Raw genomic sequence first — 57,541 nt, 5'->3', positions numbered from 1 at the left:
GATCATCAAAGCGAGCTCCGATGTTGATCAACAGATCCGATTGTTGAATCGCCTGGTTAGACGTGTATGTTCCGTGCATACCCGGCATTCCGGTCCAAAGTTCATGTCCGCTTGGGAAAGCACCAAGTCCAAGAAGTGTCGTTGTGATTGGAATGCCTGTTTTCTCAACAAATTCGAACAGTGCTTCGTGTCCACCGGAGTAAACGACTCCGCCACCTGCAAGGATCATCGGACGCTCTGCTTCCTGAATGGCTTGAGCCAGTCGATCAACCTGAAGTTTGTTTGGCACTGTCCGAGGGTTGTAGCCTCTCAGCGTCACTGGTTCAGTAATCGGTTCAAACAAGGTTTTGTTGGCAGAAACATCCTTCGGAATGTCGATTAACACCGGACCTTTACGTCCTGTATTAGCAATATGGAATGCTTCATGAATGACACGCGGCAAATCTTTAACGTCTTTTACCAGATAGCTGTGTTTGGTAATTGGCATTGTAATACCGGTGATATCCGCTTCCTGGAAAGCATCCGAACCAATCAGGCTGGAAATAACGTTCCCCGTAATGACAACGAGCGGTACGGAATCCATATATGCCGTTGCAATTCCGGTTACAAGATTCGTTGCTCCCGGACCGGAGGTTGCGATACAAACACCAACTTTGCCGCTCGCACGTGCATATCCGTCTGCTGCGTGAATCGCACCTTGTTCATGCCGAGTCAGTACATGCTTGAAGTCCTCGAAACCGTACATCGCGTCGTAAATGTACAACACCGCTCCGCCCGGATAACCGAATACGCACTCGACACCTTCCAGCAACAAGCTTCTTAGCAGAATCTCAGAACCGCTAATGACCTCCGGCTTCATCCATTTTTCACGTAATTCATCTGTTGATCGTACTTCTGGAATTTGAGCTCCCATCAGTCATCCTCCTCTCGGAATTTACATCATTCTGACATTTGAAGTTACAAAAAAAACCTTTCATCCCTGCAAACAAGTTAATGCTTGCGAGGGACGAAAGGTTGTTGCTTCCGTGGTACCACCCAACTTTGTCCGAAATTTCGCAATAACGGACCTTACCAGGTACAAAAAACGATAGGTCAAACGGACATAGCCGTCTTCCATACCTGTTGTCTGTAACGCAGACATACGATTTTCCCTAATACGCGAGTGGAGTGACATCCAATGCTTTTCAGGAAAACAGCTCCGAGGTGAGCTCGTATATAAGGGATTATGGTGGTGGTTTCAGCAGATCCAGCCACTCTCTGAGCAAAAGAGCCCTTAAAACTTCGTCCTCTTCATAGCCGATTAAATATTCTCGTTAAATGTTAGGAACATTATATGATTCCTCCAACCGATAAGTCAATACCTGATTTGGATAAAATTTTTAAACGCCCTTTATCTCGCTACTACGCTACTTAACGTTACCCTATTCCCTCCACTTCATTCAGTCACCTTTTATCTTGCTCCAGGCATAGGATATACGAGCAGCACGACTAGTCTTGAAAGGAGGATCAGCATGGTGATTCGGCAACGCAATTCGAGGCTGGATGATGGCGCCATCATGAGTTTAATTGACTCGCAACTTGTTCCTCTATCCCATATGAGTACCAATGAAATCAACAAAATACGCAAAGACATACCCCTGCGTATGAACAGGGGCATGACCTTTGTTGTCTCACCGGACCCGAACAAAGAAGCTGTAGCATTTATACATTTTCTTATGCACGGCGAGTTGTTATATGTCGATATGATGGCAGTTGCTACAAAGGAACAGCGTAAAAGGTACGGTCAGACTTTGCTTCAAAAAGCCGAAAACTTCGCCGCATCACGAGGCTGTAAAAGATCCAAAGTAATGGTCGACGAAGGCAATACAAAAGGGCTGCAGTTCTATCAAAAAAATGGATATAGTACCGTTCGTTATATTATGATAAGCCGCTGTTACGAAATGGAAAAGAGTATTTAGGTTCTCCTAGAAAAATCCTGGTGGACGTGGCCCATACGGTCCGAACCCGGGTCCCGGACCATAGCCTGGACCATATCCGGGGCCGGGTTTTGGTCCAGGTCCGTAGCCTGGTCCATATCCAGGACCTCCATATCCAGGACCCCCATAGCCCGGTCCCGGGCCGTAAGCGTAAGGCAATGTGGCGATTGCAAGCAAATCAAACAAAACCAGTGGAAGAATGGCTTTTGTGCGCACTTTTTTGCCATTCACACGCTTTAGCACTAATTTATTGCCGGATACTTTCAACAGCTTCCCCGTAACCCGAGTGCCGTCTTTTTTCACCGCAACGATATTCTTGCCCACGAATTTCAACGCTTCACGACGCGTAACATGTTGTTTCATACTTTCCCCTCCTCCTCGGATCATTCAAAACAGTGTATTCGTCCATCACTTGCTTCGCCTGTTTCTTTGTCCCTACTTGAAAATATGGGTCTCTACCCTGACACAGTGAAAACGTATGAATTGCTATTTGCATAACAAAAAAGAGCCCGCACAAAAGCGGGCCCTTTCTCTGATAAAACTTATTATATCGTTTAATGAATTGCTTACGTCTACCTTTTCCCCGGATCATACGGTTCACCGAGTGCAGACGGAGCTGACGAACGTCCGACTGCCGCGATAAGAACAATAATCGTGAGCAGGTATGGCAGCATATAAATAATTTCCTGGGGAATACTTTGAGACCATTCGAACAGCTGCACATAGTTTCGAATTGCTTGTGAGAACCCGAAAAATACAGCAGCACCAAATGCTCCGATTGGATTCCATTTACCAAAAATCATCGCTGCGATCGCAATGTATCCTTGACCAGAAACCGTATTATGCGAGAAGGTGCCTGTTGTAGTCAGTGTAATCGCGGCACCACCAACAGCCGCAAGGGCACCACTGATCATTACGCCAACATAACGATAGCGACGTACTTTAACACCTACAGTATCAGCCGCACTCGGGTGTTCACCCACAGAGCGCAGGCGGAGTCCAAATGGTGTTTTGAACAGAACGTAATACGTCAGGAATACTAGAATAATCGCCAGGTATGTTGTCGGATAAACGTTCTTGAACAACGCTTCTCCAATCAAAGGAATATCCTTCAAAAGTGGAACATCAAATTTATTGAAGCCCTGCACCAAAGGTGAGTCCCCGGATCCTTCAAACAACAACTTAACCAAGTATAGCGTACTTCCTGCTGCCAGGAAGTTAATGACGATACCACTGATAATCTGGTCAGCTTTAAACGTAATTGACGCAACAGCGTGAATCAGGGATACGAGTACACCCAATGCAACGGCAACCAATACACCCATCCAGGCAGACGTTGTTCCACCCATTCCTGCTTCTTGGGCATAGTGCGCCCCAATCCCGGCTGCAAACGCGCCAAAGACCATAAAACCTTCAAGTCCCAGGTTGGTTACACCGGATTTTTCAGAGAATATCCCTCCAAGGGAAGCAAAAATCAATGCCGTAGCAAAGACAAGCGTCGTATTGATAATTTGCCCAATTGTCAACAAGTCCATCTACAACACCTTCTCTTTCTTGCGCTTGGAATAGAACGGTTTAAGTACCCAGCGCACGATGCCTTGTGCCGCAATGAAGAAGATAATCGAACCGATTACAATCCGAATAATCTCTGGCGGTACATCTGCAGCAAAGCTCATACCCGCAGATCCATAGGTAAGCGTACCGAACAACAACGCTCCCAGAAGCACACCAAACGGATGGTTCAAACCAATCAAGGCAACGGCAATCCCGTCAAAACCTGTCCCTGGAGATCCCGACATGACTGTTTGATACTGGAATACGCCCAGTACCTGGAAAGCTCCACCAAGACCCGCAAGCATACCACTGATGAACATGGCTTTTACGATGTTGCGATTAACATGCATCCCTGCATATTCAGCCGCATTCGGGTTATAACCTACAGCACGAATTTCATACCCTTGTTTTGTTTTCCACATATAGATATAAAAGAGCACAGCCATAACCAGGGCAATCAATGTACCCAGGTGGACACGGGAGTTGCCCATGAGTTCGGATAACCAGGTCAAACTGATCGAAGCAGACTCACTGATATCTACCGAACGGTTTTCCCCTTGAAGCAGCAAAAACTGTCGTACAATCAAATTGGCCAGATAGAGACCGATCCAGTTCAGCATGATACTGCTGATAACTTCATTTACGCCTCGAGCGGCCTTCAGATAACCGGCAATCGCTGCCCACAGACCACCGAATACCGCGCCGGCAATCAGTGCTAGTGGAGCATGAATGTAGATCGGAAGACCCGCAAATTTAACCCCGACAAATGTAGCTGCAGTCATACCAACGAGAAATTGTCCTTCCCCGCCGATATTAAACAGTCCTGCACGGGACGCAAATGCAAACGCGAGACCCGTCATAATGAGCGGAGTCATCTCACGTACTGCTTCTCCGAAGTTGTACATGTCACCAAAGACTTTCTTAAATAAAGCGCCATATGCCTCAATTGGGTTGTATCCCCCAATAAGCATAACGATACCGCCAAGAATCAATCCCATAAGGATCGCAACGATAGGCAGAATAAAGGAATCACGGGTAAACCATTTCAATACTTTACTCATGTACAGTACCTCTCTTTTGGGTGCTACCCGCCATCATCAAGCCGAGCTCCCTGTCATTCGTTTCTTCCGGCAACACTTCACCGACGATCTGGCCTTCATAAATGACAGCAATGCGGTCCGAAACGTTAATAATTTCATCGAGCTCGAAGGAAATGAGCAATACCGCTTTTCCTTGATCACGCTGAGCAATCAACTGTTTCTGGACAAACTCAATAGCACCTACGTCCAAACCACGCGTTGGCTGAGCCGCAATAAGCAGTTCTGGATTTTTATCGACTTCCCGTGCAATGATCGCCTTTTGCTGGTTCCCCCCTGAAAGGGAACGTGCTTTGGTTTCAATGCTAGGAGTCCGGACGTCAAATGCCTCAACCAGACGCTTCGCCTGCTTTTTGATTGCATCGAAATTCAGGAAGCCTCTGCGCGTATACGGAGATTTATAGTAAGATTCCAGAACGATATTTTCACTGACAGAGAAATCCAAAACCAATCCGTGCTTATGTCGGTCTTCCGGAATATGACCTACTCCCGATTCCGAAATATGACGCGGTGAATGGTTGGACAATTCTTTTCCTTGCAAACGGATCGAACCGCTATCCACCTTGCGCAATCCAGTCAAGGCTTCAATAAGTTCACTCTGTCCGTTACCATCAACACCTGCGATGCCCAGAATTTCGCCTGCACGAACGTTCAGATTCAGTTCATTCAGAACAGAAATTCCCTCTTTGTTTTTGGCAGTTAATTTGCTGACTTCAAGGACGTTTGCACCAGGCGTTGCCGGCTTTTTATCCACTTTAAACGTGACATTACGACCAACCATCTTTTCGGCAAGCTCATTAGGATTGGTTTCCGATGTCTTTACAGAATCGATGACTTTCCCTCGGCGAATAATCGTGACCGTATCCGAGATCTCCATGATTTCTTTCAGCTTATGCGTAATCAAAATGATGGATTTGCCCTCGGCGACGAGCTTTTTCATGATGACCATCAGTTCCTTGATTTCCTGAGGAGTCAGAACTGCCGTTGGTTCATCAAAGATCAGGATATCAGCGCCGCGGTACAATGTTTTAACGATTTCAACGCGCTGCTGCATACCGACTGAAATGTCATGAATTTTGGCATGCGGATTCACTTTGAGTCCATATTGCTCGGATAAACGCTGCACTTCAGCAGCCGCTTTTTTATAGTTAATATTGAGACCTTTTGTTGGTTCAGATCCCAAAATAATGTTCTCTGTTACCGTGAACGGCTGAACAAGCTTAAAGTGCTGATGCACCATGCCAATCCCAAGCTCGATGGCTTTGTTCGGGCTATCGATCATGACAGGCTTGCCATTCACTTCAATGGAACCTTCATCTGGCTGATAGAGACCAAATACAATATTCATCAACGTTGACTTACCAGCGCCGTTTTCGCCCAGTAGAGCATGGATCTCGCCTTTACGAAGCTGAAGGCTGATAGCGTCGTTGGCAACAATGCCTGGAAAACGCTTCGTGATTTGTTTTAACTCAACGACGGGGGTTGCTGCACCCATGTAATCACCCTTATAACTGATATAGTTTGGTTCCGCAAACGTAAGAAAAACGTCTATCGACGTATGTTCAAGGGAAAAAACCGCTTTTGTTGCGGTCACTTTCCTTCTCTTGAGATTATCGAATCCATCCAGCACAGCTGAAATGTATACATTCCATAATCTTAAGAAAAGCTCCTTCCGGAGCGTTATTGCTAAAACATTGATTCTGCATTTGGAAGGATTCCAGCAGCATCTTGTTAACTAGGTACAAATGTTATGATGCCTTGAGCAAATTTTCCTGTCTTGACAATCATAAGGCCGGTCAAGACCGGCCTTATGATTATTCAATTAAAGGGCGAAGCAATTACTCTGTAGGTACTTTGATTTCGCCGCTGATGATTTTTTCTTTGTATTCGTCAACTTTAGCAAGGATGTCAGCAGAAACATTTTTTGTAGAAGTATCAGCAATACCTACACCGTTCTCTTTCAGAGTCAGGTTTTCAGAACCGCCAGCAAATGTGCCGTCGATAACTTCTTGGTTTACTTTCTTAACTGCTTCGTCAACTTTTTTGATCATGGAAGTCAGTGTAACATCATCACCGAACTCCAGAGATTGGTCTTTATCCACACCGATTACCCAAACATCTTGTCCTTGTTTTTTGCGGGCAATTGCTTCGTTGAACACACCGTTACCTGTAGCACCGGATGAGTGGAAAATGATGTCTGCGCCTTGGTTGTAGATTGTAGCTGCAGCTGCTTTACCAAGGTCTGGTTTGTCAAATGCGCCTGTATAGTTGGAGATCAATTCAGCATCAGGGTTAACTGCTTTAACGCCTTCTCTGAAACCAACTTCAAATTTCTTGATCAGTGGGCTGTCCATACCGCCAACAAAACCGATTTTGTTCGTTTTTGTAGTCAGACCGGCAACAACGCCAACCAGGAAGGAACCTTGCTCTTCAGCAAATGTAACGGATTTAACGTTAGGAGAATCTACAACACTGTCGATGATCGCCAGTTTGGATTCAGGGTTTTGGTCAGCAACCGTTTTGATTGCGTCAGCCAATTGGAATCCGATACCCCAAGTCAGGTCATATCCACCTTTAACGAATTCGTTCAGGTTAGGAATGTACTCTTCATCGGATTTACTTTGCAGGTATTTAACTGCTGTACCTGTTTCAGTTTCAGTTGCTTGCAGTGCTTCCCAAGCGGATTGGTTAAAGGATTTGTCGTTAACGCCACCTACGTCAGTAACCATACCGATCTGCAAATCGGATTTCGCTTCAGTGGATTCGCCACCTGTTGTTCCACCAGCATTTGTTTCTTCCTTCGGTTTGCTTCCGCAACCTGCGAGCATTACCGATACTGCCAGCAACATGACCAAAGACAAGCTGAGCATCTTTTTCATTTCTCTTGTTCCCCCTTAATGATATATACCTAATTCCTACCCAGGTCGATATTGAACGATGAACAGATGTCTGATATGACTTTTATGCGGAATGTATGGTTTCTTCGACATAAAGAGCACATTCACACCTTATCTTTACCGGATCATCTGCCGAAAAACCGAACATTATGACTAGGAGAGAAAAGTTTAGGACTAGCCTACTAGAGGTGATTATACATTTAACCAGTGTTAAAATCCAGATGTTTCATGACTAAAAATCACATATTTTTAGACTTTTATTGTTGAAAACGCTTAAAATTTTAGCAGTTTAACACGCTAACGTTATAACGATGTGATGTTATATAACAAAAATATACCATCATTATCACCATTAGCCAGTAACTCCTAGTTTTCATTTGCATTATATGAACGTTCGGTTTTTATGTATCTGCCAGAGGCCTGATAGCTGTAAACCGCATCCAATCTAAGTTTGTCCTTCCGGACCCCGGTGTATTCGTCCACACTTTCTGGCGTAAAAAAAGCCGCCATAAGGTACGGCGGCTTGCATGTTACAATTTAAGCGTTGATTTTGCCTTTAGCTACAGTAGCCAAAGAGTTGAACGCATTGATGTCGTTAACGGCCAGATCAGCCAACATTTTGCGGTTCATGTCCACTCCAGCAAGTTTCAATCCATGGATCAGTTTGTTGTAAGACAAACCGTTTTGACGTGCTGCTGCATTAATACGAACGATCCACAGTCTGCGGAAGTTACGTTTCGTGTTGCGACGGTCACGGTATGCGTAAACCAGGGATTTCATTACTTGCTCGTTAGCTGTTTTAAAAATGCGGTGTTTGGAACCGAAATAACCTCTAGCCAGTTTCAAAACCTTTTTATGACGACGACGTACTACAAAACCGCCTTTTACTCTTGCCATATTAAAGAACCTCCCAAATAAATATAAGTGTATCCGTGGTATGTGTACGGCCGAAGCCGATCCCCCATACGGAATTTACTAATTTTAAATTTAGCCTTTCAAGTTAGCCAAACCTTGTTTCAAACGTCTTACGTCCCCTGCTGCCATTACTGGGTTGCCGTTCAGAACGCGCTTAGCACGTTTGGATTTGTGGGAAAGCAAGTGGTTTTTGTGTGCTTTGTAACGAAGGACTTTACCGGAACCGGTAATTTTGAAGCGTCCTTTCAAACTGCTGTGTGTTTTCATTTTAGGCATTTTGTGTTTCCTCCTTCAATGTTATCAGGCTTTAGGAGCCAGAATCATGATCATACTGCGGCCTTCCAGTTTCGGTTGACGTTCGATGGTGCAGAGTTCTGCAACCTCCACCTTAACGCGCTCCAGAATCCGTTGACCAATGGCGGCATGCGCAATTTCACGTCCGCGATAACGAACAGAACATTTAACCTTGTCGCCTTCTTTCAAAAACTTAACTACATTACGAAGCTTCGTTTGATAATCGTGCTCCTCAATATTGGAACGGAACCATACTTCTTTAATGTCAACAATTTTCTGGTTCTTACGGGCTTCTTTGTCTTTCTTTTGCTGCTCATAGCGGAACTTGCCATAGTCCATGATGCGGCATACCGGCGGTTTAGCCTGTGGTGCCACATTGACCAGATCCAAGTTCAGATCAATCGCCATTTGCAGTGCTTCCCGAATGGGCTTGATCCCAATTTGTTCTCCTTCAGCTCCGACAAGGCGTACTTCCTTCGCCCGAATCTCATCATTAATCATGTGATCTTTACTAATAACCGTCCACCTCCAGGTCATTTTGAATACTGTTAAACAAAAATAAAAGGGATGCCGGTCAAGCTACCGACATCCCTGTAATCAACACAATTCTTCATGAGTATACACTTCATAAATTATTGGGATCGTTGACCAGCCAACGTCAAAGTTGGTCAGGTGAGAAGTCGGACTTCTGCTTGTGATTCCATCGCTATTCATTTAACGCACTTGAATACTATAACATCCCCATCAACTATAGTCAATATGTTTTAGAAAATTTTCTATAATCTTTGGTGTAAAGCTGTTTATCATTACCCTTGCTTGCTCTGCACCTCATCCAAACGTACAACACGTGTATGCTGGGTATGGCTCCATTGTTTGTTGTTCTGCGTGAAGAACGCGTAGAACGTAATCGGATACCACGATAGCAGATAGATCGGGAATACAATAAGATACAGATACACTTTTGCAAAAGTGACCTTCTCCAGTGCCATCGACAAGAGGAATGTCAAAATGTTCAAACCAATGGCTACAAAGCCTACCCATAATGGGAAGTATCCGTAGATGTTGGCAATATGCGGTCCGCTGAATACGGCAGTATCCACCCACATCACAGCGGTCATCAGGAATGTCAGTAATACAACGTATACGTTGGCACCATATACGGCAAGGTCAAACTTGACCAAACTTCTTTCCTTAATACTTTGCCACAACAGCGGGAAGAAATATCTCCGTGCTACCGTAAAGTGACCTTGCATCCAGCGTAGACGTTGTCTTGCTGATGCTTTGAATGTCAAAGGCTTCTCATCAAATACTTTTGCATCATAGTTAAACACGGGATACACATTACGCTGCACACTGCGCATCGTAAACTCCAAGTCCTCGACCAGACTCGTCGCTCCCCAGCCGATTTCCTTCAGCAAATTCGTTTCAAAGCACATTCCTGTACCGCCAAGGAAGTTGGCCATGTTCAGGTTATGACGGGACAACTGCCACAACCGGTTAATGTACCAGTACGATACCCCGTAAGCTGCAGTAATCCAGGAATCTTCCGGATTTTTCGTATCGATATAACCTTGAATAACACGCGAACCGTTACACAAGTCGTTATTCATCTCAAGCAAGAAATTGCGATCAACCAGGTTGTCAGCATCAAACATCACAACGGCGTCATACTGACGCGGCAATTTCCACAGATATTTGAGCATCCACTCAATGGCGTAACCTTTACCTCTGAGATCGGCATTTGTACGCACACATGCATTCAAGCCATGATCTCTGACGATTTGAGCTGTACCATCCGTACAGTTATCACAGATAACGAACACATCGTACAGATCTTCCGGATAATCGAGTTGTTTCAGGTTCTCCATCAACGCTCCGATGACCTGCTCTTCATTGTGTGCTGCAACGAGTACAGCGAAAGACTTTGTGGCAGGATAGTGTTTCTTTTTCTTTTTCTTATACAGACCGAACAGCGAAAACGTGAATTGGTACACGGCTAGCAGTGCCAGTATGACCTGCATCGTGACGAATATAGCGTCCAACATCGTTCTCTGTTACCCCCTTTTTTTCAAACCCTGTTTACTTTAGCGTTTCTCTACCTGATTCTGCATCTTTGTTTTTTTGTAATGTGCAGAATATGACCCTGGTCTTTTGTTTACTACGCAAGTATTTCAAGCATGGTTGCTTCCAATTTGGCTGCTTTATCGATTTTGGATGCTTTTCAGCTATTTGTCAAAACCGCAATTTCACTTCCTAAAGCAGAAATGTGAACATTAAACGCTGAATTGGCAGTTCGTGATACTGCGCCCTCGCATTCATGCCTGTTATATCTTATTTTCAGCCGTTTGCTTGATTTTTATTTCTAAAGTCCCTGCTTTTTTCATTACCCAGTACTGTCCAACCAGAGGCTATACAAAAAATAACGCAAACGAGCACCAAAAAGTTCAATATAAAACTCACATTTTTTTAACCTCATTTCAGCCATGTTGAATCATTGTATCTTTTTTAGCTCGTCCGAGTCAAAAAGTTAAGTTGGATGATTAACCACTCTTTAACATGAATTTTACGTTGTTCACATGTCTTCTTCTTGAAAAGGACAACATTTAAAAATATGATAAACATATACCTGAAATAACCTGAACTTCACGAAAAACGGTTATATAGTAATCAGGACAACACCGGACACAGGAAACATACCGGAAATACTGCCGCCAATTCGGGCGGCCTGACTGGCAGGAGGCCAATATGAGCCGTTTATTCGTTAAGTTTCAAGCGTACGATCGCAATGTATTTATGTGGATTAATGGTCGACTTCATAATCGATTTATGAATTTTTGGCTGTACTATCTCACCCATCTGGGCGGAGCAACATTTTCTATTGCCGTATCCTTATTGATATGGCTGCTCGCTCCAGCCCCTTGGAATACGACAGGCCTACAGGCATGTATCGCTCTGGCTGTGAGCCATATTCCCGTAGCCATCGCCAAAAGGTTGTATCCACGCATCCGGCCATATCTGGCCATGCCGGAGACGATCACATTCCGCAATCCCCTGACGGACCACTCATTTCCTTCAGGGCATACCACCGCTGTCTTCTCGGTCACCGTTCCGTTTATGACTATGGAACCTATTTTGCTGGTGACGCTGCTGCCGGTTGCACTGATTGTCGGATTCTCTCGAATTTACTTGGGTTTGCACTATCCTTCGGATGTGCTTGCAGGTGCCACAATCGGTACTTTAGTCGCACTTGCGACAGTTGCATTATGGTCCTAAAGCAGATATGTTAGACTAAGGAAAACCTAGCAGGAACAGGTGAAGCAAGCGTGGAGAAAAAACGAGTATTACTACTTTCCGAAGGCTTTGGAGCCGGTCATACACAAGCCGCTTATGCACTGTCCAGCAGTTTGAGAAAGCTCTCTCCGGAAGTACAGACCAAAGTGCTCGAACTGGGTAGTTTCCTTAACCCCAGGGTCGCACCACTTATTATTACGGCATACAAAAAAACGGTAACCAACCAGCCCAAACTTGTCGGATACGTATACAGGCATCAATATAAAAAGTCTTTAAACCGATTGACTACACTCGCATTGCACAAGCTGTTTTACACACATACACGTAGTGTCGTACGGCAGCTTCGTCCAAATGCCATTGTATGTACGCACCCCATTCCAAGTGCTGTCATATCAAGATTAAAGCGCCTCGGTGTACAAGTGCCACTCTGCACAGTCATTACCGATTACGATGCGCATGGCACGTGGATCAGTCCCGAAGTGGACTTGTATCTGGTATCTACTGAAGAGGTCAAGTCCAAATTGATGCTGCGCGGAGTTGCCGTGGACAAAATACGAGTTACCGGCATTCCGGTACACCCCAACTTTTGGGAGCATCCTGGCCGGGATGAGATTCGTGCCAAGTTTAATCTGAAAGATATGCCCACCGTTCTTGTCATGGGCGGCGGCTGGGGAATGCTCAGCGATGAAGTAGTCAATAAGCTTCTGACTCGCTGGCATAACGACATTCAGATCATCTTCTGTCTCGGACGCAATGACAAAATCCGAATCAGCATGGAACAGAACCCAGAGTACCGGAAAGAAAATATTCACATTATCGGATACACAAAAGAAGTGGATAAACTAATGGAAGTTTCCGATCTGCTAATAACCAAGCCTGGTGGAATGACATGCACGGAAGGACTCGCCAAAGGTATTCCGATGTTGTTCCATAATCCCATTCCGGGTCAGGAGGAAGAGAACGTTCAATATTTTACCGCTAGAGGACTGGGCGAACCGATCACTTCGCTTGATGTCGTGGTTAAATGGATGAATAAATTGTTACATAAATATCCCGACATCGTCCGTAAACGCAAACGTCATTTGGCACAGATTGCCAAATATCGTCCGATGGAAAGTGCACAAAGCATCATTGATCTTCTTGACCTGCGGCCGTTCCAGACTGATCAGGCCAGATTATGATCAAAAGTTCGATAAACAAGCCGCATACACTTATGCAGAGAAAAAAGGTACCTTCAATCTGAAGGTACCTTTTTTCATGTCTACTATAAAATGAAATATATACAAACTACTGAATGCCTGCCGATTTCAAATATTCCTGCCATTGTTTGGTGTACTCCGCTTGTATTTTCTCCAGCCCTGCCTGCTTAGCCTTTTCCATAAAAGTATTCAAGCCTGCTTCAACGTCTGCAACCAAACCAACGTTCAGTGGGTACAGATACTGTTTCTCCACTTGCTCAAGCGCAGCCTTCTCCGCCTGAAACGGCGTCCAATCCTCCGCAAATCCGGTAAAGATATCCGGCTTCTTAATTTTGTCCAGCTCCTCGAACATGGCGAGTACGTCGTCGAACGTTTTATCATAGAGCATGAAGTCCGGATTCCGCCAAGCCCAGCCATTCATGCCCTCACGCGGGAATCCATTGGTCTGAGCATCGCCCACCATTTTGTAGTAGCCATCCTGCACTTCAAAGTTCTTGCCTTCTACACCGTATTCCGTAAGCCAGTTGTAACGTTTGTCTGTTACCAGCTTCTCATAAAAAGCGAGTGCCTTTTCCGGATTTTTGCTGCTTCGCGGTATGGCGAATCCATTGTGAATCGGATGAACCGGCTGTGCAAAACCTTTGGCATTCGGATAAGCGAAGTATCCCAGCTTCCAATCGGGATGCGTAGATTGGACTTTGATCACATCCGCATTAAACTTGTTCGGGTTCTCGCCTGATAGCACAACAGCCGCCTTGCCATTTTGCAGCAGTGAATTCGATGTGTCCTTTACGTTCAGCACGTTTTTCGGGAAAAATCCTTTATCCATCCAGCGTTTGTACGTTTTCAGGTCCTCCAGGTGCTGGGCTGAGCCCCAATAGGACGTGATGGTTGACGGCAAATCATACATAATATCAAGTCCGTAAGGGAGCTGACCAGCCGTATTCACCAGTTTGGAGGTTAACTGGCGAATCCCGTGGGTATGATTGGAATTGTTATCCGCGATCGGGATCATGTTCGGTTCATTCGCTTTGATCCCTTCAAGATAAGCTTCGAGTGTCTCCAGGGATTCCGGTTTTGGCAAATTATACTTTTCACGCAGGTCCTCTCGGTAAGCAATCCCTTCTGTCACATACTCGATCCAGGTCGAGGGAACTGTATAAATTTTTTCATTGATTTTAACAGCATTCCACATGTCCTCGGGCACGTGGGACTGCAGTGTTGGTGCCGCCTTCGGCAGCAGCTCGTCGAGTGGCAGGAACGCTCCTTTTTTGGCATAGGATTGATAGAATGTCCAGTCCGCTGTGAAAATCAGATCAATTGGCTGACCGGAGGACAGCAGCAGCTTGTATTTTTGATCCCAGTCCGTCCAGGAAGTATAGTTGAATTTCACGTTGACGTTCAGATCGGCTTCAGCGAGTTTATTGATCTCGGATTCAATGACAGGCAGATCTTTGGGCGCGTCCCCCAGCATGTAAAATTGCAGGGTTACCTTCTCGCCTTTGTCTGTCGAAGACGCCCCTTCCTCACTTCCTTGCGCCGATCCCCCAGATCCGTTATTACATGCGGCTAATACCCCGGCAAACAACATTAGGGCCAGCACCAGAGACAGGTGCCGAATTATTTTGTTGCGCATACGCATCCTCCCTTTTGTAGGAAACCTTATATGTTAGCGTAAACTGCCAGGACGCGAGCAGAAGTAAACGAATAACTGGCTTGCGCCCCGAGCATTTTTACGTTCTAACCTTTTACCGCACCAATCGTAAGACCTTTGACAAAATAGCGCTGTACAAACGGATAGAGGAACAAAATCGGACCCGTCACCACAATCGCCATGGCCATCTTGGTTGATTCCGTAGGCACATCCTGGCTGAGCGTAATTCCTGTGCCAATGGCCATCTGATCAATAAAAGTAATCGTATTCATTGTGTTATACAGGTAAAACTGCAGCTGATACATATCCGGGTTGTTAATGAACAGAGACGAAGTAAACCAGTCATTCCAGTATCCCAGAGCCAAAAACAAACCTACGGTTGCGATCCCGGGCATCGCCAGTTTCAATACAATGCTGAAGTAAATGCGGAAGTCATTCGCGCCATCCATTTTGGCGGATTCAACCAGCTCATCCGGAACAGCAGAACGGATAAAGTTTTTCATCAAAATGATAAGAAATGGCGTCATCAATCCAGGGAAAATCAGTACGGTATACGTATCCGTCAGATTGAAATAATTAGCCAGCATAATGTACCAAGGCACCAACCCACCGCCAAAGAGCGTGGTGAAGTAAATGAAGAAAGAGAAGGTATTACGGTATTTAAAATCTTTGCGCTGTAGTACGAAGCCTGCCATCGTAATGAGGAACAGTCCGAGCGCGGTCCCCACAACGGTTGTAAAGACAGTCACTCCGTATGCTTTCAGCACTTGAGTAGGGAATTTGAACACCATTTGATAACCTTCCAGGGAAAAGTCTGTTGGAAAGAGATGATAGCCATCTCTTACAATCGACTCATTGCTGCTGAACGAGCCGGATAGGATTAGAAGAAAAGGCAGCAGACACATGATGGACAAAATCAGAATGACGCCATAGGCGATGATCTGAAACAGCAAGGTAAATTCCGAATCTCTGGCACGGGTAGTATGCATGATGGTTCTCCCTTCTGCCCGTTGGGCGGTTTAGAACAAGGCGTAATCCTCATTCACTTTTCGGATGATGTAGTTCACGGTCATGATCAAAATGAACCCGAATAGAGACTGGTACAAGCCTGCTGCGGTAGCCATCCCGATATCAAAGGTCACTTTCAGGGAGCGATACACGTACGTATCAATAATGTCTGTGGCGTTATACAGCACACCGTTATTGCCAATAAGCTGATAAAAGAGATCAAATTGTCCCTTCATAATGCTCCCCAGAGAAAACAGAAGCAGAATGACAAAGGTCGGTTTCAGCATGGGAACAGTGATATACCAGATACGCTGAAAAATATTCGCTCCATCAATACGGGCAGCTTCATAATATTCGTCACTGATCCCGGTAATCGCCGCCAGATAGATCACCATACTGTAGCCAAGATTCTTCCATAGATAAAAGATAATGATCAGGAACACCCATATCCAGGGCGTGTTATAAATATCAATTGGGCCGGCTTCAAAGCGTTTGAGTACTGTGTTCACAAAACCGGATTCATAGTTGAACATGTTGTAAGCGATTACACTTAGTAGTACGAATGAGATGAAATACGGTAAGAACATCACGGATTGCGTAATTTTCTTAAAGAGCTTGCCACGGACTTCACTTAACATAATGGCACAGAAAATGGCGAGTCCATTTCCCAGTATAATGAAAGCCAGGTTATAACCCACTGTGTTGGTCGTAAGCTTCAGCAGCATGCCGGACTGCCAGAGAAACTTGAAGTTTTCCAGCCCTACGAATGGACTGCCGAATAATCTGCCTTCAAAGTCGTACCGGGTAAACGCATAGTAGATACCCACCATCGGAAAATACGAGTTAATAAGAAAAAAGATCAGTGTAGGCAGCAGCATCAGAAACATGATTTTGTTTTTGTTCAATTCTTTGAGCATGGCTCGATCCCTCCCGAATTTCTTGCAGCGCGGTTGCGCCGTGGAGCTCTGTTTTTAGTGTAGATGCCCTTCCCGCTCCCGGATACTGAAGCTTCCCGCCGGAAAATGAACGATATTGCCAAACCGGATATGAACAATGTGAACCAACACTGAAAAGAACTCCAGTGCGTTCACAAATGTTGATATCGTGCATAACCTGAGCATCGTGAACAATTCAGCGAAAGTTGAACGATATATACTGAAACAACCTTTTAAACCTTGTACAATATTGATGTAAACGCATACATAATATATAATTTAAAGGGCTATCCTCATCCAAAGCGACCTGCTGTGAAACAGAGCGTAACGCTGTGAAATGAAGTTTTTTCACCAAAATGCAGATGTTCAGGGGGAACTGATTGATGCGCAAACGTTCGGAGGACAGTCAAAACGTATTTTCTCGGATACTGATTGGCATCATTGTCAGTACCGTTGCTACCCTGCTCGTAGCTTCTGCCATTCTCTACGTCAACTACAATCGCATCGCTCTCCGTCAGGTCTATCGCACCGATATGAACAGTCTCACACAGACCAGCCGGGAAGTGTCCAAAATGACCGAAACGGCCAAATCATTGTCTTATCAGATTTATCAGGACTACAGCATCTCTGCACTTCTCCTGTACTCTAAACCAAGCATTTATGAAGTCACTCCAGCCATGGAGCAGCTCGATAACTACCGAATGTCCCTTCCCTTTATCGAATCCATCTATGTATACAACTCCAAAAGCAACGAATTCTTTATTAGTTCAGAAACACGTAATGGTCAGCAAACCCTTGCCGAATTAGACGATCAGGGCATTAAGGATATCCTCCAGCGATTTCATGAATACAAACCCTTTGTTCCGATTCCACGTACTTACCAGGTTGGTTCTACGGAAGAAGTTGAAGTGAATAGTTACACCTATCTCTGCTATGACACCATCAATGACAATGCCGAATTAAACTACGCAGTCGTAGTCAATATCAAGGACGATTGGTTAAGTCCCAACATCAATGCAGCGGATCAGCCGGGCAAAACATTTATTATTAACGAAAACGGACAGCTGCTGTCCGATTTTGGAGATCGCACGTTAATGCAGGATCTCTCCAAGGAAGCCTTTATGCACCCCATTCTGCAAAATACGGAGCAATCTGCCTACTTTACCGCTGACGTTGACGGGGAAAAATCACTTATCACCTATACCACACCTGATAATTTGGGATGGCGTTATGTACGAATTACACCTGATCATCTGATCACTGCTGATATTCGCAGCATGCGCACGCACACCGTCCTGTTTTGTCTGGGCTTGCTTATTGCTGGACTGCTGCTCTCATACCTGGTTTCTCGGAAATTATATCACCCCATCGATAAAGTCATTGTTCGCATGCGAGTTATGGAAGCCGAGCGTCGGGGAAGTCTGCACATCTTGCGTCAGGATTTTTTGCGTGGTGCTCTACAGGGGCGAGAGACGGTCTCCGGGGGGATTTTGGAAGAGCGCATGAAGTTTTATAGTTCGTCTGTCCAGGTTCATCGTCCGTCCAGGCTGGTATTGCTGCGTATTGACCGTTTTGCCGATTTTTGCGAAACCTACCGGGACGATATCAAGCTGGTAAAATATGCGATGATGAACATTTGCATGGAATCGGCGGAATTTCGCTATCACACGGAAACCGTCGATATGGGCGGGGACATGATCAGCCTTCTTTTCAATCACAAAAATTCGGATCAGCAGAACGTACAGGATGCAGAGGAAGATATGGAGGAACTACTGCGTATGCTGCAGGATGCGGTAATGCTGCATCTGAAATGCTCTGTTTCGTTCACCGTCGGGCCTGAGGAAGACTCTTTCGAGGATGCGATCTCCGGCTATCCCCATTCAGCGGAGGCCTCCCTGCACCGATTATTCAGCGGTCCGGGCTGCCTGCTGTACACAACCGACATCATGGCGTATCAGGCCAAGGAATATGCATTTCCGGCAAGTAAAGAGCGGCAGCTCATTGATTGCCTCATGACAGGCAAAACGGGCGAAGCCAAACAGATCTATACGGATATCGTGGATGAAACGTCAGCATACCCTTTTACCGTATTCCAATTGGCTCTGTCCCATCTGACGATGACACTGAACCATGTACGCAATACGCTTAAAAAAAATAACCAGCTTACACTGAATACGATCTCGGACACTGCAATGCTTCCTCTACATGAAGCGGAGGAACTCCGTGAAGTTCATGCCCACTTCTATCGTCTATTTGATGAATTAGGATTGAAAGTGGAAGAGAAACGAACGCTGAGGCATGAAGAGCTCCTACGCCGAATTAACAGCATTATCGAACGGGATTATGCGGACACCAATCTTTGCCTCACCTCCATTGCTGAGGAACTCACCATGTCGCCCATCTATATCAGCAGGCTGTATAAACAACTCACGTTAAAAGGACTAACGGATGTGATTAACGAGACACGAATCATCAAAGCCCAGCATCTGCTGATTGAGACTGAGAATTCCGTTGCAGATATTGCAGAGAAAACGGGATTCACCAACAGCTCCTACTTTTATCGCATGTTCAAAAAGTTCAATGGGGTGACCCCAAATGATTATCGTCGCAAGGAACTGCGCTCCGAGCAAATGTAACGATATCGATATCTTCTAATGATCATGAAGAAGAAAACTCAAAAAAAGCGGCACACGAGGTGATGAGTCTCTCCTCCATGTGCCGCTTATTCATTTTACTCTTGGTCTTCTCCGGAATCATCCGAAGCTTCACGTACTTTATACTTGTCCAGACGCATCGCGTTATACTCACGCAGCGCCTCTTCACCCACAATGACTTCCACACGGTGAATGTTCATGCCTTTGCCCATGAATTTCTGCTCGTATTCCGTCATGACATGCTCTTCATTCAATCCATCACGGTGAAGGTTCAGGGACAGATTAGTCATCTGCAGACCGTAGTCGGCAATCGCGTTGAGCGAGAACTCGAACAAGGTCTCCGAATCGGTTTTAAAATGAATTTGGCCCTTGGCGTTAAGTAGCTCCGTGTATTTCTTCAAAAACCGTGGATGAGTCAAACGACGGCGTGCATGCTTGGCTTTTGGCCATGGGTCACTGAAGTTCAGATAGATCCGTTCCAGTTCAGCCACTTCGAACACTTCCTCAATCTGTTCAATGTTCGCCAGGACAAGCTTCACATTGGGCGGAGTTTCTACATCAGCCTCACTCCACGCATTACGGGCCTTCTCACTGGCCCGGCGCACCAATTCATCATACATATCGATACCGATAAAATTGTATTGGGGATATTTATAACTCATTTGGCTGATAAATTGACCTTTACCCATACCAAATTCAACAAAGATCGGATGGTCGTTGCCAAACAGTTCAGACCATTTCCCCTTGTACTGTTTGGGTTCCAGAACAACAAGATCCACCTGCTCCTCCAGATTTTCCCGAATCCCTTTTCTGCCACGTAAACGCATTTTATTCCTCCGTTTGTCCATACTTGTCTCAGACTCATTTTGCCGAAGAACCGGCCAATTGTAAAGAGCAATGAAAAAGGAATCTTCGGATCTGCCACTTGGGGCAAATCTCAAAGATTCCCTCTTCGATTTATTTGGAATTGGGGTCCAACTACTTTAATAGTTCATAGTCTACCTTATCTTGGTGTGAAAAATCAAATGTCTTTTCGAAAGCCGTGCGAACTTTTTGTCTTGCAGCCGCTTCCACTTTCGGATTTCCATTAAATCGAACACCTGTCAAAGCCAGTGCTTCTTCTGCCGTCAGTTCTACTGAAACATGATGAAGGTTATTGTTTTTAACTTGGGAATTCATTCATATCACCTCACGGTTTAGTATGGTCCATGACGTCAATTTTGATTCAAATGCTATGATGAATAGTACCCATTGGATGCTGTCTGACGTTAAGTTAAATATAACACAAGGTGTAAACTATAGCAAGCGAAAAACCTTGATAATACAGTCTATTTTTGAGTTCGAATTCCCCTTTTTTTGCGTTTTTTGATACAATGGTTAAAGTCCATGGAGACACGGATTATCACAATCCGTTCTATCACGTGAATAGATAAACATCTGTCTCTCCCGAGAGGGAATACGGCAGCCAAAGGAGCACCCTGAAGATGAATGCACCTGCAATACAACCTCCTCTTTCCTGGGGAGATAAACGATTCCACACCTGGAATTACGAAATGCGAAACGAGTTCAACAATAAAGTGTTCAAAGTTATGCTTGACGCAGGATTCACCTGCCCAAACCGTGACGGTTCAATTGCCAAAGGCGGATGTACCTTCTGCAGTGCCCGGGGATCAGGAGATTTTGCCGGCAGCCGACGGGATGATCTAGTTACCCAATTTAATACGATTCGGGACAAACAGCACCTCAAATGGCCTACGGCCCAGTACATCGGCTATTTCCAGGCATATACGAACACGTATGCTCCTGTTGAGCAGCTCCGTGAGTATTTTGAAGTGATTTTACAACAGCCCGGTGTAGTTGGTCTGTCCATTGCCACTCGCCCCGATTGTTTGCCTGATGATGTTGTGGATTACCTGGCCGAACTGAATGAACGTACCTACCTGTGGGTTGAAATGGGACTTCAAACCATCCACGAGTCGACCTCAACGCTCATCAACCGCGCGCATGATACGAAATGTTATGAAGAGGCCGTAGAGAAGCTGCGGAAACGGAATATACGTGTGTGCACACATATCATCTATGGCTTGCCTCAGGAAACGCATGAAATGATGCTGGATACCGGACGCGCAGTAGCCAATATGGATGTGCAAGGCATTAAGATCCATCTGCTGCACCTCATGCGCAAGACGCCAATGGTCAAACAGTATGAAGCCGGGCTTCTTCGATTCCTGGAACAGGACGAGTACATCAAACTGATTGTCGATACACTCGAGATGCTTCCACCGGAAATGATTGTGCACCGCCTCACCGGTGATGCTCCGCGTGATCTGTTGATTGGACCGATGTGGTCCATGAAAAAGTGGGAAGTGCTGAATTCCATTGACCGCGAATTACGTTTACGTGATTCATGGCAGGGTAAATATTGGAGGGGAGCATAAGATGGGCTTTCTCTCGGTTCTTAGCTGCGCCCATCAATGGGTTTCCTCCCGTTTGCAGCCCGGGGATTTTGCAATTGATGCTACAGTAGGCACAGGTGCGGATACCCTGTTTCTCGCACAGCAGGTTGGGAAACGCGGGCAAGTCATCGGTTTCGATATCCAAAATGAAGCGCTGACTCTTGCACAAGCCCGAATTCGTAAACAGGAAGACGGCTCAAAGCTCGGTTCCATCTCCCTAATGGAGTTAAGCCATGACCGCATGGCTGAAGCTGTTCCCGAGCAATGGCAGGGCCAAGTGGGCGCAGTCATGTTCAACTTGGGATACCTGCCCGCCGAAGGTGCGGATGCTTCTGTTATTACTCTAACGGACAGCACGATTGGGGCATTGGAAGCAGCACTGGGCTTACTAAGACCACGCGGCATAATTACAGCTGTATTGTATCCGGGCCATGAGGGTGGTGCACAGGAGGCAGATGCAGTACTGTCCTGGTGTTCGGCTTTGCCTGTAGACCAGGCACAAGTTGTAATGTACCGCCAGCTGCAGCGCGCAGCCTCTCCATTTCTGATTGGTATTGAGAAAAAGTAATTTCCTTTACTCTTCAAATGCCATAAAATAAACACATTAAATAGCACGACATCGCTGTGCATGAATATGGGCCAAGCTCTAACCTTGGCTCGTTTACTATGACGAGGCGTGCTTTACATATTTGGCTGCTGCAACCGTATACAATCCGGAATGCACAGGCATGGATTTGATTAAAGCGATTCACCACTTCATATACTAGAGGAGAGATTACGATGTCTAAGCCATACCCACTACAATTTCAACCCGAGTTTAAGGAACGTGTATGGGGAGGTCGGGCGCTTGAGCAATTCGGTCTGACACCACCTGAAGGACATATTGGAGAAGGATGGATGATTGCAGATCATCCTAACGGTACAACCAAAGTCATTAATGGCGAACTTGCTGGTAAAGGTCTGGATGAAGTGCGGGAACAGCTAGGCACTTCGTGGCTCGGAACAAAAGGTGTATCTGAAAAAGGCGGACGCTTCCCCCTCTTGATCAAACTGCTGGACTGCAATGATGATCTATCCGTACAGGTTCATCCGACAGATGATTATGAAGCCCTTCCTCCAGGCGAACTTGGCAAAACGGAAATGTGGTATGTGCTGGACGCGAAACCGGGAGCGCACATCATCTATGGTTTAAACGAAGGAGTCGATCGTGCGGTGCTGAAGGAAGCATTGGAGAATGGCACCGTGATGGATACGCTCCGTCAAGTACCGGTTGAAGCGGGAGATACGTTCTTCATCCCTGCCGGAACGGTACATGCTCTGTGTGCAGGAGTGGTCGTTGCCGAGATCCAGCAAAATTCGGATACAACTTATCGGATCTACGATTATAATCGCCCAGGACTGGATGGAAAACCACGCGAGCTGCATGTTGAAGATTCCTTGAATGTGACTGCCTATGAGGGCGCTGGTGCTACCACAATGAAAACCAATAACGCGACACCTGGAGAATGGCTGAAGCTGGCGGAATGCCCTTATTTTGTCGTAGAAAAAGGAATTGTTACGGATCGGTGGGAACTCTCTACTCATGCTGACAGTTTCACCATTCTCGTCGTTTGTGAAGGGAACGGAACCTTGGAATGGGACAATGATACGCAGGAAAAAATTGAATTGAGCGCTGGACAATGCTACCTGCTGCCTGCCAATCTTGGAGCTTATACACTGGATGGCAATACGACAGTTCTTCGTTCTTATCTACCTTAATCAAACCAGTGAAGGAGGGGTTACACGATGCAGGAATCTACGTTTGCCCTTGTGGGTAATGAAGGTACCCGCATTCATGTCTACCGCTGGCTTCCCGATCCGGAATGCGATATCAGAGGCGTTGTACAAATTGCACACGGCATGGCCGAGACCGCAGCACGATACGCAGAATTCGCCGAGTGTCTTACCAGTCACGGGTATGCTGTCTACGCCAATGACCACCGAGGACATGGGAAATCTGTCGAGAATCCGAAACTGCTCGGCAATGCCGGAGCAGACGCCTTTCGCTGGATGGCAAGTGATATGATCAATTTAGGTGAGGTCGCATCCAAGGAACATCCGGGAGTTCCCTTGTTTCTGATGGGACATAGTATGGGGTCGTTCCTGGTGCAGCATCTGATGTATGCTGGACATGAACGTTACCATGCATTTATTTTGTCCGGAACCAATGGGAAGCGTGGTCTTCTCCGATTTGGCGAAAAACTCGCACTCATGCAATGTGGTATCCAGGGTGCGGCACATCCAAGCATGCTGCTCAACGCCATTGTGTTTGGCGGCTTTAACCGTTCCTTCCGTCCGGCTAACACACCTTTTGATTGGCTATCACGTGATGCGGATGAAGTTAAACGATTTATCGACGATCCATTGTGCGGGGCCATCTGTACCGCCGGATTCTTTCGTGATTTTTTCAAACTGTTGTTGGAAATCCATATGCCTGAACACATGAAGCGGATTCCAAAAGATAAAGCAGTGTATCTGTTCTCCGGAGAACTGGACCCTGTTGGACTGAATGGTAAAGGTGTGTATAACCTGGTCTCCCAGTACAGACAGCTTCAGATTCAGGATGTGGAGTATCGCCTGTATCCCGAAGGACGGCACGAGATGCTGCACGAGACCAATCGTGAAGAAGTATGCTTGCATGTGGTCAACTGGTTAGAGCGTCACACGCCGGGCTCCGAGCAAGACAGCACGAATGAGATTCGTGATACACTCGCTGATACGGTCTGACTTTCCTTACAAAGCTATAGCAATACGAAAGCCCCTACCGAGGGACACAGTTTGCACTGTGCTCCAGGTAGGGGCTTTCTGCTAGGTGAATCTATAATGATTGCTAATGTTGTTTCGGTCCGTGTTACCCTTCGATCAGCAAGGATTCTGGATCTTCCAGCAGTTCCTTCACCGTAACGAGGAAGCGTACTGCCTCGCTACCATCGATAATACGGTGATCGTAAGACAATGCGATATACATCATTGGACGATTTTCCATACGCTCTGCGTCGATCGCCACCGGACGAAGCTGGATCTTATGCATACCGAGAATACCCACTTGAGGTGTATTCAGGATCGGTGTAGACAACAAGGAACCAAAGGTTCCGCCATTGGTAATCGTAAACGTACCGCCTTGCAGGTCGGAGAGCGCAAGAGAGTTGGAGCGAGCTTTGGAAGCGAGGTCCGCAATACTCTTCTCAATCTCAGCGAAGCCCAGTCGATCTGCATCGCGAACAACAGGAACAACAAGACCTTCCTTGGCAGACACTGCGATTCCGATGTCGTAATATTTTTTGAGTACAACATCTTCCCCATCAATCTCAGCATTGATAGTTGGGAATTTTTTGAGTGCGCCAACCACGGCTTTGGTAAAGAAAGACATGAATCCCAGACCGATATCGTGCTTCTCTTTGAACTTGTCCTTACGACGTTTACGAACATCCATGATTGCAGTCATGTCTACTTCGTTAAAGGTTGTCAGCATTGCCGCCGTTTGCTGTGCTTCTACCAGACGCTTCGCAATGGTAGCCCGGCGACGGGACATGCGTTGGCGTTCAACCGGTTTAGCATAAGTAGAACCTCCAGCTGCCGGAGCACTTGCTGGTGCTGCCGGAGCTTTGCTTGCAGGAGCTGGCGTTGAAGCCGGTGCCTGCGTGTTATGACTTTTTACGTCTTCCTGATACACACGTCCAATCGGATCTTTGCTCTGAACCTGATCCAGCTCAATGCCGCGCTCGCGAGCAAGCTTGCGTGCAGCTGGTGAAGCCGTTTTGGTTCCATTCTCGGAAGATTCCGGAGCTGCAGCTGCAGGTGGAGTTGCTACCGCTACTGCCACTGCTTCTGGAGCTGGGGCCGCAGCCTGTTGCTGTTCTGCAGCCGGCTGGGAAGCGGGTGCTCCGCTTCCTCCTCCAGTTCCTGCTCCCAGCGTACCAATCGTTTCTCCGATTTCAACCGTCTCGCCTTCCTGACGAATAATTTTCTCGAGTACTCCGCTCTCTTCGGCACTGATTTCGATATTTACCTTATCTGTTTCCAGCTCCAGAAGAACGTCACCCTGATTTACAGTTTCGCCTTCTTTGACAAGCCATCTGGAAACCGTTCCTTCAGTAATCGATTCACCCATTGCAGGTACTTTAATTTCACTCACAGCTGTTACCTCCCCAGTGGAATATTATTCTTCGTCGTTTGCTTCAACGCGGATGTAATAATCTGTTGCTGTTCCATGCTATGCACACTTTGATAACCGCTGGAAGGACTCGCGTGTTCCGGACGGCCTTCGTATCTCACGGTTGTTCCTTCCGGTGCAATAGCGCGCAAGCGAGGTTCCATGTATGTCCAGGCTCCCATGTTTTTGTTCTCTTCCTGAACCCAAACCAGTTCTTTCAGCTTGCTGAAACGTGCAAGTACGCGCTTGATTTCTTCCGCCGGGAACGGATACAGCTGCTCAACACGAATAATGTGAAGCCAGGACCAGTCGGCTTTGTCTTTCTCAAAAGCGTCCTCGAGATCGATGGCGATCTTACCACTGCACAGAATGATGCGTTCTACGCGATCCGGTTTGGTTCCAAGCCCTGCTTGTTCAAGTACAGGCTCAAACTTGCCTTCACTGAACGCTGCAGCGGGAGATGCAACACGCGGATTACGAATAAGACTCTTCGGCGACATCAAGACCAGAGGACGTGCATCTTCTGTTTCAGTCAACGAAGCCTGACGGCGCAGCAGATGGAAATACTGGGATGCACTCGTCAAGTTGGCAACCGTCATATTATCTTCTGCACAGAGCTGCAGGAAACGTTCGAGACGGGCACTTGTATGCTCAGGTCCCTGCCCTTCATTGGCGTGAGGAAGCAGCATGACCAGACTCGATTTTTGAGACCATTTGGCACGGCCAGCAGATACGAATTGGTCAAAAATAACCTGTGCACAGTTGGCGAAGTCACCAAATTGAGCTTCCCAGATAACAAGCGTATCCGGGGAATACACGTTATATCCATACTCGAATCCAAGCACAGACTCTTCCGACAGCGGGCTGTTGTAAATGGCAAACGCTGCACGTGCTTGTGGCAGATGATGCAGCGGGCAAAATGTTGTCCCGTTCTCCGAATCATGCAATACCAGATTCCGGTGAGCGAAGGTTGCACGTTCTGCGTCCTGTCCGCTGATGCGAATTGGCTTGCCGTCAGCCAGAATCGTGGCAAATGCCAGTGTCTCGGCAAGACTCCAGTCCACTTTTTCGCCCTCGTTCAGGGAAGTGCTGCGACGCTGCAGAATACGCTGCAACTTCGGATATACATTGAAGTTCTCTGGCCATTTCAACAGATCGGCATTAATGCTGCGCAGATTCTCCAGCGGCACAGCTGTTGGAATAAGCGACACCGCCTCAGGTTGAGTGGCTTTCAATTGTGACTGCTCATGAACTTCATTTTTCTTCATTTGTTCATAAGCTTCTTTCAGACGATTAGTCACCGCATCGCGAATGCTGCCAATGGAGGCATCATCAATAACGGCTTCCTGCTTGAGCTGGTCCTGATACAGATGACTCACTGTAGGGTGATTCTTCACTTTTTCATAGACCTTCGGTTGGGTTGTCTCCGGATCGTCCGTTTCATTGTGACCATAGCGGCGGTAACCGATCAGATCAATCAGGAAATCCTTTTTGAACTTGTTGCGATATTCTGCTGCCATGCGAATCGCCGCGATACATGCTTCCGGATTGTCTGCATTCACATGCACAATCGGAATCTCGTAACCTTTGGCAAGGTCACTCGCGTAATAAGTAGAACGGGAATCGCTGCTATCGGTTGTAAACCCGAGACGGTTGTTCACGATAATATGAATCGTTCCGCCGTTTTGATAGCCCGGGAGTGCTTTGAAATTGAGCGTTTCCGCCACAATGCCTTCACCAGGGAAGGCTGCATCGCCATGCATCAGAATTGTCGCTGCTTTTGTAACGTCCTGTTTCGGATATCCCGGATCACGCCGATCATCCTGCGCCGCACGTGCAAAGCCTTGAACGACAGGGTTAACGTACTCCAGGTGACTCGGATTGTTAGCCAAAGTCAGACGAGCCTGTACTGCTTCGCCATCTTTTACAAAGCGGTTCGCACCAAGGTGGTATTTGACATCCCCTGTCCAGCCGTAATTGATTCCTGTCGATCCTTCAGACGGAACCAGATCCTTGTTCGGGGAATGATGGAATTCAGAGAAAATTTTGCTGTATGGTTTACCCAGGACATGAGCGAGCACGTTCAGACGACCCCGGTGAGCCATCCCCATCAAAATGTGGCTTGAGCCCGAGTGTGCCATAATGCGTACTGCTTCATCCAGCATCGGTACGAGCACGTCGTTTCCTTCAATCGAGAAACGTTTTTGTCCCACAAACGTTTTGTGAAGGAAATCCTCGAACTGCTCTACCTCAACCAGACGTTCCAGCAGTGCCTTCCGTTCATCCTGATTCAGTGGTGCCGGGGAAGTCCGTGATTCAGCACGGCGGTTCAGCCACTCGCGTTCATGAACTTCATGAACATGGCTGAATTCATAAGCGATCGGACCTGTATAGATCTGGCGCAGACGCTGAATGGCATCCCAGCCGTTGCTCGTCTGTCCATCTGCACCTTCCCAGATCAGGGATGCGGGCAGTGCTTTCAAATCTTCTTCATTCAATTCAAAATGCTTCGGTTCCAATAAAGATGTATCTGAATCTTCACTTATGCCAAGTGGATCAATATCCGCGGCAAGGTGACCATAAGTTCGAATATTCCAAACCAGTTTCCCGGCTGTAACCGCTTTCTGTAATAATTGAATATCCACGCTCCCGGAAGCTGTTTGGGCGTTGCCGGAATAAGTGGCTGTATGTGCATCTCTGCCAGGCATCGGCGGAGCACCCCATTGTTCAAACAATTCCCGATATGCGGGTGTAACCGATTCAGGATCTTGAGAGAATAATTCATATTGTTCTTGTACGTATCCCAAATTGGGTCCATAGTAACTTTCCCAGGGCTTCTTGTTGCCTTCCTCGATCGTCATCGACGTTCCCTCCGTCTTGATTTAGTCGTGTTTTTTGACGGAAATCATTGACTAAGCCGTAATTTGCGTTCGTTCAACATTTTAAGCGAAATTTTTCATGAAGTCCAATCATCGTGATGTTGGGGGTAAATAACGTTGTTCCGACGCTCCCGTCAAGGTTTGTCTGCGTTTTCAAAAACATAATAAACAATAATTGGATATGCCGCCGACACAGATGTCGAATAGTGTCCCGATCTGCTCGAGGGTTCCATCTAGCTCAATGTAAATCGAATTCGTTTTCTAATGTCTATTCTATAAACTTTTACGCTCAGGAGCATTTCCTATTTTTAGTTCAATTGATGCATAAATTAGATGAATCAGATAAATGAAGCATAAACTCTGCATATCGCAGATAAATCTGTTCCCATGTTTCCGCATTAACCCCCTTTAATATGAATTGTAGTCCATAACAAGCCAAAACAAACCGTCCAGTTAAACATTAACCATTTGAGAACAGATTCAACAAAAAAAGACCGTGAATCGACAGATTCACAGCCTTCACTTCGGTGTACAGTTTCGAATCGGAGTAGCGGGATTTGAACCCACGACCTCACCCACCCCAAGGGTGCGCGCTACCAGGCTGCGCTATACCCCGAAAAATCGCAAATGAATTCGCAAATAATAACGTGTGGTCTTTTCATACCACAAGGTCGCTGAATCCTATTGCGGGATCCCAATCAACATATATCCAAATTATACCGTACGCTCGCTTCACCTGGCAATATATAACATTGCGTCTACCGATGTGTTTCTATAAAAAACTCTATCGTACCAAATCCATGGATCCCGATATACAACCCTGGCTCTTAACTACGTCCATAGATCATATGTAATGCAAATGGGGTTAAGGAGAGCTGTTGAATCTGCTCCATTGTGAACCAAGCCGCACCCAATGAATCTTCCCCATCCGGTCCTTTCCTAATCTCACTTGCCTGCTTGTCAGACCCCAACTGCACATCATACAAAATGCCGATATGATAAAGCTCCTCAGGCATTCCCTGATACACCCAATGCACAACATTGGATTCCGCGGTCCGAATGGTCACCTGCACATCTGTAAGACCCGTTTCTTCTTCAATCTCGCGGTGCAGAGCGGTCTCCGGCTGTTCTCCGAATTCCAGCCTGCCACCAGGCAGATCCCAATGACCTTTATACGCCCCACGTGCTTTATGAATTAACAATATCTTGTGACCCCATCGAATGAGACCATATACCCCCAGATGTGTATGTTGATTCATGGATGACTCCTTCTTTCATCTGTGAGGTATCTGACTTGTTCCTCCAATTTTCGTATCCGCTTATTCATCTGATAAAACGATGGAGTGAAGATTAACCCCGTTATAATGACAACCACCCAGAGCATACTCAAAGGCTTCAGCTCCCTTTTCAGATTCATTTAGCATGCAATGACAAACGAATATCCAGCTCACTTCCTTCGATCAACATGGCCGTTAACCCATGCTCCGAACCGGACCGATGGTTTTCACCGTCCATCTAAAACGCAGCTTCTCCAGCTTGGATAACTACACGTTCCCCCGTTTCACCTTCAACCCAGCCTTCACCTTCAAGTACCAGAAACACCTGCTCCCCTACAGCTGGATGCAGACCCAATTCTCCACCACCAGTGAGTTTGAGATAAGACACATGGCAACCCGAGGTGTTTCGAAATATTGGCGTAATTTCTGCTCCGCTACTTCCAAAAGCGGTAACCGTTCGCGCATTTCCAGGTGCTACATGATAAATTCTCACTTGTCGTTTTCCTCCGCTAGGGTATCCACGTCCACCGCCAGGCGGATCATATCCACGCAGCGAATACCGTCCTCGATAATCTCTTCATCGTAATGTCTTACAAAATAGTCGCGATCAACTCCTATAATGCGAAAACCGCAGCGCTGATACAGCTTCAACTGATGAAAGCTTGAATTGCCTGTTCCGATCTCGACCGTTCGACAGCCCAGCCTGCCTGCTGCTTCAATTGCTTCCTTAATCATGTGCTTGCCGACGCCTTGCCCCTGTAATTCTTCCTGAACAGCAATATTAACAATCTCAACAGTCTCGGGCCGGGTCTTAAGCAAAACAAACTCGCCTACCATCTCGCCTTCATATTCGGCGATAAAACATAGACCACGACTTAAATATTCGTCTACTTTGGCTTTGGAGGGATCAGCCATTAGCAAAAGTTCATAGGGCTTTTCCTCTTCCCAATCCAGTATTCGGAACGTTAGTCTCATACGGATCTCCACCTTTTCATCGTAAAATATTCTTTTACGGCCCGTTTGCTGAAGCCTATGTATCAGCTTAAACGCTAAACTCGGATGATTCTCGTCACACGTTGGCACTAGGACTAATAGCGAAATATATCTTGAACTCACTTCTAATCTGGTCATAGTGAAACATCTTATATTTCTATTTACTATAAATACGTTGCTCCATTCTGATTGGAATAATGGCGAACCATCATGCCGCTGGCTCTGCGCATTCCCTGCCTCTCATAAAAAGGCTGCGTTTCGGTATCACATAACAGATCGATCATGTACAAACCCTGGAGCCTCTTCAGCATCCTCTCTGTTAGCGTTGTCCCAATCCCCTTACCTTGGAACTCCGGCACCACTTCCAGCAATGGAATGTATGCACTAAGCACCCCATCCGAAATAGCTTGAATAAAGCCTATGACCTTCCCTGTCTCATCATCCACTGCAAGCTCAACTGCATACGATTGCTCCAACAGTCTCAAAAAAATCGCCTTCGACGGTGGATTGGGCCAGCCATCAAAAAAATGTTCGCTCAGTTGTTCCGCGCCTATTCCGTCCAGATTTGATCGGTATGACACCTTCATTGTTCACATCTCCCATCAAAAAAAGCAAACCTCATTATATCACAATATATGGATACGTATACATAGAAATGGATGATACATTCTGTTCAAGTCCCTAGTACGTTCATAACCCTACCGTATACATGATTTCTCTTATTAAGTTTCACCGTTTTTCCCCTGCGCTTAGATGCTCATGAATTAACTTCCATTCCCCATCAGGCCCGGTAGCAAACACATTCGTCGCTCGACCGTTCCCTGAAGCCGGTTTCCCTTCGTAGATACCTTCCCAATGATAGGTGTAAATGCAGACAGCCTGAGTCTCACTTACCGTAATCCAGGTGAGGTCTTTTGCTGCATATACTTCTTCTTTTACCATGTCCCAAGCCTGTTCAAAATAGGAACGAATGGCTTCCGTTGTGGTGCAGGAGGTGCCTGTAAACCAATAGACCGCATCTGCCGAAATCCATTTGCTCACCTCATCGAAATCGTGTGTATTCGTTGCTGCGATGTATCCCTCAAAAGCTTCTTGGTATCCCATTATGTCATCTCCCTATGCCAGTCATTATCATTTTTTCTGCTCCCTATCTCAATACCGCATCGGTATACATCATAAACGTTTCTTGTAGTGTACGGTTTGTCGACTTTTCCCAGATCACGCTACGTTCAAATGTACCTTCTTGGAAGAAGCGCGGGAATCGTTCTGCAAACCAATCCTGCATAGGCAGTTCAAGCGCCTGTTCCACCGGGATCCACAGCAATTCGCCTTCAGGCGGATCCTGCAATAATTCACCTTCAAATGAAGTGGCCAGATAATTAAAAACCATATACCGCAGTCCCTGCTCGGGATCACAAAACTCATCCAACCCCTTGTATGTAATCTCACGGACCACAAGTCCCGTTTCTTCCTCAACTTCCCTCATAGCCCCGTCCACGATGCTTTCCGGAAAATCCACCTTACCTCCAGGTGCAATGTATCCCGGGAATCCTTTGCGATCAGGTCTGTTCATCAATAAAACCTTGCCATTGTGCTTGTCCCACACCATACACATCGTAAATATGTCAATTCTGGTACTCATCGTTATCCTCCTGCGCTGATCTCACATGGTTGTACATTAACATTTCTGGTCATCCCTTGAATTTTCCTGCCTCTTCGCAAGGATAAAAAAACAAAAGCAAACAGACCTCGAATTTATGTTCGAGGCCTGCTATTAATCCTTTACGATTCAGTCCATAATTGTAATCAACACTCTGCGTTCTTTCCACTCGGCACGACGATAAGCCTGAAGCAGGCCAAATTTGCGAATGCTGGCTTTGGGTACCGATTTGTAAGGCAGACCGACTGTGAATTCCTGAGTAAATGGAAAGTAGGAGAGTCCTACCTTTTCACCCGAGATCCATTCGGCCCGAATCGGTTGTCTTCCACAAGCATCAAAGGTGCAGCTGAGTCCCTCTGCAAAAAAATCATAGCGCGATGCGGGGGTTCCCGGCTCCTCCATACAGAGAAAAAGACTTAGCTGATCACAGAATAACATGATCTCCAGGTCGCTTTGCAATCTGCGCTTGAGTTCATCTCCTCCGCCGAGCTGCTGCTGCCAATCCTCCTGAAAACGTTGTTCTTTCTTCAAATATTCCCTGATATCGTCATCATCGTTAGCGTTAGCACCCAGGGTATTCTGAAATAGCTCCGTGTACATCATGCTGCACAATAGCCCGGCATACAGACTTTTTTCACGGACTTCGTCAATCCCTTTTTGGTAAAATACAAAACGCGGACGCAACGGAAAATCCCGAAACGAATACGGGGACTGACTGTAATCATTCCAAAAAGGTGCGGAATCCAGCTCAATCCAGCCACGGTCGTGTTCTCTTGCTGCAAGTATAAGCTCCTCCCGGTGACGGGAATCAGCGAGCAATTCATCTTTCCAGTGGGAAGCCATCACGCCGGCTACTTGTCCATGCTCATGCTGTGCGGTCAAAACAAAATCATGCTCTCTCTCATATACGATCATTTGCTGTCACCCTTCCGCATGGTATACTTCGACTTTTACATATACTGGTCTAAATTGTCCCATTATCTCTTCACTTTTTCTTCTTCACCCGGACGGCATAACAAATTTGCAAATGTAAAGGTGTTGTCAGTTGCCTGAAATTTGGTACACTAAAGATTGTGTCACTGATTACATTACATACAGAAAGCGGGATCTCATGAATTTATACTCTCCTTACATCGAGTTTAACCGCAAGGAATGGGCTGAACTGAAAGAACATCAGACCACCCTTCCACTGACGGAAGCCGAATTGGAACAACTAAAGGGATTGAACGAAGAAGTATCCATTCAGGAAGTGGAGGATATTTATTTACCACTTACCCACTTTATTGACTTATATGCAAGAGTTTCACGTGAATTGAATCGATTAACGGCTTCTTTTTTGAAAAAGGAACAATCTCCCGCTCCCTACATCATCGGAATTGGAGGCAGTGTTGCCGTGGGCAAAAGCACGACAGCCCGTTTGCTCCAGGCCATGCTCGCCAGAGGTAAAAACAAACCCAAGGTTGACCTCGTTACGACCGACGGTTTTCTATATCCCAATGCCATTCTGGAAGAGAAAGGCATCATGAACCGGAAGGGATTCCCCGAAAGCTACGATATCAAGTCTCTTATTCAGTTCATGGGCGATGTAAAATCGGGTAAACCTGAAGTAAAAGCGCCAGTGTATTCCCACCTTGCGTATGATGTCATTCAAGGAGAAGAGCAAACGATCTGTCAACCGGACATCCTGATTATTGAAGGCATTAACGTTCTGCAGGTGAAAAAGGAAACACCGCTGCTTGTCAGCGATTTTTTTGACTTTTCCATCTATATTGATGCAGAAGAGGAGCACATCCGTCATTGGTACATTGAACGTTTCAAGCTGCTGCGCAGCACAGCATTCCAGAATGCAGATTCCTTCTTCCATGACCGCTTTGCCAACATTGGTGAAGAGGAAGCTGTACTGACGGCCAGTCAGATCTGGCAGGACATTAACGCCAAGAATCTGCACGAGAACATTTTGCCAACCAAGGGACGAGCCAGACTGATCCTAAGAAAAGAAGCCGACCACTCGATTCAGCACATTAAACTGCGCAAACTCTAAATTGCTATCAGCAAGCTGTACCGAAGATTAAACTACCCCTCTACTAAAGGAGACAATAGCCTATGCAAACCTTGGTTGTACTCGGTAGTATCATGATGTTTCTCGCCGTAGCTCTCGGAGCGTTCGGTGCTCACGCGCTCAAGCGAAAATTATCTGCAGACATGATCAAAATATACGAAACCGGAGTTCAGTATCACATTGCCCACGGTCTCGGATTGATCCTTCTTGGCCTGATCGCCGATCGCCTGGAACAGTCTTCGCTCATTATGGCAGCCGGATGGCTGCTGTTCGCAGGCATCCTTCTATTTTCGGGCAGTCTCTATGCACTTAGCATAACGGGTGTCCGCAAACTTGGTGCGATTACTCCGCTTGGCGGAGTCGCATTCCTTGCCGGATGGGTCATGGTCATGATTGCCGTTTTGTAATACAGAACAGATTGTAAACGAAAAAGAGTGTTCTAGCCGATGTAGATGATCGCTGGAGCACTCTTTGTTGTTTAATCTGTCCATATTCTGCGAATGGTAGGTGGCCCCTGTTCTCCCGGCTGCCGTTCCAGCACATACACATCGGGATTGGTTAGCAACCTCCACTCTTCGTACCCAAAGGACCTTTGATAATGGCGAAGGAGCAGAGATAGTATGTTGCCATGAGTTATTACAGCCGCAGATTGCTCCGGACGACTCCAGCATTCCTCCAGCACTTCCATCCCACGTGCGGTCGCGATGCGTGACGACTCTCCTCCTTCTTCTGCGAAGTTCTCATCCGTATATGTCCGTTCCAGCACTTCCATCCAATTCTCCAGATGGCGAGTGCTGAGCACTCTTTCCTGAAGACGCTCATCGGTATGTAAATGTTGAGATGCAGCTCTGGCGAGCGGGGCTGCCGTCTGGAGCGCTCTTTTCCACGGACTGGAGACAATATAAGCTATCGAATGAACAGCAAGTTTCTCCGCCAAACGCTCTGCCTGACGAAGACCATCATCTGTAAGTTCTGCATTCGGCTCCTGTCCTGTTGCCTTGGCGTGTCGAATGAGATAGATCGATTGCAGGATTCTCTCCTCCTCTGGTACAGCTCATCTGGACATCGTGTCAAGATACCGAAGAGCAGCCTTCATTTTCTCCTGATCTTCCAATTGTCCTCCTGAACTCAAAAATGTAACCTGCTCCTCCGGTCTCTTCCCATGCTGTTCCGTCAACTCAAGCAAATGCTTCAGACGGTTGACCGTGCCTGCACTGCCATCAATAATCTGTACATGTTCCGGAAGTACTGTCCGGAGGATATGTGAATAGAACGGATAATGTGTACAACCAAGTACAACCGTACCGTATGAATCCAGATCCAGATCAGCCAATTTCCGGCGAAAATACGCAGCACTTTTTTCCGGATTAAAATCCAGCCGTTCACACCATTCCACGAGTTCAGGCAGTGGCATGGAATCCACACTGTGATGGTCATCCACGCGGGATACGAGTTCGTTATATTTGCTCTGACTCAAGGTCAGTGCCGTTGCAAATACGAGAACTCTCCTCCCGCTTTCACGGTTCATCTCTACAGCCGGCTTCACCGCAGGCTCCATCCCGATGACGGGGATATCATACCTGGCACGTAAATCTTTTACCGCCAGACTTGTCGCCGTATTGCAAGCAACCACGATTGCTTTTACATGTTCCCGCACGATCGCTTCCGCGCAATCAAAGACATGCCCTCTTACTTCATCGGCCGATTTGGTTCCGTAGGGGACATGAAGCGTATCTGCATAATACAAAAATTGTTCTTCAGGCAGCTGCTGTAAAGCTTCATGTAGGACGGTTAAACCGCCGATGCCCGAGTCAAAAAATGCAATTTTCTTATTCAAGGGTTTCACCTCTATAACGTATTCTTTTGGGTACCAGGTCCAGGAACCTGTATTTCCTGCTCATGATGACTGGAGGTGAGGATTGTTCTAGAGAACTATTATTCTTCATTCATTTTATACTGTCTAAGCCAGTCTTTGCCACTGTTCCACTCGTTCACGGAATTCCGCTCCCCGAGCAGCTCCGTACTTGCCTGAGCCATAATCCATTCCCTTAGACCGTTATCGGAGCTGGACTCAAGTTTCTGTAAAAGAACATGCAGCCCTTCCTCACCCGTATTCAGGATCAGTCCATACGCCTCCGGGCTGCCTGTAATATAATCGTTAGGATTACTGCTGCTCATGATTACAGATTCATTAACCATTTCCTGCAGGCTGTGCTCAATCACCCCTGATATACTCTGTTCTTCGGTCTGGACCGAGCACGCTCCCACCATAATTACAATACTCAGGGATACCAGGCTGCGTACCAAATGTTTACGTATCATCGGACCACGCCTTTCAACAAAAGTTTAACGAAATAGGGACCTGCCATTCATTTCCCAGTACCGCTGCTCCTCAGGCACCCGATCCAGGAAATCCACATAGGATATAACCCAGCCCTGAGGCATGTAATGTTCGAAAGACGCCGGCTCGGGAAACATGGAGCAAAACTGTCTTTGGTCAAAATCCACAAGGAATGACGGTACAAACTTCAACCACTCGTCACCTTCTGGATGCTGCTTCCTAAATTGATAGAGACGGTCTCGCAGCTCTGCGGCGGTTACTCGCTCATCCTGAATAGTCTGCAAGAATGCTGCAGCGGTTTCCTCGTTCAGTATTTCAATGCCGAACCGTTCCTCCATCTCCACATTCAAAAACCAGTACTCCCGCTCAGTTACATACCAGCAAAACGTCCCGCGAAACAAGACTCCCGCAATGGTATTCTGCGCATATTCAGGCTCTGTCTTCATAATTATACTCCTCCCGGTAAATACGGATATGAGCTTCAATGACATGTTGCAGATCCTTTTGTACATATATCCGAATCACCGGGTTCACCCTCTATGACGAAGTCGTAATGCTGAAATCCATGCCGTATTGGTACAGTCCCAGTTTGCGGGCCACCTGCTGCGAGGAAAGATTGTCCCAGGATGTACTGTAGAGAGGAATACGTCCGCTCTCTTGCACGTGGTACTGCCAGCATTTGACCGCCTCCACCCCATATCCATGTCCTCTGTACGCAGGAATTGTATGCAGGCTCGCTTCTGCGCCCAGCTCCGAAGTTCGGGCAGAGCAGCATACGGCTACGGCGGAAGCTCCAATAACATAAGCGACTACAGGTGCTTTCGCATGCAAGCGTCCGATGAGATCGTGAAAATGCTCTTCCAGCAAAAACGTATGATGGCGGTCAATAAGCTGCACACGTGAATGCCACTTATCCCATTTCTCCCGGAAAACAAAGGCAGGCCCCATCCATAGATTCTTGACGGGCTTATAAGCCTCTATCGTCCCTAGAAGCTTTGGAATGTCAAGCGGAAGCTTCGCTTCAGTCGCCAGCTGATCCGTAAGGTTTGGCGGCAGGTCCTCATGATAATAAGGTAGAAGGCCCGCGGAAGTCATGCCAATAAACAAGGCAGGCGCATGCCCGCCTTCCGGTTCGTTAATGCGAGTCAGACGCTGCTGCGTGTTCATCGTATATAGTGTTTGTACCTGTATTTTCATCAAGTCAGGCGGTTCAATATTGAATAGGGAATCCATATTATTCAACCAGCCTTAGTAATAACCGTTCGCCTTCACTTCGTTTATGAACGGACTTTTCCAGAAACTCGGCCAGTTCCCGCAATTCAGCCGGACGATATCCGGGCCCGCAGCCACAACTATGGTAGGTGAATCCGTGGCGATAAAGCGTTGCTACCTTCTTCCATTGCTTCAGATCACTTTGCTTCGGTGCTCTAAAATCTTTTCCCATGCTAACCATGGGTGCCGCACACTGCGGGCATTTACATTCAAGCCTTTCATACACTTCAGGAGCGAGATCATGTCTCGATGTTTGCTTAAATGATTTGCGGCAGTCGAAACAGGCATACGTGTCTTTGTATGGCCCTGACATGGCATATCTGCACAAAGAACTGCACCTCCCTCATTAATTTCCATTATACGGTATATTCTAGGGAGATACGAATGCAAACTGGTAATTCCTAATGGAGAAAATACTGAACTGAATTTTTTGGATCCATCATTCACCAGCAATACATTCATCCTGTCTTACCGCCAGCTTCCAGGCTTCACCGAGTTCCTTCACGGATGCATAGCGACGGGCCCGATCAGGATCCACTGCTCGAATTACAACCTGATATAAGGCTTCTCCAGCCTTCCACTTGGCATATGAACGGTCCTTCTCTCCACCAAGCATTACGAACGCCGTTGCACCCATGTTGAATACATTGGTTACACCATCCATGGGAGCACCGAATTCAAACTCCTCGGGAGACATGAAGCGGGATGAGCCCCACATGCGTCCCATGGTATTGGTAAACGAACCCTTCTGATACAGATCGATATCACAAATCTTGATCGTATCCTGTTCAAAATCATAGATCAGACTGCCATCGTAAAAATCAACAGCCACATACCCTTTTCGTTCCACCTCAATATGAAAATTCAAAATCTGCTCCATCGCCTGAATCTGTATCTTAATAGGGAGCTGCCTGAAACGATAATACGGTGAACGCGGATCTTCATATTTCGCTGGAGCCGGAAAATACCACTGGGAATGCAGACATTCTCCATCCACCCAATCAAATACACAGACATAACCCTGTTCCGTTGCAAAATGATCTCTTAGTCGAATCAAAGCGTCATGCTTCAAATCCTCGTAGACTGAAACAGAAGATCTCAAACTACTGATGGCTTCCGGCGGACTATTAAGTGTACTCGCATGAATGGTACGTGCTCCCGCATATTTAACAAAGAGCCTTGTACCGTCCTCCTGTATCATACCAAAGGACAGATTGCCGGAATCCTGCTGATCAAATACGCGAAATACCTTGCCCAAGGGCCGTAACCATTCGAAAGAATGGGGCTCTTGTAATACAAAGGCATTACCGTCCACTTCAAGATGAACCGTATCTGTCATATGGACCTCACAGATGGATAAACATATGTCATATGGGCTTCATCATACCCTTGTCCCTCAACTTCAAGAGCATAATTCTCTATGCCATACGTTTCGAATCCGTATTTTTCGTATAACCGTCTGGCTGATTCATTCGTTGTAACCACACTCAGGTTAATTTGCCTGATGCCCTCCAGTGTCTCTCCCCGCTTCAATACTTCTCGGAGCAACCTTGAAGCAAGCCCATGCCCTCGATATTGCGGAGCCACGTACACTCCCCAGATGAATCCCTTGTGCCTGAGTTTGAGGCCGTATTCTCTCTTGAAACCCATCATTCCAACCAGTGTTCCTTCTGCTGTATAGGCTCCAAGGATGTAATCATCGGGCTCGTTATGTATGCGATCCTGCACTTCACTCATGGGAAGCTGAACAGACAACTCGTATGATGCTCCGAAGGACTCCGGATGATTTTTCAACGCCTCCAGACGCAAAGACCAGTATTGATCCGCTTCATCGCGCCGAATATTGCGGATATTGAACCTGCTCTGCTTGATATCTTCACTCATTCTTCGATCACTCCTTGCATCTCGTAAGGATAGTCGATCTGCCGCTTCACATTCTCGGCTGCCTCCCGTCCGGCAAGCAATCCAAGTACGTAAATTCCGAGATCAATCGACGTGGCGACACCGCCGGCTGTAATGACATTTCCGTCCTTGACAATCCGGGTCTGGATGACCTCGTCTGTGTACGGCTGCAGTAGATCATACACATTAGGATGAGTCGTAGCCTTCTTACCAGAGAGAAAACCTGCCGCACCCAGCAACAATGAGCCCGTACATACCGACACCTTCATCGGAACCTTCTCTGCCTGTTTCAGCCATCCCACGAATGCTTCATCAAACCGAAGCTTGCGCGTACCCATGCCACCAGGAACAAAAACCATATCGTACTCGCCCAAGTCCGGCTTCACTCGATCCACTTGGAGCGTTAATCCGGATTCGTCCGTGACCTGATCGGTCATCGCGCAAGTTTCCCATGTACTGCCGTTGGTTGGTTCAAAGAAATTCAGCCGGTTGATCACATCATAAAATCCTGCAAAATCAAGAAAGGTTAAACCATCAAACAAAACAAAAGCAATTTTCAACGTGAAAACCTCCCATGTTTTTATTTCGACGCGTCTCGTTCCATCGCTTCCTTCACCCAATCACGTTCAGGAAGCTTGCTGTTGATCCGGAATAACAGTCCTACAACGGCTAAAAGCAATACAATCACGATGACTTCGAACAAGCTCAGGGCCCCTCCTGACTTAAATTTATTAAGTCTGCCCTATTTCAGACCACGCGCAATAATCCACTCCAACCACTTCCACGGAAGCAGCGTTTTGCCAACAATGAGCACACGAGATCCTTTGCCGAGTGCATAGCGGAGCCGGGGTGCACGCATCCGTGCAATGCGGGCGATCAGGTCAGCCACTTCCTGCGGATCGGGCGCAGTCTGGCCCGCATGTGCAGAGTAACGAAGCACCGCATCCAGCTTTTCTTTATAAGGGGAGTCATCATTGCGGTGAATTTCACCGAGCCCTTTATTCCAAATGGGTGTGCGATACGCTCCCGGCTCAACCAAGACTACCTTTACGCCAAACGAAGCCATCTCATGCCGAAGACTTTCGGTGAAACCTTCCACGGCAAATTTGGAAGCAGCATAGGGCGCATAGCCCGGGAATCCCGACAAACCGCTGACACTGGAGAGATTGATGATGAGTCCCCGCTTCTGTTCACGCATGACCGGAAGCACCGCACGCGTCATTGCAATGAGACCGAAGAAATTCGTCTCCATTTGCCGCCGCCAATCGTCCATCGTTACTTCCTCAATGAAACCACCAACCGCAAACCCTGCATTGTTCACCAACATGTCAATTCGCCCATACATCTGAAGCACAGCCGCAACAGCCGCCTGTACCGAATCCGAATCCGTCACATCCAGACGTATATAATGCAATCGATCTGCAATGCCTGCTTGTTCTGCCAGCTGGACTAATTGTTCATTCCTGCTCAGATCGCGCATGGTTGCGGCAACCCGGTATCCCTGCTTGGCAAGTGTAATCGCAGTAAGCATGCCGAACCCACTCGAGGTGCCTGTAATTAACGCTACAGGTGCAGTCTCTCCCTTAATGTTCTGTACCATCTCCCCGTCCACCTTCCTCCATTGAATCGATTAGCTTCTCCCTTTCTATCATCACACGACTGAACATAGCTGAATATCCGCTTCGCTTAAGTCCAAGTTCAACCACGTTGTCTCTCCACTCTGCGCAGCTTGGTCATTCCCGGTTCGAATGTATAGGGAACGTAATCCGTCTGTGGCACAGCACACTCAAGCCGCTCCCCCAGTTTCAGCAGTTGACGCTGCACCTCGCCTTTCACCCACGCGAGATCATCACCACCTCCGCCAAGGCGAAGAGCGATTTCCAGTGATCCGTCCCTGCGCTGAACAACACGGTAGTGTTCCAGATCCGGGGAGGCAGCAATGACCGCACGGGTGATGAAGTCCGGAAATACAGGTACCTCCTCACCGGTATGACGATGTGAAAAATAAAGCGTATCATCACAGCGACCTTCGATCCGCTCAATGGCGGTAAAGGGTGAGCCGCAGTCACATGGGAATGCCGCCTCGGTTAGAATGTCATTCAGCCGATACCGGATTATCGGCTGTGATGTTCTGGAGAAGTCCGTAATAATGGGGACAAATCGCCGGGAAGCGGAATCAATAAACTCCTTTTCAATATGGACAATATCTTCATTCAAATGCAATGTGCCAAGACGGCAGGTCGCACCCAGAAATCCCTCTGTACATTGGTAGACTTGATGAATCGTTTGACCAAAGACGCGCTCCAGCACCTTGCGATCGAGCGGATCCAACACTTCGGCGACAGAGATGATTTTCTCCGGTATCACGGTCAACGAACCCGCTTGATAAGCATCGGCCAGCATTCTCAGCATGGATGGAGGAGCTACCCACACGGTGGGACGATACTCTTCCATACGCTCGACCAAGGTATGCACGGGTTTCAGCAGATCAAAATATTGAAATTGCAGCTTGCCCCGCTGCACCGTTTCATACAGATTACTGTTAGCCCGCAGGAAAAAAGCAATCTTGGCAGGCTTCCACAGCCCACCAGGCAGCAGTTTGGCCAGCACAGTCCCCGTCCAGGCATCCTGCTCCCGCTCACTCACAAGAAATACTCCCCGGTTCCCAGATGTCCCAGAGGAAAGACCAACCGTAATGCCTTGAACAGAGGGTTTAAAATCACGTGTGTCCTCACTTTCTCCGGCAAGGGTCATGGCTTCGTTCTTCGAAATCCCGACCGTGTTGAGCTGGTCGAAATGCTGCATCATGATCTTTTTATCGATTATCGGAAAGCTCCTCCAGGCGGATGCTTCAGCATCTCCCCACCACTCTCGGTAAAACGGAGACTGTACACGAATTCGCCCGATATGCCGAAGGATCTGACGTTCCTGCCAGTGTTCAAGCTCCTTACGTGATTTCCATTTTCGCAGTCCACGTGCCAATGCATAATGATAAACAATTCGCATGGTACTCATATGTAATTCCCTCCCGTCCCCCACGCATTCAGCGCTTCCAGACAGTGGCTGGGTACAATCCGAATCTCGGGAAACTGCTGATGCAGCCGCACGAGTTTGTCAAAATTCATTCTGTATTCGGATCGATCCGACATGATGATGCCTGCGAGCACATGCGGTCTGCGTTGTTCACGGAAGGCCCGGCTGGACCACACCGCATCCGCGCACAGGAAGTATTCCTGTTCCCCCGTGCTGAGCAGGATGCCCATCATGCCTTCTGCGTGACCGGATACCTCTACACCAAGCAGGCTGCCATCACCGAAAAGATCGTATACCTCAGAAAAAGGGAAGTCGTCTCCCGCCTTCGTCCATCGCTCTGATTGTCTCATCACGGGCAAAGAACGGTCTGCAAAATCTCCCGGCAAAAGTCCGGATAAGAACCCGGATTTCACTGCAGCAACCGGGCCGAGTGATCGCACGGCCTCATACGCTTGGGGCAGATAGATGAACTGTGCCTCCGGGAAATCACGCACCCCTGCGATATGATCGCCGTGAAAATGAGAGAGAATAATGTAACGAATATCCGACGCTTTTAACCCTAACCGAGCAAGGAATTGTACCGCACTGTCCTCTTCACGATACACCACAGGCGTAATATGGCGATACAGCGCATTGGGCAGATGTGCCGTCTCCTTGAAGAAACGGGAGCTGTATCCCGTGTCCAGCAGCATCGGACCATGCATGGGATGAATAATACAGGCAAAGCCTGCAGGAAAGGGCACTGGCCGTAAGCTTCCACCCCGAATTGTCAGAAACTCCGGATGGGTACAGAAGCCTGCAGCCCCCAGATGAAGTTCTACCTTCGTTGTTGTCAGCATGATTCTACCCTCCACCAATCTGCAAACTGCTGCAGGCCTGCTTCAATGGTTACTCGCGGTGTATATCCTATCCGCTCTCGGGCGTCATGAATATTCAGCGTTTGCGGAATGGCTAACGAACCCACGGTGTATCTGGTTAGCTGCGGTTCGCCTAGCATAGGCAGGAGACGATGCACACTCTCCAGCAGCGATGCTGCTCCATAAGCTGCCCTGTAGGGAATATTTCGGGGATGCAGCGGCATACCCAGTAATTCAAACAGATGACTCACCAGTTCGTGGAACGGCCTTGGGTCGCCATTGGAAATATTGTATGCCCTCCCCAGCGCCTCAGATGGCGCACTCCAGCATAACAGCAGCGCATCCACGACATTATCCACACAGGTGAGATCAATGACAGCCTGACCGCCCCCAATCATGGGCACACCTGATTTTCGGTTAGCTGCGACGATTCTGGGGAAAAGCGTCTGATCATACGGACCGAAGATGGCTCTCGGGCGAATCATGATGGAAGGAAGTCCGTTTGCATGGGCCCGAAGCACCACTTGCTCCGCCATTCTTTTGGTCGCTGCATAATGATTCGCTGGTTTGGCTGGCATGGGATCATCCTCATGAATGTCATATCGGGGTATATAATTAAAATACACGCTGGGCGTTGAGACGTGAATGAATCGCTGTACACCCGCTCGCCTGCAACCATCGACCAAATGCTGCGTCGCTTCCACATTGCTACCGTAAAAGTCCTGGTATTTGCCCCAAGGCGATGATAGTGCCGCACAGTGAAAGACGGCATCCTGATTGGTACATGCCTCAGCTGCTACTGACTTGTCACGCAGGTCACCTTGATAAAATTGGATCCCTTCGGCTTCCAGCTGAATACCGTATTCTTTTTTTCGGCCCATGCCCGTCACTATCCAGCCCTGTTCTGCGAGCCTTAGCGCCAGATGTCTGCCCAAACAACCTGTTGCTCCTGTAACCAATGCTCTATTCATGGTTGTTCACCGTTCCATTCTATGTCGTGAGTCAATGCTTCAGTCAGAGATAGCTTGTACTTGCGTGCAAGACGCCAGGCGGACAGCACCACGGCCGCTTGTTCCAGCATGGGGCGTCTATCATTCTGCAGGTGTACGACATCTCTTGTACCTCGCCATGCTGCCATCCATGCTCGCCACTGATCCGGTCGTCCAATCTGCTGCAATCCGCTGCCCAGCATCGGCAGCATGAGCATGGCCCTGCTGTGCTGCTTGGGCGTCATCAGGATACCTTCCTTCACCAGCGACTCAGGCGTAGTGATGGCACGCACCAATTCATCCCCCGGGTAGAAGAGATGGATTCCACTTGTAGCCCTGGGATTACACTCAATTGCAACCACCCGCCCCTCGGGTCCTTCAATAAAATCAAACCCAATCTGACCGCTAAATCCGGTAGCCTCTACAAATTGCTGAACCCACTCATATGTACCCTCGTGTTCCACGTGTTCGAAATAGACACTGGCCCCCACGCTGCCTGTGCGATAGCGGCTGTCATACGTGGTATGGGCCACCATGTTCCCTTCATGCACAACACTGTATGTGCACAATGCTCGCCCAGAAACGTAAGCCTGTGCTACCCAAGGGAGGGCTGATGATATTTCTGCCTTACTCGGTGGCACGTTTCGTGAGCCCGGCATGCGAACTCTGGCGGCAAATCGGGAATATACCGGCTTCCATACCCACTTCCCCTCCGTTTCCAGAACAGATTGGGTTTGAATCCATTCTTCCCGGCTGCGAACCAGACGCGTATCCGGTACAGCAAGGCCCATGGATTGCGCAAGCTGGATGAAATGAAACTTGTGATGCAGCTTATGCAGCTGCTCCAGTGGAGAAACAAGAACATGGCAATAAGGACGCAATCTCTCTGCTCCCTGCGCAATGTAGAACACTTCTTCACACATCGGAAGTAGCAGGTCGATCTGCGATGCTCGAATGATCTGTTCGAGCTCAGACAGATATGCCGCTGTTTCATGACGCGGGGATGGTACAACAAAGCATTGCTCCACTGCACTGGACAATCTGCACAGATGACGTTGTGCACTCTCCGCAACATACACACGGTAACCTGCGCGCCGGAACATGCGTGCCAGATCAAGTGTAACGGGAGCACGCCCTCCAGTGAGTAATACACTTCGGATTGCCGCAGCATCATCGGGTTCTCTGAATCTAGTAATCAAAAATAAGTCCTCCCAATGACAATCCAGCGGCCGTTCCAATGAAGAGCACCCGATCACCTCGCCGGATACGCTGCTGCTTGATCGCCTCATGCAGTCCCATGGGAATGGATGCGGCAATGGTATTCCCATGGTTTCGTGTAATGTCCATAAAGCGGTCTTCGGGAATATTTAATTTTTTGCGAATCAATCTCATGGCCATGGCACTGCCTTGATGCGGAATGACCAGCTTAAAATCTTCCATCCGGTTTCCGGAGGTCTTCAGCATATCGTCCATGAATCCGGGAAGAAGCCTGGAAGCCATCCGGAAGATCGCCTGCCCATCCATATGAAAAAGGTAAGGCTCCGGCTGATCGGCCATATAATTCGAGGCATGCAGCCGTGTTCCCCCACCCGCTATTTCCGAGAATCTCGCCCCTCGGCTGTACGTCTTCAGGGAAGCATGCACAATCCGGGAAGATTGCCCTTCTTCGGAACGTTCGATAATGACCGCAGCGGCTCCATCGCCAAAGAGGGCCGCACTCTCCTTATCCGACCAATTCAAACCTGCAGAAGCGATCTCCGTTGCTACGAGCAGTACCCGGCGATAACGACCCGCATCCACCATATAGGACATAACGTCCAGACCGTTTAGAAAACTTAGACAGGTTGCATCCATATCAAATGCCGGTATACCTGATTCCTGCTCTCCCATGGCCAGTTGAATGAATACTGCAGTGCTTGGCAAAGGCTGCTCCTTCGTACCGCTGGTGCACACCAGACAGTCGATATCGGCAAATTGCAGTCCTGCGTCGGCAAGCGCAGCTTCTGCAGCTCTCGCCCCCATGAACGAAGATGTTTCCTGACCTGAAGCATAATGGCGAACACCTACGCCTGTGGCTTTGGAGACCCAGCCTGCCGGCACATTCAAGCGGATATCCAGCTGCTCGTCCGTTACTTTCCGCTCCGGCAGATACTTGCCCGTTCCGGCAATTCTCACTCTTCTAAGTTGCATTTCCCCAACCTCTTTCTGTTTCATCTGACTGATCAAATGACTTTTACACTGCACCAGAGATCCCGAAACGTCAGCGGACCCGAATCTCCAGAACATACAGCAGAAGGGCAGATCATCTGCCCTTCCGAATGAAACATTGTATTCAATATGGTTATTCAGTAATTCAAACTATTTCAGGATCTCATCAAGTGCGGTATCGAGTGTATCATATATAAACGTGAACCCTTCCTGCTCCATCCGCTCTGGGATAACCCAGCGGCTTTTGAGGACCAGCTCCGTTTCGGTCCGAATGAATCGCGCTCCCACTTCAAGCATCCAGCGAGAGGAAGGAAGACCCATGCGGACGCCCATATGACGTCTCAGGCTCTCCATCAGTTGGCGATTGGTAACCGGATGCGGAGACGAAGCATTAAACACCCCTTCAAGTGCTGGGTGCTGCTGAAGATAAAGAACCATGCGAAACAAATCTTCAATATGAATCCAGCTGAACTGCTGTGTTCCGGGTCCCTGTGACCCGCCCAAGCCAAAACGCACCAGATTCGTGAGCGGCTCCATGACGCCGCCTTTGCCCAGCACAATCGCAATTCGCAAGGCAATCTGGCGGGTAGAAGGCAGACTGAATGCGAAGAAGGCCTGCTCCCACGCCTTGGCAACATCCACCGAGAATCCGGAGCCAATCTCACCTTCTTTTTCTGTCATGGGGCGGTCCTCTGCATGTCTGTAGATCGTGGCCGTACTTGAATTGATCCATAGTTCAGGCGGATGGGCACATTCAAGGATAGACTCGCCAAGAATACGTGTCGTGCTGGTCCTGGATTCTAGGATAATCCTGCGATTCTCGTCGGTGTAACGACAGTTTACAGATTTTCCGGCCAGATTAATCAACATTTCGGCACCTTCGAGTGCTTGCCTGATACCATCGGAGTCCTCCCAGGCAATATGACCTGGCTGACGTGAGATGATGAGCACCTCATATCCAAGTTTCTTGAACCTTTGTGCAAAATCCTGACCGACAAATCCCGTACCTCCGGCCAATATAACCTTTTTCACGTGATCCCCTCATTTCCATAAGCGATAAGACAATCCCTCATATATGGATAAACACGGTTACTGCACGTTTCGTTCGATGTTATCTGGCACCCATGGCTGCATACAGCCGATCCCGCTCTTGAATAGCCCAGGTGTTTGACGGATTCTGCTCCAGCTGATAACGGAGTTCATCATAGAAATCATGAATCATGAATCCTTCAGGCAGTGTGCCAAGCATGCTTGCAAAATCATACTCCGGCAGGGCCCTCTGTCCTTCCCCAACCTGCTTCAGCCAGGTCATCCACGAGACAAGATCAAGCACTTCTTCCTGCCACAGTTCTGCCTGTAATCCCAGGGCATCCTGAAGCTGCTCATAGGCAGCCGGATCAGGGAACTGGCGACAGGCCTTAACAGCCAGATCATACAGTTCCATTAGAGCAGGCCGAACTTCATGCTCGACTTCCATGTCCAAGCCTTCCGTGAAATCCTCAACCCGGATGCTTGAGCCGTCATCATATAATAATGGTGCTTGTGCAAGCAGACGTACAATTTCTTCCATGTCGTTCGTTGAAATCTTCTTTTGCTCATAGAGAGCTGGTAACATATAAGTGGTAATCGTCATTCACTCCTACATCGTTCTTCTATTAATGACGTATATTATAACATGATTTGGCTGAGTATCCTTGAATTCACTTGAACAACGACAAAAAGCAGTCAAGTCAGAATCCATTCTGCTCAACTGCTTTTTGCACATGTTCTGAGATTCAGAACCTCGTGAAACTTTTAAATGTGAATAGAGAAGATTAACTCTACATAAAAGCCTTGACCACCGCAAAATACTCACGGATCATGTTGATCGGTTTCAGGTATCCCGGAGACGGGGCCGAAATGCCATATTCGGCAGCGTAGCCATTTTTGGCAGCCAAGTACTTGGAACGGAACATATGGTAGTCACTGGTGACAATCATGATCTCGGGGTGCTCCAGCCCCGCTTCGTCAATAATTCTTTTGGAAAAGGCCATATTCTCCTGCGTGCTGGTTGACTTGTCTTCCATAATAACCTGGGCTGGCGTGATCCCCTGTTCCACAAGATGGTTTTTCATGGCGAGTGCTTCTGGGATCGACTCCCCTGGCCCCTGTCCTCCGGATACAATGACCGGCGTCTGCGGATGGTTGCGGATATAGTCCAGACTGGCATCCAGCCGCTGCTTCAGCGTCAGTGATAACTCTGTGCCTTTGATGCCTGACCCCAGAATAATGACATAATCCGCCTGCTCCGGATCATTCGCATTCAGCTGTGTAAATACCAGTGCTTCAATAATGACAAAGGAAACCGCGCCAATACCGAATACCGTTAACAAAATGCGCTTAAGCACCACGTGCTTCTGGTAGTCAATCCGTCGAAGTACGATAAAAGCCACCGTAAGCAGTCCAAACAACATCACCGCGAAATTTCGGCCCCAGAATATCAGAAAAACGATAAAACAGGCTACCAGAACAAGATCAATGATCAGGCCTTTATCTTGAATAAACTTTTTCATTAACCGGGTAACACTCCTTCTTAAACCTGCACCGCTCGCTATCTACGGATCCCATAACCAGGCTGTTGTATGCCAAATAAACAAATGATATGAATGTTCGTTACGACCCAAATCTGCTACCAAGCTCCATGGATTGTATGTTAGCAGTTTCGCTGAAAGGTCCATTACGACCTCTGAAACTCATCCCTTCACAATTGTTAGCTTCGGCCATTGCTCCTGCCAGCGCTTCTTCTCTACACGCCGATTGAACTCCATGACATTCTCGTATAATGGACTGCGGCGAACAGTTAACGCATACAGGTCATCTAATCCATGCGGGGCACAGAACCCAATCTGGTCCTGTTCATCCAGCTGAACGCCTATGGCGGTTACGATCTCAGGCCAGTATCGCAGGGCATCTTCTGTAGACTGATAGGGCACTGTGCCATTGCGCAGATGCATTCTCGCCTGGTTTTTCACGGACCACTTGGGATTGCCTGTCGCCTCCCGCAGCTGCAGCTCCAGTTGTACATCGCGCCCTTCATTCAGGTCTTCGGGATCGAAGTATACTACATCAATATCGCTGTGCAGTTCGCGCCGAGTATATCCATGGAGAAGATCCCAAATGTAATTACGAATATACCCCGCACCGATGTAACACTGAGGCAGCTCCAGGCTCCGAACCTGCCGCAAATCATGCATTAATTTCTCATGTGCCTTAATGGACTGGATGAATCTCTCCTCAAGCAGCACCTGATCCCCCCTACTTCTTTGCTCTTTAGGTCCTATTCTATGACTCTACCTCTTTGAACTCGTCTGACTCCAATATACCATGCTTAAGTACCTTCGATAAAATAGACAAATCCCCTCAGTCCATACCTGGAAGATCATCTTGGACAGATGCTCCTTAAGGTATGTCTCCACTGAGGGGATTTGAAAGATTTATTTGGAAGCTTCAGAAGCGCGGAACAGCAGCAAGGACATACACCATGTATCCATGATCTGGAATTGGATCATCCCCACATGCCGATCAGCAGGATTCCACCGAAAATGACGATGGAGCAGAGAATCCGCTTTTTCCCCTGCTGCTCTTTTAACAATAAAATGCCGAGGAACGCCGCAAATACCGTTCCCACTTCACGCAAAGGGCCCAATCTCGCCATGGGAGCCTGCTCTAGAGCAAACAGGAATAACAGGTACGAACCTGGGTTCAATAGTGCCCCAAGCATAATGGTGGATCGGTTCACTTTCCATTCCTGGCGTAATTGCCGGGAAGCCAGAAGAGCCGGTGTCAGTCCCGCAACAAATCCGATGTTCGTCACCTCAAGCAGCGACAAGGGCGAGATATGCTGCAGGTTCAATTTGTCCACAAATACATAACTGGTCGTGCATAGTCCCACACATAAAGCCATCAGTACCGGCTTCAACCCCTGTTTCCGTGAGCCCTGCTTGGCATCTTTGCCTCCTACCCCGCTAAGTACCAGAAATCCACCGAGCATGCAGGCAATCCCGATCCATCCGAATGAAGACAGGGTTTCTCCCAGGAAAAAGACACCGATCAGAGGCACCAGCAAGGTACTCGTTCCCCGCATAATCGGATAAATCTGAGACAAGTCTCCAAGCTCGTAGGTTTGAGATAACAGCCAGGAATATAAGGCCTGCAGAGCCATCGACAAAACCAACAGGGCATAAGCCGGCATGGTTAAGGGTTCACGTAGCAATTCCACAATGAGTACAGGCAGCAGGATGACGGTAGGAATCATCATAATGGACCACAGAAACACACTTTTATTCAAACTTCGTTTGGTGAACATGCTCCAGACGGCATGAGCCATTCCGGATGCGAGCACCAGAAATATTGGTAAAATCATACGTTATTAATTCCTCTCTAATCGCCTTGCTCTATTGAACTCTATTTCGCTGAAGTGCTCTCAGGTTGATGTTCCGGCTGTTCCATGACGAGTGATCCGTCTTCGAGACGAATCCAGGTATCGAAGCTGCGCTGACCTGCCCGCAGCTGAATGACCCTTCCTCCGCGCAGCATACCTTCTCTTCCATAGGTATTGTGCCCGCTCGAGCGCCCGTAACAGAGACGAATGCCGTGAAGTTCGCCGTGAAAATCATTCACGTGATCATGTCCGCAGAACGTGCCCATCACATCTCCCATCTCCAGCAGCGCCGAGAACAGACCGGAGTTGACTTGTGCAGCACAGACCGGTTCGTGCTTGCTGCCGTAACATGTCTGAGTGTCCCACATCACTTGATATTCCGGAATCGGGATATGGAAAAACGCCAAGGCTGGAAGCTTCTCCCCGCGGCTGCGGCCGGGATTCACGCGTGTGGATTCAGACATCAGCCACTGGATCTGATTGGGCTGAACCCAGCCATAACCGGGGATCTCCGGGAACGACGAATAGCTTCCCGAATCAAGAAAATACAACACGGCTGCCGGAGTGCCATCCGCTCCTGCAATCTCGAGTGTGTAATTGCCAAGCCCTGCAATTTCGCCGGGACCCGGTTCCGTTACCGTATGGTGATGTTCCTGAATGACATCCATCAGACCTGCCGGTGTAATCCGATTTTCGGTATCATGATTACCGTACACAAATGCCCACGGAATCCCACATTCCTCCACAACAGATACGGCTTCGCGGAAGGCCTGTTCTGGATGCTCGCACGCCTTTTTCCCTGGATCAACGGGGCCTGTGTAGATTACATCTCCTGTAAATACGACCAGGTTCGGCTGCTCTGTTTCGATGACCGTTTTCATCAATTGACGGGTACGCAAGTCTTGAGGCCGACCATCTTTCCAATGCAGATCCGTAAACTGAACAATTTTGAACGTTTCATCCGCTTGAAATGCAAGCTGACGTCTCATATTGATTCCCCCTAATAGTTCGTTATGTACATACATCACACTGTTGTGGTTTTATGTGGTTTTGTGTTGTTTGTTTGATCCGATCTTATCTCCACCGCTTCATCCTGTCAATACATTATTCCTGTCATCCAGCATGCACACTATAGCTAGAAGTATAAAAATTAACGTAGAATAGAAAAAAGTACGAAATGGAATACGGGAGGGCAAGTTATGTCGTTAACCTATGAAGAACGCAGACAGACCATTCTAGCTCAATTGGCTACCCAGGGAAAAGTTCAGGTGCAGCTGCTGGCTGACCACTTTCAGGTATCAACGGAGACCATCCGGCGCGATTTGGACCGGCTTGAAAAGGAAGGTGAATTGCGTAAAGTCTATGGCGGTGCAGTTCGTGTGCGATCAGGAATGATTGAAGCCTCTTTTCAGAAGCGTTCATTACTGCAATTGACCGAAAAACAACGTATCGGCGCTGCTGCAGCATCCCTGATTGAGGATGGGGAAACCGTAATGCTGGACAACGGGACAACCACGCTGGAAATCATGCGCCAACTGAAAAATCGATCGCAGATCACGGTTATTACCAACTCTGTGCCCATTCTTGCCTGTGCTCTGGAGAATTTCGCAGGTAAGATCATTTTTGCCGGAGGCGATATCAATCCAGCGGTACAGGCCTCGACAGGTCATCTTGCTCATGAATTGTTGAATCAATTCAAAGTCAATAAAGCCTTCATCTCTGCCGGGGGGATATCGTTAACGGACGGCATCACAGATTATATGCTGGAGGAAGCCCAGATCTCCCGTAAAATGATGGAACGTGCGGAGGAATCCATTCTTGTAGCGGACAACACCAAATTTGGACGCTCCACCTTTGCGCAGATTGCACCCCTGGATCAGATCTCTATGGTTATCACCGACGATGGATGTCCCCCAGAGTGGGTAGACGCGCTGCACGGAATGGAGATTGAAATGGTTCACAGAATTTGACAACCGAATTGGATTGTTATAATTTGGGGTATAATGATCGTTCTATCTGATCCTAAAGGGAGAGATTGCAGCTATGAGCAGCAAAAAGGAAATGCTGTTGAACGTGGCAGAAGATTTATTCTATCAACATGGATTTCACTCCATTGGCCTGAAGCGGATTATCACGGATGCAGATATTGCCATCATGACCTTATATAATCACTTTGATTCCAAGGATGACCTCATCGTGGAAGTTCTTCTTCGGAGAGAACAGCGATATCTGGAACAGCTGAGACAGTATGCAGATAACAAGGCACAGCCCCTGTTTCTGAATCTAGCCGAAGGGCATGCTCGCTGGCTGATGGAGCACGAGTCCCGGGGTTGTATGTTCTTGCGTGCCAAGGAAGAGTTTGGCGGCGATCCAGAACATGTGATTGTTCAAGCCGTGCATGCGCACAAAAAACATGTGATGACCCTGATAAAAAAATTGGATGCGTCCATTACGGATCGGGATATGATCCGATTTTCCCTACTCTTGGAGGGCTCCACCGCGCTCGCTGAGACTCAAGATGTAAGTATTGTCTGCCGGGAACTGCTTGACATGACTCAAAACAGTTTCAAGTTGTCCCACACCGGGTGAGTTATAGTTCAACTCACTTTTTTTATTTCAGCAGAATTATAATGATCGTTCTATCTAAAAAGGCGGTGGATATGTTGAAAAGAATTATTTTTCCCGGGATCGCACTTATTTCGGTATGTTATGCGTTCGGGAGATTCAGTTATGGTCTGTTTATGCCGGAAATTTCGCAATCGCTGCAGTTGGATGATACCCAGTCGGGTGCAATCAATTCAGGTACTTACATTGCCTATTGTCTCTCTTTGATCATTGCACCTTTGATTATTAATCGCATCGGACATTACCAGGTTATTCATATGGCCGGCATAAGCGCCATAATTGGTTTACTTGGCATCGCCCTTTCTCCAAATGCCTTGGTCCTGACCATAGCCGTATTTCTCGCCGGACTGAGTACAGGCCTGGCTTCTCCTGCCTTGGGTAACACTGTCTATGCAGAACTTCAGCCTGAGCAGCAGGCACGTGGTAACAGCTGGATTAACACGGGAACAGGCTTCGGCATTATTGTTTCCGGCCCAATTTATCTATTGTTCAGTGAATACTGGCGCTGGTCCTATATTTTTTTCGCCGTTCTTGGTGTTTTCGTTTTGCTGTGGAACAGACGTGTTCTTTCGCCACGCAAAACCGAACCTTGCACCAAATCACTCTGGGCATGCATGAAACCTACCAGACCTGGTGTAGCTCTGCTTATGGCTTCCCTATTGACAGGCTTTAGTTCTGCGATTTATTGGACGTTCGCGCGAAGCTTCCTGACGGACGAAAAAGGGGCCTCCGATTCGGAAGCCGTATTGTTCTGGATTGTGATGGGGATTTTGGGGATTTTGGGTGGATGTGCCGGCCGAATTATCGAACGAATCGGAATCGGGCGTTCCTATCATGTCGGTATCCTGCTGCTCGCCATTTCCCTTGGTGTTATTATCCTGCCATCCATGACTGCCAGTCTGACGTCTGCCGTCTTGTTCGGAAGCACCTACATCTTCCTGACCAGCGTGTTTATCGTGTGGGCGACCAGACTATTTCGTCCAAATACGTCGATCGGGATCAGCCTTGCCTTTCTTGCACTGGGTGCGGGACAGTTCTTTGGCTCTTCCATTGCGGGTTACACGATTGATGCATTCTCCAATACGACAGCATTTATCGCGTTTGCCATCTTGGGGCTGTTTGGATTGCTGATTCGGGTAAAAGTAGCAGATTGACGTCTATGCAGCTATACGGTCAACACATCCACTGGGCACATCGGAAACCGATGTGTCCAGTGGATGTATCTGTTGTATTGGCATAGGTAGGAACCATCTGTTAATACGTGAACGCCGTATCCATCACACACTGTGATGTGATGTATTCTGATTGAATCTGATTGTGATGATGGATCAGCGGATGGCGCATCAAGCTCACTGAAAGCTTTATTGTTCATTCCAGCTGATGATGTCATTTTCCCTTCTATTGATCATCTCGGCTTGCAGCACAGCAGTGGGATGATGTGCTTTGGCCATGCTGATCCTGCATCTGAAACATCTCCCTCCGCAGGATTATGGCCTAGTCCTTATTGTACACGGCAGGGCGAATATTCGGATACAGAGGTGTGGATATTCCGTCACCCAGATAATAATCCGTCAACAGAGATTGCATATACCCTTTTACAGCCAGGCCATTGCGATATGCCGGGTTATGCGGGAGCGTGTAGAGGCGAACATCCGACGGTATCGTTGTTGTATATAGGCGCAGTTCTTTGAAGTCGCTTGTTTCATAGAGAATCTCCTCTCTCCAGTCTCCAAGCAGATCGCCGTACAGTACAGGCGCATTTCTGGAATTCACGCGAGCATCATCGGCTGTAAACAGGCGTGTCGTCCTGTTCTGCTCCCAGTCCCACTTTTCCACAAAGTTCTTATCCAGCAGTTCACCCAGCACATCACCATCCCACCAAATTCTGAAATTGGTCGAAGGCTGAACCGAACTGATCTCTTCGCCGTCCACATTGTAGATATTGCCCGAGCTGGACCACATCTCAAGCCCGCTGTGCCGCGGATCAATATCCGCCAGCGTTCCCCGTGCGACGTCCTGTGGGACTTCTCCAGTGCGAATAATCTCGCCCGTCGCGGCATCGGCATAGAACCAGGGGAATTGATTAACGTTACCGTTCTCGGCCTGCTGGATACCGAATTGTTCCAATCCCGGCCGATTCGGATCGATATCCGTGATATGGAACCGATCACCATGGACTACACCAGGCAGACTGTATAACGTTTCCCCGTTATCATCCAGTGCCCAGCCGCCAAATGAAACCTCGTCCCTCCCATCCTCATCGAGATCCAATATGCGAATCTGATGGAAAAATTCGCCGTCCGCTCCAGTGTGTCTCCAACGCTCGTTCAATGCTCCACCTGCATAGTCGTAAGCTGACGTCACATACTGAAAATTGCGGCTGAGCGCACGATTCTTGAGGGCTGTAATCAGGCTGGGATGCTCCCCGTCCAGATAGGCAATGCCGAAGTGGCCGCTGAGCGGACCATCGGCAGCATAATCATCGGCGATGGTTGTGCGGGCTGCCTCTATACCGGTCAGTCCATCCACAACAGACACATATTGCGCACGCTCGGCTGAAGCAGGGATGATCCTGCCATCCGCAAAGGTCACACCTTCAAAGGTACGCAGCAGCACTTCGGCCTTCCCGTCACTATCGAGGTCAAACACGGTAATATTGTCGTTATCCCGCCAACCCCCAAGTCCTGCAACCCCGAATTCGCTGACAGAAGCAGGCGGTGCGTTATAGGTATCAATGGTTGTAACACTGTAGGGACCGAGATCAATCCGCCAGAGGAAGCCTTCTGTCAGGCTGTATGCCTCCACATATTTGTTGCCCCCGTTGACAGGGATCCGGGTCACCACAACTTCGTATTCTCCATCGCCATCCAGATCACCTGGCCAGCCATGCTGCACAAAATAATC

At 47.7% G+C, this 57,541-nt stretch carries 60 protein-coding genes and 1 tRNA gene (2 of these 61 only partly in view); 13 read left to right on the top strand and 48 right to left on the bottom strand.

Going from position 1 to position 57,541, the window contains the following annotated elements; genetic code table 11:
- Window positions 1–913 carry the 5' portion of a biosynthetic-type acetolactate synthase large subunit gene (ilvB, locus tag PIL01S_RS21800; protein WP_127539347.1) on the bottom strand. Its footprint begins 839 nt before the window's first position, so 913 of the gene's 1,752 nt are visible here — the first part of the coding sequence; its start codon is at window positions 911–913; its stop codon lies beyond the left edge, outside the window.
- Window positions 914–1,514: 601 nt separating this feature from the next.
- Here ilvB and PIL01S_RS21795 point away from each other — a divergent pair.
- Entirely contained in the window at window positions 1,515–1,958 is a 444-nt protein-coding gene (locus tag PIL01S_RS21795; protein ID WP_371859982.1) for a GNAT family N-acetyltransferase, read from the top strand.
- Window positions 1,959–1,964: 6 nt separating this feature from the next.
- On the opposite strand, the gene PIL01S_RS21790 is transcribed toward PIL01S_RS21795, so the two are convergent.
- The 9 genes from PIL01S_RS21790 to PIL01S_RS21750 form a co-directional block, all read right to left on the bottom strand.
- Entirely contained in the window at window positions 1,965–2,339 is a 375-nt protein-coding gene (locus PIL01S_RS21790; protein ID WP_127539345.1) for a hypothetical protein, read from the bottom strand.
- Between the two features lie 209 nt (window positions 2,340–2,548).
- Window positions 2,549–3,511, bottom strand: coding sequence for an ABC transporter permease (locus PIL01S_RS21785; RefSeq protein ID WP_127539344.1), 963 nt, complete (start codon window positions 3,509–3,511; stop codon window positions 2,549–2,551).
- Window positions 3,512–4,591, bottom strand: a complete 1,080-nt coding sequence (locus PIL01S_RS21780; protein WP_110821115.1) for an ABC transporter permease — start codon at window positions 4,589–4,591, stop codon at window positions 3,512–3,514.
- The gene (locus tag PIL01S_RS21775) at window positions 4,584–6,122 is read right to left on the bottom strand and encodes an ABC transporter ATP-binding protein (protein WP_127539467.1); all 1,539 of its coding nucleotides are present in this window, start codon (window positions 6,120–6,122) and stop codon (window positions 4,584–4,586) included. The genes PIL01S_RS21780 and PIL01S_RS21775 overlap by 8 nt, the downstream gene beginning before the upstream one ends.
- Before the next feature lie 343 nt (window positions 6,123–6,465).
- A complete protein-coding gene (locus PIL01S_RS21770) occupies window positions 6,466–7,506 on the bottom strand; it encodes a BMP family lipoprotein (RefSeq protein ID WP_095288334.1) in 1,041 nt (346 codons plus the stop codon).
- A gap of 555 nt (window positions 7,507–8,061) precedes the next feature.
- Window positions 8,062–8,421 (bottom strand): 50S ribosomal protein L20, encoded by a 360-nt coding sequence (gene rplT / locus PIL01S_RS21765; RefSeq protein ID WP_095288335.1) that lies wholly within the window; start codon window positions 8,419–8,421, stop codon window positions 8,062–8,064.
- A 90-nt stretch (window positions 8,422–8,511) separates the two neighbouring features.
- A complete protein-coding gene (rpmI, locus tag PIL01S_RS21760; RefSeq protein WP_017689665.1) occupies window positions 8,512–8,715 on the bottom strand; it encodes a 50S ribosomal protein L35 in 204 nt (67 codons plus the stop codon).
- Between the two features lie 24 nt (window positions 8,716–8,739).
- On the bottom strand, window positions 8,740–9,234 hold the full coding sequence (gene infC / locus PIL01S_RS21755) for a translation initiation factor IF-3 (RefSeq protein WP_110821116.1): 495 nt from the start codon (window positions 9,232–9,234) through the stop codon (window positions 8,740–8,742).
- A 305-nt stretch (window positions 9,235–9,539) separates the two neighbouring features.
- Window positions 9,540–10,778: a glycosyltransferase family 2 protein gene (locus tag PIL01S_RS21750; protein WP_095288337.1), complete on the bottom strand. Its 1,239-nt coding sequence runs from the start codon at window positions 10,776–10,778 to the stop codon at window positions 9,540–9,542.
- A 700-nt stretch (window positions 10,779–11,478) separates the two neighbouring features.
- Between PIL01S_RS21750 and PIL01S_RS21745 the strand changes: the two genes are divergently transcribed.
- Together PIL01S_RS21745 and PIL01S_RS21740 are read left to right on the top strand one after the other, a co-directional pair.
- Window positions 11,479–12,006: a phosphatase PAP2 family protein gene (locus PIL01S_RS21745; RefSeq protein WP_095288338.1), complete on the top strand. Its 528-nt coding sequence runs from the start codon at window positions 11,479–11,481 to the stop codon at window positions 12,004–12,006.
- A 50-nt stretch (window positions 12,007–12,056) separates the two neighbouring features.
- Entirely contained in the window at window positions 12,057–13,205 is a 1,149-nt protein-coding gene (locus PIL01S_RS21740; protein ID WP_127539343.1) for an MGDG synthase family glycosyltransferase, read from the top strand.
- Window positions 13,206–13,311: 106 nt separating this feature from the next.
- Here the strand turns inward: PIL01S_RS21740 and PIL01S_RS21735 are convergent, their stop codons facing one another.
- The 3 genes from PIL01S_RS21735 to PIL01S_RS21725 all read right to left on the bottom strand — a co-directional run bounded on the left by PIL01S_RS21735 (window position 13,312) and on the right by PIL01S_RS21725 (window position 16,802).
- Window positions 13,312–14,865, bottom strand: coding sequence for an ABC transporter substrate-binding protein (locus PIL01S_RS21735; RefSeq protein ID WP_371859980.1), 1,554 nt, complete (start codon window positions 14,863–14,865; stop codon window positions 13,312–13,314).
- 98 nt (window positions 14,866–14,963) lie between these two features.
- Window positions 14,964–15,866 carry a carbohydrate ABC transporter permease gene (locus PIL01S_RS21730; RefSeq protein WP_095288341.1) on the bottom strand — a complete coding sequence of 301 codons (903 nt, stop codon included), beginning with the start codon at window positions 15,864–15,866 and terminating at the stop codon, window positions 14,964–14,966.
- A gap of 30 nt (window positions 15,867–15,896) precedes the next feature.
- Window positions 15,897–16,802 (bottom strand): ABC transporter permease, encoded by a 906-nt coding sequence (locus tag PIL01S_RS21725; protein WP_127539341.1) that lies wholly within the window; start codon window positions 16,800–16,802, stop codon window positions 15,897–15,899.
- 401 nt (window positions 16,803–17,203) lie between these two features.
- On the opposite strand from PIL01S_RS21725, the gene PIL01S_RS21720 reads away from it, so the two are divergent.
- Window positions 17,204–19,456 (top strand): AraC family transcriptional regulator, encoded by a 2,253-nt coding sequence (locus PIL01S_RS21720; protein WP_127539340.1) that lies wholly within the window; start codon window positions 17,204–17,206, stop codon window positions 19,454–19,456.
- A gap of 95 nt (window positions 19,457–19,551) precedes the next feature.
- On the opposite strand, the gene trmB is transcribed toward PIL01S_RS21720, so the two are convergent.
- Together trmB and PIL01S_RS21710 are read right to left on the bottom strand one after the other, a co-directional pair.
- A complete protein-coding gene (gene trmB, locus PIL01S_RS21715) occupies window positions 19,552–20,301 on the bottom strand; it encodes a tRNA (guanosine(46)-N7)-methyltransferase TrmB (protein WP_127539339.1) in 750 nt (249 codons plus the stop codon).
- Between the two features lie 151 nt (window positions 20,302–20,452).
- A complete protein-coding gene (locus PIL01S_RS21710; RefSeq protein ID WP_095288345.1) occupies window positions 20,453–20,653 on the bottom strand; it encodes a hypothetical protein in 201 nt (66 codons plus the stop codon).
- A 305-nt stretch (window positions 20,654–20,958) separates the two neighbouring features.
- Here PIL01S_RS21710 and mnmL point away from each other — a divergent pair, with 305 nt between their 5' ends.
- The 4 genes from mnmL (at window position 20,959) to PIL01S_RS21690 (ending at window position 24,696) form a co-directional block, all read left to right on the top strand.
- Entirely contained in the window at window positions 20,959–21,912 is a 954-nt protein-coding gene (gene mnmL, locus PIL01S_RS21705; RefSeq protein WP_127539338.1) for a tRNA modification radical SAM protein MnmL/YtqA, read from the top strand.
- A 1-nt stretch (window position 21,913) separates the two neighbouring features.
- Window positions 21,914–22,498, top strand: a complete 585-nt coding sequence (gene mnmM / locus PIL01S_RS21700; RefSeq protein ID WP_127539337.1) for a tRNA 5-(aminomethyl)-2-thiouridylate-methyltransferase MnmM — start codon at window positions 21,914–21,916, stop codon at window positions 22,496–22,498.
- A gap of 212 nt (window positions 22,499–22,710) precedes the next feature.
- Window positions 22,711–23,688, top strand: coding sequence for a type I phosphomannose isomerase catalytic subunit (locus PIL01S_RS21695; RefSeq protein WP_095288348.1), 978 nt, complete (start codon window positions 22,711–22,713; stop codon window positions 23,686–23,688).
- Window positions 23,689–23,715: 27 nt separating this feature from the next.
- A complete protein-coding gene (locus PIL01S_RS21690; RefSeq protein ID WP_127539336.1) occupies window positions 23,716–24,696 on the top strand; it encodes an alpha/beta fold hydrolase in 981 nt (326 codons plus the stop codon).
- Between the two features lie 124 nt (window positions 24,697–24,820).
- Here PIL01S_RS21690 and odhB read toward each other — a convergent pair whose 3' ends face one another.
- The 10 genes from odhB to PIL01S_RS21640 form a co-directional block, all read right to left on the bottom strand.
- Window positions 24,821–26,104: a 2-oxoglutarate dehydrogenase complex dihydrolipoyllysine-residue succinyltransferase gene (odhB, locus tag PIL01S_RS21685; RefSeq protein ID WP_095359138.1), complete on the bottom strand. Its 1,284-nt coding sequence runs from the start codon at window positions 26,102–26,104 to the stop codon at window positions 24,821–24,823.
- Between the two features lie 5 nt (window positions 26,105–26,109).
- A complete protein-coding gene (locus PIL01S_RS21680) occupies window positions 26,110–28,983 on the bottom strand; it encodes a 2-oxoglutarate dehydrogenase E1 component (protein ID WP_127539335.1) in 2,874 nt (957 codons plus the stop codon).
- Between the two features lie 560 nt (window positions 28,984–29,543).
- A tRNA-Pro gene (locus PIL01S_RS21675) sits at window positions 29,544–29,617 on the bottom strand.
- Between the two features lie 211 nt (window positions 29,618–29,828).
- On the bottom strand, window positions 29,829–30,260 hold the full coding sequence (locus PIL01S_RS21670; protein ID WP_127539334.1) for an NUDIX domain-containing protein: 432 nt from the start codon (window positions 30,258–30,260) through the stop codon (window positions 29,829–29,831).
- 256 nt (window positions 30,261–30,516) lie between these two features.
- The gene (locus PIL01S_RS21665; RefSeq protein ID WP_127539333.1) at window positions 30,517–30,771 is read right to left on the bottom strand and encodes a hypothetical protein; all 255 of its coding nucleotides are present in this window, start codon (window positions 30,769–30,771) and stop codon (window positions 30,517–30,519) included.
- Window positions 30,768–31,253 (bottom strand): GNAT family N-acetyltransferase, encoded by a 486-nt coding sequence (locus PIL01S_RS21660; protein ID WP_127539332.1) that lies wholly within the window; start codon window positions 31,251–31,253, stop codon window positions 30,768–30,770. Before PIL01S_RS21660 ends, PIL01S_RS21665 begins: the two co-directional genes overlap by 4 nt.
- 182 nt (window positions 31,254–31,435) lie before the next feature.
- Window positions 31,436–31,858 carry a GNAT family N-acetyltransferase gene (locus tag PIL01S_RS21655; RefSeq protein ID WP_127539331.1) on the bottom strand — a complete coding sequence of 141 codons (423 nt, stop codon included), beginning with the start codon at window positions 31,856–31,858 and terminating at the stop codon, window positions 31,436–31,438.
- A 142-nt stretch (window positions 31,859–32,000) separates the two neighbouring features.
- Window positions 32,001–32,375, bottom strand: coding sequence for a YybH family protein (locus PIL01S_RS21650; protein ID WP_127539330.1), 375 nt, complete (start codon window positions 32,373–32,375; stop codon window positions 32,001–32,003).
- Window positions 32,376–32,418: 43 nt separating this feature from the next.
- Window positions 32,419–32,913, bottom strand: coding sequence for an 8-oxo-dGTP diphosphatase (locus tag PIL01S_RS21645; protein WP_127539329.1), 495 nt, complete (start codon window positions 32,911–32,913; stop codon window positions 32,419–32,421).
- 147 nt (window positions 32,914–33,060) lie between these two features.
- The gene (locus PIL01S_RS21640; RefSeq protein WP_127539328.1) at window positions 33,061–33,846 is read right to left on the bottom strand and encodes a DUF3891 family protein; all 786 of its coding nucleotides are present in this window, start codon (window positions 33,844–33,846) and stop codon (window positions 33,061–33,063) included.
- Window positions 33,847–34,042: 196 nt separating this feature from the next.
- On the opposite strand from PIL01S_RS21640, the gene coaA reads away from it, so the two are divergent.
- The gene (gene coaA / locus PIL01S_RS21635) at window positions 34,043–34,972 is read left to right on the top strand and encodes a type I pantothenate kinase (protein ID WP_095359147.1); all 930 of its coding nucleotides are present in this window, start codon (window positions 34,043–34,045) and stop codon (window positions 34,970–34,972) included.
- A gap of 62 nt (window positions 34,973–35,034) precedes the next feature.
- A complete protein-coding gene (locus PIL01S_RS21630; RefSeq protein ID WP_127539327.1) occupies window positions 35,035–35,397 on the top strand; it encodes a DUF423 domain-containing protein in 363 nt (120 codons plus the stop codon).
- A 71-nt stretch (window positions 35,398–35,468) separates the two neighbouring features.
- Here the strand turns inward: PIL01S_RS21630 and PIL01S_RS21625 are convergent, their stop codons facing one another.
- From PIL01S_RS21625 to PIL01S_RS21525, 22 genes are all read right to left on the bottom strand, one after another.
- The gene (locus PIL01S_RS21625; RefSeq protein ID WP_307720999.1) at window positions 35,469–36,002 is read right to left on the bottom strand and encodes a histidine phosphatase family protein; all 534 of its coding nucleotides are present in this window, start codon (window positions 36,000–36,002) and stop codon (window positions 35,469–35,471) included.
- A 42-nt stretch (window positions 36,003–36,044) separates the two neighbouring features.
- The gene (gene murI, locus PIL01S_RS21620) at window positions 36,045–36,827 is read right to left on the bottom strand and encodes a glutamate racemase (protein WP_127539325.1); all 783 of its coding nucleotides are present in this window, start codon (window positions 36,825–36,827) and stop codon (window positions 36,045–36,047) included.
- Window positions 36,828–36,925: 98 nt separating this feature from the next.
- Window positions 36,926–37,312 (bottom strand): hypothetical protein, encoded by a 387-nt coding sequence (locus tag PIL01S_RS21615; protein WP_127539324.1) that lies wholly within the window; start codon window positions 37,310–37,312, stop codon window positions 36,926–36,928.
- 24 nt (window positions 37,313–37,336) lie between these two features.
- Window positions 37,337–37,777, bottom strand: coding sequence for a hypothetical protein (locus tag PIL01S_RS21610; RefSeq protein WP_127539323.1), 441 nt, complete (start codon window positions 37,775–37,777; stop codon window positions 37,337–37,339).
- 91 nt (window positions 37,778–37,868) lie between these two features.
- Window positions 37,869–38,564 carry a GNAT family N-acetyltransferase gene (locus PIL01S_RS21605; RefSeq protein ID WP_127539322.1) on the bottom strand — a complete coding sequence of 232 codons (696 nt, stop codon included), beginning with the start codon at window positions 38,562–38,564 and terminating at the stop codon, window positions 37,869–37,871.
- Between the two features lies 1 nt (window position 38,565).
- Entirely contained in the window at window positions 38,566–38,931 is a 366-nt protein-coding gene (locus tag PIL01S_RS21600; RefSeq protein ID WP_127539321.1) for a hypothetical protein, read from the bottom strand.
- Between the two features lie 111 nt (window positions 38,932–39,042).
- Entirely contained in the window at window positions 39,043–39,942 is a 900-nt protein-coding gene (locus PIL01S_RS21595; RefSeq protein WP_127539320.1) for a serine/threonine-protein kinase, read from the bottom strand.
- Window positions 39,939–40,487, bottom strand: a complete 549-nt coding sequence (locus tag PIL01S_RS21590; protein ID WP_127539319.1) for a GNAT family N-acetyltransferase — start codon at window positions 40,485–40,487, stop codon at window positions 39,939–39,941. Before PIL01S_RS21590 ends, PIL01S_RS21595 begins: the two co-directional genes overlap by 4 nt.
- The gene (locus PIL01S_RS21585) at window positions 40,484–41,065 is read right to left on the bottom strand and encodes a DJ-1/PfpI family protein (protein WP_127539318.1); all 582 of its coding nucleotides are present in this window, start codon (window positions 41,063–41,065) and stop codon (window positions 40,484–40,486) included. The genes PIL01S_RS21590 and PIL01S_RS21585 overlap by 4 nt, the downstream gene beginning before the upstream one ends.
- Window positions 41,066–41,085: 20 nt before the next feature.
- Window positions 41,086–41,208 carry a hypothetical protein gene (locus tag PIL01S_RS30075; protein ID WP_261780056.1) on the bottom strand — a complete coding sequence of 41 codons (123 nt, stop codon included), beginning with the start codon at window positions 41,206–41,208 and terminating at the stop codon, window positions 41,086–41,088.
- 39 nt (window positions 41,209–41,247) lie between these two features.
- Window positions 41,248–42,105 carry an SDR family oxidoreductase gene (locus PIL01S_RS21580; RefSeq protein WP_127539317.1) on the bottom strand — a complete coding sequence of 286 codons (858 nt, stop codon included), beginning with the start codon at window positions 42,103–42,105 and terminating at the stop codon, window positions 41,248–41,250.
- 98 nt (window positions 42,106–42,203) lie between these two features.
- Entirely contained in the window at window positions 42,204–43,520 is a 1,317-nt protein-coding gene (locus tag PIL01S_RS21575; RefSeq protein WP_127539316.1) for a F390 synthetase-related protein, read from the bottom strand.
- Entirely contained in the window at window positions 43,517–44,377 is an 861-nt protein-coding gene (locus PIL01S_RS21570; RefSeq protein WP_127539315.1) for an MBL fold metallo-hydrolase, read from the bottom strand. The genes PIL01S_RS21575 and PIL01S_RS21570 overlap by 4 nt, the downstream gene beginning before the upstream one ends.
- Window positions 44,371–45,366, bottom strand: coding sequence for an NAD-dependent epimerase/dehydratase family protein (locus tag PIL01S_RS21565; protein WP_127539314.1), 996 nt, complete (start codon window positions 45,364–45,366; stop codon window positions 44,371–44,373). The genes PIL01S_RS21570 and PIL01S_RS21565 overlap by 7 nt, the downstream gene beginning before the upstream one ends.
- A complete protein-coding gene (locus PIL01S_RS21560) occupies window positions 45,363–46,583 on the bottom strand; it encodes an ATP-grasp domain-containing protein (protein WP_127539313.1) in 1,221 nt (406 codons plus the stop codon). Before PIL01S_RS21560 ends, PIL01S_RS21565 begins: the two co-directional genes overlap by 4 nt.
- A complete protein-coding gene (locus tag PIL01S_RS21555; RefSeq protein WP_127539312.1) occupies window positions 46,573–47,574 on the bottom strand; it encodes a beta-ketoacyl-ACP synthase III in 1,002 nt (333 codons plus the stop codon). Before PIL01S_RS21555 ends, PIL01S_RS21560 begins: the two co-directional genes overlap by 11 nt.
- A 168-nt stretch (window positions 47,575–47,742) precedes the next feature.
- Window positions 47,743–48,624 (bottom strand): TIGR01777 family oxidoreductase, encoded by an 882-nt coding sequence (locus PIL01S_RS21550; RefSeq protein WP_127539311.1) that lies wholly within the window; start codon window positions 48,622–48,624, stop codon window positions 47,743–47,745.
- A 79-nt stretch (window positions 48,625–48,703) separates the two neighbouring features.
- Complete coding sequence (locus tag PIL01S_RS21545; protein WP_127539310.1) at window positions 48,704–49,225, bottom strand: hypothetical protein; 522 nt, start codon at window positions 49,223–49,225, stop codon at window positions 48,704–48,706.
- Window positions 49,226–49,412: 187 nt separating this feature from the next.
- Window positions 49,413–50,144, bottom strand: coding sequence for a YdcF family protein (locus PIL01S_RS21540; protein ID WP_127539309.1), 732 nt, complete (start codon window positions 50,142–50,144; stop codon window positions 49,413–49,415).
- A gap of 180 nt (window positions 50,145–50,324) precedes the next feature.
- A complete protein-coding gene (locus tag PIL01S_RS21535; RefSeq protein WP_307720997.1) occupies window positions 50,325–50,876 on the bottom strand; it encodes a nucleotidyltransferase family protein in 552 nt (183 codons plus the stop codon).
- A 260-nt stretch (window positions 50,877–51,136) separates the two neighbouring features.
- Window positions 51,137–51,994 (bottom strand): EamA family transporter, encoded by an 858-nt coding sequence (locus tag PIL01S_RS21530; protein ID WP_127539308.1) that lies wholly within the window; start codon window positions 51,992–51,994, stop codon window positions 51,137–51,139.
- Between the two features lie 41 nt (window positions 51,995–52,035).
- A complete protein-coding gene (locus PIL01S_RS21525) occupies window positions 52,036–53,001 on the bottom strand; it encodes a metallophosphoesterase family protein (protein ID WP_127539307.1) in 966 nt (321 codons plus the stop codon).
- 210 nt (window positions 53,002–53,211) lie between these two features.
- Between PIL01S_RS21525 and PIL01S_RS21520 the strand changes: the two genes are divergently transcribed.
- The 3 genes from PIL01S_RS21520 to PIL01S_RS21510 all read left to right on the top strand — a co-directional run bounded on the left by PIL01S_RS21520 (window position 53,212) and on the right by PIL01S_RS21510 (window position 55,791).
- Entirely contained in the window at window positions 53,212–53,982 is a 771-nt protein-coding gene (locus tag PIL01S_RS21520; RefSeq protein WP_127539306.1) for a DeoR/GlpR family DNA-binding transcription regulator, read from the top strand.
- Window positions 53,983–54,055: 73 nt separating this feature from the next.
- The gene (locus PIL01S_RS21515) at window positions 54,056–54,601 is read left to right on the top strand and encodes a TetR/AcrR family transcriptional regulator (RefSeq protein WP_127539305.1); all 546 of its coding nucleotides are present in this window, start codon (window positions 54,056–54,058) and stop codon (window positions 54,599–54,601) included.
- A gap of 74 nt (window positions 54,602–54,675) precedes the next feature.
- Window positions 54,676–55,791, top strand: coding sequence for an MFS transporter (locus PIL01S_RS21510; protein WP_127539304.1), 1,116 nt, complete (start codon window positions 54,676–54,678; stop codon window positions 55,789–55,791).
- Between the two features lie 340 nt (window positions 55,792–56,131).
- On the opposite strand, the gene PIL01S_RS21505 is transcribed toward PIL01S_RS21510, so the two are convergent.
- A protein-coding gene (locus PIL01S_RS21505; RefSeq protein WP_127539303.1) for a rhamnogalacturonan lyase family protein crosses the window boundary here: on the bottom strand, window positions 56,132–57,541 show its 3' portion. The gene runs 480 nt beyond the window's last position; only the last 1,410 of its 1,890 coding nucleotides appear in the window; the start codon falls outside the window, past its right edge; its stop codon occupies window positions 56,132–56,134.

The organism is Paenibacillus illinoisensis NBRC 15959 (assembly GCF_004000925.1).
Taxonomy (GTDB): domain Bacteria; phylum Bacillota; class Bacilli; order Paenibacillales; family Paenibacillaceae; genus Paenibacillus; species Paenibacillus illinoisensis.
This window is presented reverse-complemented; position numbering and strand designations above follow the sequence as displayed.

What these genes read in the sequence shown, in the direction of transcription:
- PIL01S_RS21790 (WP_127539345.1), bottom strand. Translation starts at nt 2,339, where the DNA reads ATGAAACAACATGTTACGCGTCGTGAAGCGTTGAAATTCGTGGGCAAG.
- PIL01S_RS21785 (WP_127539344.1), bottom strand. Translation starts at nt 3,511, where the DNA reads ATGGACTTGTTGACAATTGGGCAAATTATCAATACGACGCTTGTCTTT.
- PIL01S_RS21780 (WP_110821115.1), bottom strand. Translation starts at nt 4,591, where the DNA reads ATGAGTAAAGTATTGAAATGGTTTACCCGTGATTCCTTTATTCTGCCT.
- PIL01S_RS21775 (WP_127539467.1), bottom strand. Translation starts at nt 6,122, where the DNA reads ATGGGTGCAGCAACCCCCGTCGTTGAGTTAAAACAAATCACGAAGCGT.
- PIL01S_RS21770 (WP_095288334.1), bottom strand. Translation starts at nt 7,506, where the DNA reads ATGAAAAAGATGCTCAGCTTGTCTTTGGTCATGTTGCTGGCAGTATCG.
- rplT (WP_095288335.1), bottom strand. Translation starts at nt 8,421, where the DNA reads ATGGCAAGAGTAAAAGGCGGTTTTGTAGTACGTCGTCGTCATAAAAAG.
- rpmI (WP_017689665.1), bottom strand. Translation starts at nt 8,715, where the DNA reads ATGCCTAAAATGAAAACACACAGCAGTTTGAAAGGACGCTTCAAAATT.
- infC (WP_110821116.1), bottom strand. Translation starts at nt 9,234, where the DNA reads ATGATTAATGATGAGATTCGGGCGAAGGAAGTACGCCTTGTCGGAGCT.
- PIL01S_RS21750 (WP_095288337.1), bottom strand. Translation starts at nt 10,778, where the DNA reads ATGTTGGACGCTATATTCGTCACGATGCAGGTCATACTGGCACTGCTA.
- PIL01S_RS21745 (WP_095288338.1), top strand. Translation starts at nt 11,479, where the DNA reads ATGAGCCGTTTATTCGTTAAGTTTCAAGCGTACGATCGCAATGTATTT.
- PIL01S_RS21735 (WP_371859980.1), bottom strand. Translation starts at nt 14,865, where the DNA reads ATGCGTATGCGCAACAAAATAATTCGGCACCTGTCTCTGGTGCTGGCC.
- PIL01S_RS21730 (WP_095288341.1), bottom strand. Translation starts at nt 15,866, where the DNA reads ATGCATACTACCCGTGCCAGAGATTCGGAATTTACCTTGCTGTTTCAG.
- PIL01S_RS21725 (WP_127539341.1), bottom strand. Translation starts at nt 16,802, where the DNA reads ATGCTCAAAGAATTGAACAAAAACAAAATCATGTTTCTGATGCTGCTG.
- PIL01S_RS21720 (WP_127539340.1), top strand. Translation starts at nt 17,204, where the DNA reads ATGCGCAAACGTTCGGAGGACAGTCAAAACGTATTTTCTCGGATACTG.
- trmB (WP_127539339.1), bottom strand. Translation starts at nt 20,301, where the DNA reads ATGCGTTTACGTGGCAGAAAAGGGATTCGGGAAAATCTGGAGGAGCAG.
- PIL01S_RS21710 (WP_095288345.1), bottom strand. Translation starts at nt 20,653, where the DNA reads ATGAATTCCCAAGTTAAAAACAATAACCTTCATCATGTTTCAGTAGAA.
- mnmL (WP_127539338.1), top strand. Translation starts at nt 20,959, where the DNA reads ATGAATGCACCTGCAATACAACCTCCTCTTTCCTGGGGAGATAAACGA.
- mnmM (WP_127539337.1), top strand. Translation starts at nt 21,914, where the DNA reads ATGGGCTTTCTCTCGGTTCTTAGCTGCGCCCATCAATGGGTTTCCTCC.
- PIL01S_RS21695 (WP_095288348.1), top strand. Translation starts at nt 22,711, where the DNA reads ATGTCTAAGCCATACCCACTACAATTTCAACCCGAGTTTAAGGAACGT.
- PIL01S_RS21690 (WP_127539336.1), top strand. Translation starts at nt 23,716, where the DNA reads ATGCAGGAATCTACGTTTGCCCTTGTGGGTAATGAAGGTACCCGCATT.
- PIL01S_RS21680 (WP_127539335.1), bottom strand. Translation starts at nt 28,983, where the DNA reads ATGACGATCGAGGAAGGCAACAAGAAGCCCTGGGAAAGTTACTATGGA.
- PIL01S_RS21670 (WP_127539334.1), bottom strand. Translation starts at nt 30,260, where the DNA reads ATGAATCAACATACACATCTGGGGGTATATGGTCTCATTCGATGGGGT.
- PIL01S_RS21660 (WP_127539332.1), bottom strand. Translation starts at nt 31,253, where the DNA reads ATGAGACTAACGTTCCGAATACTGGATTGGGAAGAGGAAAAGCCCTAT.
- PIL01S_RS21655 (WP_127539331.1), bottom strand. Translation starts at nt 31,858, where the DNA reads ATGAAGGTGTCATACCGATCAAATCTGGACGGAATAGGCGCGGAACAA.
- PIL01S_RS21650 (WP_127539330.1), bottom strand. Translation starts at nt 32,375, where the DNA reads ATGGGATACCAAGAAGCTTTTGAGGGATACATCGCAGCAACGAATACA.
- PIL01S_RS21645 (WP_127539329.1), bottom strand. Translation starts at nt 32,913, where the DNA reads ATGAGTACCAGAATTGACATATTTACGATGTGTATGGTGTGGGACAAG.
- PIL01S_RS21640 (WP_127539328.1), bottom strand. Translation starts at nt 33,846, where the DNA reads ATGATCGTATATGAGAGAGAGCATGATTTTGTTTTGACCGCACAGCAT.
- coaA (WP_095359147.1), top strand. Translation starts at nt 34,043, where the DNA reads ATGAATTTATACTCTCCTTACATCGAGTTTAACCGCAAGGAATGGGCT.
- PIL01S_RS21630 (WP_127539327.1), top strand. Translation starts at nt 35,035, where the DNA reads ATGCAAACCTTGGTTGTACTCGGTAGTATCATGATGTTTCTCGCCGTA.
- PIL01S_RS21615 (WP_127539324.1), bottom strand. Translation starts at nt 37,312, where the DNA reads ATGATACGTAAACATTTGGTACGCAGCCTGGTATCCCTGAGTATTGTA.
- PIL01S_RS21610 (WP_127539323.1), bottom strand. Translation starts at nt 37,777, where the DNA reads ATGAAGACAGAGCCTGAATATGCGCAGAATACCATTGCGGGAGTCTTG.
- PIL01S_RS21605 (WP_127539322.1), bottom strand. Translation starts at nt 38,564, where the DNA reads ATGGATTCCCTATTCAATATTGAACCGCCTGACTTGATGAAAATACAG.
- PIL01S_RS21595 (WP_127539320.1), bottom strand. Translation starts at nt 39,942, where the DNA reads ATGACAGATACGGTTCATCTTGAAGTGGACGGTAATGCCTTTGTATTA.
- PIL01S_RS21590 (WP_127539319.1), bottom strand. Translation starts at nt 40,487, where the DNA reads ATGAGTGAAGATATCAAGCAGAGCAGGTTCAATATCCGCAATATTCGG.
- PIL01S_RS21580 (WP_127539317.1), bottom strand. Translation starts at nt 42,105, where the DNA reads ATGGTACAGAACATTAAGGGAGAGACTGCACCTGTAGCGTTAATTACA.
- PIL01S_RS21575 (WP_127539316.1), bottom strand. Translation starts at nt 43,520, where the DNA reads ATGAGTACCATGCGAATTGTTTATCATTATGCATTGGCACGTGGACTG.
- PIL01S_RS21570 (WP_127539315.1), bottom strand. Translation starts at nt 44,377, where the DNA reads ATGCTGACAACAACGAAGGTAGAACTTCATCTGGGGGCTGCAGGCTTC.
- PIL01S_RS21565 (WP_127539314.1), bottom strand. Translation starts at nt 45,366, where the DNA reads ATGAATAGAGCATTGGTTACAGGAGCAACAGGTTGTTTGGGCAGACAT.
- PIL01S_RS21555 (WP_127539312.1), bottom strand. Translation starts at nt 47,574, where the DNA reads ATGCAACTTAGAAGAGTGAGAATTGCCGGAACGGGCAAGTATCTGCCG.
- PIL01S_RS21545 (WP_127539310.1), bottom strand. Translation starts at nt 49,225, where the DNA reads ATGACGATTACCACTTATATGTTACCAGCTCTCTATGAGCAAAAGAAG.
- PIL01S_RS21540 (WP_127539309.1), bottom strand. Translation starts at nt 50,144, where the DNA reads ATGAAAAAGTTTATTCAAGATAAAGGCCTGATCATTGATCTTGTTCTG.
- PIL01S_RS21530 (WP_127539308.1), bottom strand. Translation starts at nt 51,994, where the DNA reads ATGATTTTACCAATATTTCTGGTGCTCGCATCCGGAATGGCTCATGCC.
- PIL01S_RS21525 (WP_127539307.1), bottom strand. Translation starts at nt 53,001, where the DNA reads ATGAGACGTCAGCTTGCATTTCAAGCGGATGAAACGTTCAAAATTGTT.
- PIL01S_RS21520 (WP_127539306.1), top strand. Translation starts at nt 53,212, where the DNA reads ATGTCGTTAACCTATGAAGAACGCAGACAGACCATTCTAGCTCAATTG.
- PIL01S_RS21515 (WP_127539305.1), top strand. Translation starts at nt 54,056, where the DNA reads ATGAGCAGCAAAAAGGAAATGCTGTTGAACGTGGCAGAAGATTTATTC.